The sequence below is a fragment of the Methylobacter sp. genome (assembly GCF_023227905.1).
Classification (GTDB): Bacteria; Pseudomonadota; Gammaproteobacteria; order Methylococcales; family Methylomonadaceae; genus Methylobacter_A.
In genome coordinates this window covers 1-57,671 of sequence record NZ_JALOCF010000012.1, presented here as the reverse complement: position 1 = coordinate 57,671, position 57,671 = coordinate 1, and the positions used below count along the sequence as shown (strand labels likewise).

Below are 57,671 nucleotides of genomic sequence, written 5' to 3'. Positions count from 1 at the left end.
TTTATCCAAATCACCAATACAATACCGTCGGATCAAAAGCCGCAGAACGTGATATCGAGGCTTGCATGGATCTTGCTGAGGCTGCCGGTGCCGATTCCGGCGGCAGCGAGGCGGGGCGGGCGGCAACTGATACCGTTGGAGGTGCCGCCATCGGCGCTGCATCGGGCGCTGTGGGAGGTGCGGTGGTCGGCGCGGCGGGTTCAGGGTCGGCGATCGGAGCGGCTAGCGGCGCGACTGTAGGACTGCTGCGCTGGATATTCAGCGAACCGGAACGCAGCCCGGCCTATGAGAACTTTGTAAACAGATGTCTTCAGGAGCGCGGCTATCAGCCTGTTGGCTGGGATTAAACGGTCATCACTCGCGATGACTATTGTGATCGTGTTTCTGCGAATAATCAGGATCGAAAAACTATGCAAAAAGACAGCTACACAATAAGAACCATGACCCGGCAAGAAGTTAATATCGCGGTCGATTGGGCTGCCGAAGAGGGATGGAATCCCGGCTTACATGATGCCGATTGTTTTTACGCTGCCGATCCAAGCGGTTTTCTGGTCGGATTGCTTGGCGATGAGCCCATTGCAACGATTTCAGCCGTGAAATACGGCGATTCATTCGGGTTTATCGGGTTTTATATCGTCAAGCCGGAGTATCGCGGCCAGGGCTACGGCATTCGCATATGGAACGCCGGGTTGGCGTTACTTGGCGGCCGCACCATTGGTCTTGACGGGGTAGTCGCCCAGCAGGATAACTACAACAGGTCGGGGTTTACCTTAGCCTATAGCAATGTCCGGTATCAAGGAAATTGCGGCGGGAATTATCCGGCTGATGCCGGCATTGTGCCGTTATCTACGCTGGCTTTTGATGATGTTTGCGCATACGACCAGGCTTTTTTTCCCGACAATCGCAGGGAGTTTCTGAGATGCTGGATTAATCAGCCGCAAAGTACGGCGTTAGGTATTCTGCGCGGCAACAAGCTGGCCGGTTATGGGCTTATGCGCATCTGCCGCACAGGATTCAAGGTGGGGCCATTGTTCGCAGACGGCCCTGAGTGTGCCGAGCAGCTTTTTGCGGCTTTAAAATCGCATGCCCCGGAAAGCGCTTCGGTTTTTCTGGATATACCGGCCGTGAATGCGGCGGCAGTCGATTTGGTGAATCGGCACAATATGACGGTTTCGTTCGAGACGGTCCGCATGTATGCAGGACAATGCCCTGACTTGCCGATAAACCAGCTGTTCGGCGTGACGACTTTTGAGCTTGGATAAGCGCAATTTTCAGAAACCCTCTGTTAGAGGATAGGGGTGTCAAGACTTTACTCGTGGCTGTCGTATGATTTTTAATGCTGGGACTGGGATGCCCAAACGTTCTATAAAATAGCGACTCTGTTACACCGGTGCAACCTGTGACTCGTCGTTGATCTTAGGATGTTCAAAGATTCTAACCTCTGTTCAATGTTTGCAAGAATTGTAAAGATTCGCATCGCAGTACGCCGGACCTGTCTCTGCCCGGATTTTTGCAAATGAAGACTCGCTATCTATCTGTTCAACCTCGCTTAAAACTTCAGCTTTTAAGTCATCGCCGATTTACTCTGTAAATTGCTATTATTCAGCTCCACCTCTTCTACATGTTAGTGTAAAAATTTGCTTCGCACGCACTCTTATTACCGATACGACAACGATAGGTCGAGTGTGAGATACCTAATCAGGATTATTTTTTCTTGCGTTCCTTAGCGTACATATTTCTGATTTTGCTTGTTGTACTCTGACTTTGCTTTTTTAATGAGCAAATGCCCTAGGGTTAATTTCAGCAACGGTTTTCCCTCAAGTTAATTTAAAAAATTGAGGAAAATCACATGACTCAGCAAAGATAGGCAGCAACAATTACATACGTCCAGTTACAAATCATCGCCTTGATTCAATGAATAAGGAAGAATTGGGTGATATGTGTTGAATATTAGTCTCTTAACGATCTGTTAAAGCCCATGAACCCAAAAGATGAGTTAAATCAGGCAAAGCACGACGATGTAATCCCAGTGCTTAAGGAACAGCTTCATGTTGAAAAAAGACTGGAAGAAGCTGGTATTGTGCGAATCTCAAAACAGTTAACGGAACATGAACAAGCAGTAACCATACCTTTACTTGCGGAGGAGATACAGGTGGAAAGGATAGCTATTAATCAATTGATTGATTCACCGCCTCCAGCCCTCAGATATGAAGGGGAGACGATGATCATTTCGGTAATAAAGGAAGTGGCGGTGGTTGAAAAGCGCCTTATGCTCGTTGAAGAGTTACATATAGTTAAACGCCAAGATCAAAAGCAGGAAACCCAACAAGTAAAGTTAAAAGAAGAGGAAGTAACGGTTGAACGAATCAACACCGATAGTCCCGATCCTACAACGGATCGGACAGCGAGTAAGTGACGGTTGATCCATCACTCCTTAATCATTAAATTTTTAACTTGCGAGGTTAAAATTATGAAACAGACAGTAATAGGTATGTTCGATGACGTTGCCGATGCGCAAGACGCCGTACAGCAACTTTTAGATAACGGCTTCTCGCGCGCGAGTGTCGATGTTTCAACCCAAAAATCCAATCAAAGTAATGAAAGTTTCAGCAACTTTTTCAGCTCTTTATTTGGACAAGAGAAGTCAAGCTCTTACGCTGAAGCGGCTCGGCAATGTGACGCGATAGTCACCGTTCATGCTGAATCGGAAGATGAAGCGTGGCGCGCTGGAGAAATTCTTGATGAGGCTGGTGCTTTGGATGTGGACGAGCAGGCTGAGCAATATGGGGCTGATATGTCGGATAGGGAAAGAGCTGTAGCTGAATCCGGTAGGGAGGAGACCACCATTCCGATTATTGAAGAGCAATTAAACGTAGGGAAAAAAGAAGTTGAGCGAGGTAGAGCGAAGCTTCGCAGTAGGATAGTTGAACGCCCTGTGGAAGAAAGCCTCAGACTTCGTGAAGAGCATGTGCATGTTGAAAGAATGCCTGTAGACCGACCTGCAACCGAAGCAGACTTGGCAAGCTTTAAAGAGGGCGAGGTAGAACTTACCGAACACACTGAAATTCCGGTAGTATCTAAAGAATCTCGTGTTGTTGAGGAAGTTCGGGTTGGCAAAGAGGTAAAAGAACGCAAGGAAACTGTGAGAGATACCGTCAGAAAAACTGAAGTTGATGTGCAACAATCTGACGCTTCGCACAGGTAAACGGTTTTTAAAGCGGTGAATATTTATTTGCCGCTTTCTTTATTATTTTCAGATTAATAACTCCGTGAATTTTCATTTAGCCGGATCAGCTTTTAATCTGCTGATTTAGAGGTGGAGCCTACGGAATCCGAGGTTTTATTGCTGATTATCTCGTATTCCGACACGGCTTGTGTTTGAAGAGTTTCGTCTTTAGCAAAGATCACACTAATACCGCAAACCGTCAGATCATTGTCTAGGGGTAACGGTTTTTGTGACAATGATCTAATAGCTACTTTTATTTCTCAGGATCAGAATTTTCTAATTCTTCTTGTTTTTCCTGTTTCGGCGCTTCCAGTTCAGGAAATTTCTGTTCAGGAGCTTCCTGTACCACAATTTCGGGTTTGAACAATTCGGCAATTAGCTCAAGATGAGACGCTATCTGAGGGATTTCAGGGATTTTCCATGTTTTTCCTGCGATGCGGGACAGAATATTGCTCAACCAGAGCCTGTTCGATTCTGCTTTTTGAATGACTAAGTGATAGTCTCCGTCATTTTTAACGACAGCAAAATCTTCCATCCAAACGTCAATCGTTTCAACTTCACCGACGAGCTGGACTTGAACGTATGCTGTTCGTGGCTCGAGCTCAAAACTAAAATCCTTTAATTCTGCAATGCCTTTCAGGATTATATTCGCTACCCATATAACCATAAAATTAGGTGTGCATTTTATTGCCATTTTTATTAACCCGGATTTAAAACTCATATTGTCTCCTTATCAGTTTGGTGGTGAATTTATTTAAGCCAATTGTTCTTTGTTTCGAGCATTTAAGCATAACCCAAAAATGTTGCCAAACACTCCTTATCTGGAATATCGCATCTTCTAATTAAACTGTTTTTAAGCATTCGGCAGACTGATTCTGAATTTGTCGAAGATAACGGCTTGAATCTCTTTGCAATCTGGCTATATCCAATGATATAAGCAAACAACGGATATGGTTGAGCATAAGAAAAAGCAAGCCTTTTGTTGCCTCAGCGATAATGGATGGGGCGAACACAATCTGCCGTTGGTTATAGTTCAGCGGTTAGAAATGAATAGTCGGTACGGTCTTCAACTGGGCTGCCGTGCTTAACCGCACGGGACAATATGTGCATTCAGGAAGGAATTGATAAAGGGCATCATATAAACCATCTCAGGAGGTACGTTATGAATATCGATTGGAAAGCAATTTTTTTACCTGATATTCCATTAATCGAGATCGTGGTGCGCGGGTCGATAATGTATCTTGCGTTGTTCATTCTGTTACGCGTCATTCTTAAACGGCAATCCGGGACGCTTGGGATAACCGATTTACTTCTGATCACTCTTCTTGCCGATGCTTCGCAGAATGGTATGGCGGGTGAATACAAGTCTATTCCCAACGGCATACTGCTGGTTGCCACTATTATTTTCTGGAATTTTGCGCTCGATTGGCTGAGTTATAAATCACCGATCTTCCAACGTCTTATTGAACCGCCGCCGCTCCTTCTGGTAAAAAACGGTCAATTATTACGTAGAAACATGAGAAAGGAATTAGTAACTGACGAGGAATTGATGGTGCAGCTTCGCGAGCAAGGGGTTTCCGATATTTCAAATGTGAAGGAGGCCTATATGGAAAGCGATGGGCACATAAGCGTCGTTGAAAACAAATAAAGGCATCATTAAAACGAGGACAAAAAAAGAATAGTTGAAGAAAGACTGGGCTTTGAGTGAATTGCAGATGCTCAAGAATGTTGATGGCAGTTAGAGCCTGCGGCAGTATGGGGTCCACTTTACCTTCTTCTAATAGTTGAACCAAGGTTGGTATGTATTCTGTTAACTAAAAGCAAGATTATGTCCAAGCTGATTATCGTTTAGCGACCTCTGTTACCGATTAATACGGCCGCATTAATCTTGCTCACGCTGATACCACCGCCCTGTATACCCGGTTTCGGCCTTGTGCTTTGGCTTTGTATAGTGCTTGGTCAGCCTGATAAAAAATCGCCGAACCAATTTTTTCGCTAAGTTCAGCAGCATGATGACTACTCAAGATTTCTGATTTTATTTCTGCCGACAAATCATCAGGATAAGCGGCTAAACCGATACTGGTGCTAACAGGCACCACGGTACCCTGCTGATTCTCGATCTCTTGTTGCTCGATTCTTTGGCGAATCCGTTCCGCAATAGCGTGAGCCTCGTCAGCACGGGTATCCGGCAATAAGATGCAGAACTCTTCTCCGCCATGACGGGCCGCTTCATCATATTCCCGGATGCAGTCGGCAACCTGTAAGAGCACAACGTCGCCAAAATCGTGGCCGTTACGGTCGTTGACCTGCTTGAAGTGATCCAAATCGAGAATCAGCAAGGCAAAGGTCATCTGGTTATCGCGCAGGCAGCGTTGAATTTCCCGTTTCAAGCAGCGTTGAAATTCAATGGCAGTCAACAAATTGGTGCGGGTATCGAGCCTGGCTTGCTCCATTATTAATCGCATATTATTTGGTTTCAGTACTTGCGCCAGGCTGCCAAAACCTCTGATCCATTGCCGTAGCCGCTCGCCATCCGCAATACCGTAGGCTTCCAGTAAAAAATAGCCGTTATGATGATAATCCTCTGGTTTAATGATATGGATTCGCTCAGCGACCAATACATGATCACACACATAGCTGTAGAGTTCTTCAGCAAATTCTATTTGCAAACAAGCGATTTTTTCGGGAGCATGAGGGAAATTCAATTGCCTCTGCAAGAAGTCTTGCACATCAAAACCGGGTGCTGGCTGAATGGCCGGAGTCTCTGTCAACTCAATCGCCAAAATCTTGCGGGCCGCCAGCACCAACGGATCTCGACTTTGGCCATAGGAACCTAAAGCCAGCAAGCTCTCATCACGTTTAATTAAGCCAAACACATTGAACTGAAGAAGCTCCTTTTTTCCTTGATAACGTATCGTTACTTGCCTGTTTTTTAGCAATGCCGTGGACAGTGTTTCCGCCACCGCATCGAGTGCAACAGGACTGGATAACACGCCGTCCCAGTGTGGTAGCCACAATACGCGTTGGCTCCAGGCTAACGCCTCGGGATCATCCTTTATCTTCTGTTCGGCACAGATAAACCGGTCTTGCAATGCAGCCCGGTATTCCGCAGGCAATAAATGGCGGAGATAGCGGTTAGCAAAATGGTAGATAAGCGCTTCGCCTGGAGACAGCATTTCATTCATATAGTTATTATCAATTGAGCTAAATAGGAAACTCTAAGTTAGATTACAGCTTGAGTATTTGGGATGACATTGGGCAGCAATCCGACGAGCCATTTTCACTGGCTATCCTACGAGAGCGGCCTTGCCGTCATAGCTGATTAGCCTTCGTAAACGCTTACCAAGACTAGACCAGTTTCATCGGACTGAGGTTTTAGATTTACCCAGTTTTAAATAACTTAGAAAACATAACTTCGCTGACGACTAAAACTCTAGCATTAGTTATCAGTGACCCTGGGTATTATTGACCTTCGCTCTTATAAAATCCATGGTTATAAGAAATTTTCTTTTATGGGCAATCCTTGGCTATCCGTTTTAACGAGGCTTTGTAAACTGCTGAGCTATTCATTGTTACGGTTAATACAGCAAATTTCTTTGCATCCCAACGACTATCGGAATAAAGGAGAGATGCCCATATTTTGGATCATCAAATAAGCGGACTCGGCGTGATAGCTGGTATTTGGACCTGAAGATCCCTTATTTTGGCTCACCAAATGAACAGGCTTGGCATGTTGTTGGATTTTTCCTCCGTTTATCCGGAGTTTTCCATCATCTACAACTATTAAAAACACGATCAAATAGGCGATTAAAGTTCAGGGCTGGTATTCAAGCCATTGTGTGATAGCGCACCGACTAAAAATACTTGTGCATATATGATTAATCCAGCTTGAATCCGCCGTTTTTTTTGGGATTTGTGCTTAAACCGAACGCAGTTGAACATGGCTTCGATGTCATTTTCTATCTTATTGATAATGGCATGCCATTATTAACCCCTCACAAACGTTAATAGTTATTTTCACATGAGCAGGCAATCAACTAGATATTACCGTTGAAATCATTTTCACGATAAAGCTGATCTTTATAACTCTCCAAAGATAAGGAAACCATTATGAAAATCAAAAAAAGTGTTTATGAAATATCTGACGTCATAAATATGCGCCCGTTAGAGCAGACGAACTTGAATTTTTTTAAAATTTTCAGTTTACCGGTTTGGCTGGTCATTATAAGCATCAGCCTTAGTCTTGCATCCAATTCGGTAAACGCCGGCACTGAAGATACCGATTTATATTACCGATATGTCCCTTATCAAGGTCCGTCAAGTACCACGGAAACCGGCAGCCAAAAACCTGCGCAGCCTTCAGGGGCAAGTGAGACTGAAGCTAAAAAAGCTGAACAAGCCACAAGCACAGGCGAAAAGGGCGGGGAGGCGGGCCAAGCCGCTGCCGGCACACCGAGTCAGGAAACTACAAAGCCAAGCGAACCATCCGCTACAGCAGGAACTAGCGGCCAAGCCCCCGCTTCTGGTAGTCAAGGCGCCACTGGTCAAAGCACTCAGCAAGGTAGTCAAGATGCTAACCGCCAAAGCACTCAGCAGGGCAGTCAAGGCGCTACCGATCAAAGCACTCAGCAAGCCAATGCGCCGAAGACTGAATGTCCATTTGCAGGTGAACAAAAACCTCCTGTACAAAGGTCTGAAAGAAATACGGGGGAATTTCCTTTATACCCTACATTTTGTCAAGCCGATGTCAATGGCGATCACTACATTACCAAGGATGAATTGCAAAACTTTCCTGAACTGCTACGAGTCTTTGACAAGGTCGATGCCGGAAAAGATGGCAAACTGGAACAACATGAATTTGCTAACCTGGAAATGGAAACTTCTCGGGAAGGAGAAATCTAATGATCGGGGGTATCCGGAACAAATATTATAGTTAAATTAAAAAGCGCGGATGCCATGGGCTGTAAGTGAATTAGCGGCCCGCTCGCCCCGTCAACTAAAACCACGAAGGCACGAAGACACAAAGCTTTTACCCGGATTTTTCTTTATGTTTCGAGCTTTACTCCATTGTCGAAACTGTTCGTGCCTTCGTGGTTATGCCTTTAGACAGGCGATTAATTACCAGCGTGTTACCGGAATTAATCGTCAAACGATAGCGCAAAACAAGACCGCGTTTTTGATTGTCATAATGACATAACAAAGCTGTCACACTGCTGTAATAAACTTGTCATATTCTGATTTAAGTATTTATACCTATGCGCTTAATCGGAACTACATGTCAATCCTGCATACCGAACTCATAAAAATTCTTAACGGCAAGCAATTAACGCCTCATTTTCAGCCCATTGTTTCTTTAGCGCAAAAGAAAATCATAGGCTACGAAGCCTTGATCCGCGGGCCATCCGATAGCTCGCTGCACAGCCCGTTTAACTTGTTCGACACGGCCGAACGTTTCGATTTAAGCACCAAACTTGAATACATCTGCCGGGAAGTCACCATAAAGCGTTACGCCAGCCTGAATATCAAGGAAAAGCTGTTTATTAACGTAAGCCCATCTGTGCTGCTGCAACCGGACTTTAAAAAAGGGGAAACGCTTAAGCTGCTGGACCAGTTCGGCATTGATCCGCGATATGTGGTAATTGAATTGACCGAACATCAGCCGACGGATGATTTTCAATTAATGCGCGAAGCGGTCAGCCATTACCGGAAAATGGGCTTTGAAATCGCCATCGATGATTTGGGTGCCGGCTACTCAGGATTGAGGTTATGGTCGGAGTTACAGCCTGAGTACGTGAAAATCGACATGCATTTTATACAAGGCATCCATAACGACCCGGTCAAGCTTAATTTTGTACGCTCCATTCAAAACATTGCCAGTTCTCTCAATTGCAACGTTATCGCTGAAGGCATCGAAACGGAAGAGGAATTTAAAGCCGTAGAGCAAATGGGCATTACTCACGCGCAGGGCTATTATTTTGCCAGGCCAACGGCCGTTCCTTTAGAGAAAGTTGATAAATCCCTATTTATTATCAGCGCCCAGCCAAATCAATTTAACGCTATCAAAGCCGCTCATCTCGCTAAATATGTAATGCCGGTTTCGTCAGAAACCGCGATCAGTGACGTCATGAGCTTATTCCATCACGATAGTGACTTAACTATTTTGCCGCTGGTTGATGGCAATGCAGCGACCGGCCTTATTTTCCGCGACCACTTTTTGTCCAAACTGTTTTCCAGTCGCTACGGTATAGAACTGTATGGAAAAAAGCCCATAAAGTCGTTCATAGACAAAACGCCGTTAAGTTTTGATCAAGACACCCCCATTGAACTGGTCAGCAAACAACTGACGTCGATAATGCGTAATGATCAGGCTTTTATTATCACCCATAACGGGGAATATGCAGGGATAGGGACGATATTGAAACTGCTCGAAGAAATCACCCGTCAGCAAATCCATAACGCCAAACACGCCAATCCTCTTACGCTGTTGCCAGGTAGCGTTCCCGTCAATGACCAGATCGACCAATTGTTGGCAGCCAAAGTACCTTTTAGTTTCGGCTACTTTGATCTGGACAACTTCAAGCCGTTTAATGATGTGTACGGCTACAGCGCGGGCGACGATATTATTAAAGCCGTTGCCAACACGCTGACTCAACACATTCCTGCTGAGAGCGGCCTGGTAGGGCATGTCGGCGGAGATGATTTTATAGTCATTTTTACCGGTGATGATTGGGGAAAGTGCTGTAAAAATATTTTGAACGACTTTCAGGGAACCGTCCCCAGCTATTACAAAGATGAGGATGTCAAAACGGGCGGTATCTTTACTGAAAACAGAGCGGGAGAAAAATGCTTTTTTCCGTTGATCAGTTTGTCGATTGGCTTGGTGGATTCAGTTGCAACCAGTCAATGTCAGTCGCATGTGGATATAGCCGATTTAGCATCCGAAGCCAAAAAACAGGCCAAAAAAATTGAAGGGAATAGTTTGTTTATTAACCAACGGAAAGTGGAAAAAGGCAGAAAAAATCTTCAATTTTCTGCTTATGGGACAGTTACAAAACTGCATGTGGTTAATTAACCCTTAAGCGGATATCCCATTTTCCTTATACAACGTGAAAGCGTGGAACTAGTAAATAATATAAAAAGGTTCTTAAAATGTTTGGTTATATAAGTTTCAAAGTCCGTATATTACTCGGTTTTCTCGCCATCATCAGTTTGATGATAGGCATAGTTGGCGTGGGTTTGCTTAGTTTTTCGCAGACTCAGCGCGATGTCGCGAAAGTAGATGATACCTATTTGCCCAATGCGTTGTTGGCAGAGCGTATGGCGGTTTATACCGTCCAAGTACAACAACTGCTTACCCAGGCTTCAATCAGCCAGGACCCGGACAGTTTTCAGGATGCCCAAAGGGCTGTCGAAGACTTCAAGCAGGGCATTGCACAGTTTCGTGAGCGTCTGCAGGCGGATGCCTCAACGAATTCGGAATCCGCTCAGTCCAGCCAGGGTGCAACATTAAACAATTTCGCTTCATCCGAGATGAAGTTGAAAGAATTGGCGGCCCTCGATACCGCTTTTGACTGGTACTACAGCGAAGGCAAGCGCATGACCGCGGTCTACTCTGCCGAGGGCGTAGATGCCGGTAACCAGGTTCTGAACGATTTCAATAAACTGGCGAAAAACCTGCGCACGCAACTCAACAGAATTAAAAATCAGGGTGTGAACGACGCTAAAAATAACGCCCATGCCATTGTCGAATCAACCCAGCGTGCGTCCATGATCATGCTGGTCATATCTTTGACCGGCATCGGCCTGGGATTGGGTATTGCTGTTTACTTAACCCGCTACCTGAACAAGAGTTTGGGCATTGACCCTTACTTTGCAAAAGCGATTGCCATGGAAATTGCCGAAGGCAATTTAAATCGGGATATTCAGGTTGATCGGAACGACAAAAGCAGTTTGCTATATGCGATGAAACACATGCAGCAACAACTGCTGGAGCGCATCACAGCGGATCGGAAAGCCGCCGACGAAACCCTGCGCGTCAAGATCGCGTTGGACAACGTCAGCACCGGCGTGATGATCGCCGACAACGACCGCCGCATCATCTACGCCAACCGGGAAGTGATCAAGATTCTCGGCAAGACCGACAGGGAAGCTACCTCGCGCAACGGCGGGGCAAGCGTCTCGATCGACCGCCTGGTCGGCGCCCGCATCGATGATTTCCACGCCCATCCCTCGCACCAGGCCGACCTGCTGGCCGCCTTAACCGGCACCTATACCGCCGGCATGACGGTCGGCGGTCGGTCGATGGAAGTGATCGCCAACCCGGTCGTCAACGAGCAGGGCCAACGGCTGGGCACGGTCGCCGAATGGCACGACCGCACCGACGAGGTCATCGCCGAGAATGAAGTCGCCCGCATCGTCGAGGCCGCGGCCCGGGGCGACTTCAGCCTGCGCCTGGAGCTGGACGGCAAGGAAGGCTTTTTGCGCCATCTGGGGGCCGACATCAACCGGCTGATGCAGACTAGCGAGGCCGGACTCAATGACGTGGTGCGGGTGCTCAATGCCTTGTCCCGCGGCGACCTGACCGAGACCATTCGCAGCGACTATGCCGGCCTGTTCGGCCAGCTCAAAGAAGACGCCAACACCACGGTAGAAAAACTCAAGGAGGTCATCAGCCGGATCCAGGCCGCTGCCGACGGCATTAACACCGGCACCCGGGAAATCGCGTCCGGCAACAACGACCTGTCGCACCGTACCGAACAGCAGGCTGCCAGCCTGCAACAAACCGCCGCCAGCATGGAACAGCTGACCTCCACCGTGCAGCATAATTCCGCAAACGCCCAGCAGGCGAACCGGCTTGCCGCAGACGCCACCGGCATCGCCGGCCAGGGCGTTGCCGTGGTCGACCGGGTCGTACGGACGATGGCTGACATCAATGAATCGTCCCGGAAGATCGGCGATATCATTTCGGTGATCGACGACATCGCCTTCCAGACCAATATCCTGGCGCTGAATGCGGCCGTGGAAGCCGCCCGCGCCGGCGAACAAGGCCGGGGTTTTGCAGTGGTCGCCGTCGAGGTGCGCAATCTCGCGCAACGCGCCGCGACCGCGGCCGGGGAAATCAAGGACCTGATTACCGACTCGCTCAGCAAGGTCTCCGGCGGTAGCCGGCTGGTCGCCCAAGCCGGACAGACCATGGAGGAAATCGTCAGTTCCGTGCAGGGCGTGACCGACATGATGAGCGAGATTACCGCCGCGTCCGCCGAGCAAAGCGCCGGCATCGAGCAGGTGGGCCAGGCTATCACGCAAATGGATGACGTCACCCAGCAAAATGCCGCGCTGGTCGAGCAAGCCGCGGCGGCGGCCGAATCGCTGGAACAACAGGCGCAAGCGTTGGTGGCGACGGTGAGCGGGTTTAAGGTGGCGGACAGCTCGGCCGACGCTTACCGCCTTGTCCCGCCGACGGCCAGGCTTAAAGCGTCATTGACGACAGCCGGTTCGGGGGGGTGGGAAGAGTTTTAGGTTTTTTGTTTTTGCCGGGAATAGCTTGGGCACTATAATCCAATGTACTTTGCAGCAATAACGCTAGGCATTGGTAGGAGGAAAGATGAATCGCACAATTTTATTTACGGCAGTGCTGGCCTTGACTGGTTTTGGAATTATCGGTTGCGAGCAAGAGCAGAAAACGGCAAAAGTCAGTCAAGCCCCGGTAAAAAAATATGCACAAGCGACTGTTTTAGAGGGGATTGTCAGTAATGACAAAGGCGTGATTAAAACCGGCATCGTGGAAGTAACCGATGAAAACGATCGTTTAATTACCCAAACGACTGTAAATGACGGCCATTACAGCGTGGAAGTGCCAGCCAATACGGTTTTACCGATTCTGTTGGCGTTTTCTTCCGGGCCGGGCACGGAGAAGCTGGTTACAGCGGTCATTCACGACACGATTACGAAATACGATATTAATCCCTCGACGACGGCGGTAGCTAAAGCGGCAAAAGCGATGGGCGGCTATACGCATGCCAATATGACCCGTGCGGCATCGGGCATTGTACATACTCCCGATGCCAACAAGACCACAACGGGTTGGCGCGGTGATCCGACTAAACAATACGGCGGCTGGCATTGAGGGAGCAGGGTAATGGCTGCGCGATGCGCAGCCTGCTCAATTCTTCATTACTCCCAGAACCATCGCAATATGCGCCAGTTCGGCGACGCTTGAAACGTTAAGTTTACTTCTTATTCGCGTGCCGTAATTGGCGACGGTTTTATAGCCCAGGCATAGTTCATCGGCTATTTTATGGCCAGTAAAGCCTTTCGCCAGCAGCAGGAATACGTCGAATTCTCTGGCGGACAGGGAATCTACGATGGTTTGGTAATCGGTCTCGCTAGCTTGTGCAGGCATGTTTTTCATCAAAGCATGCTCTATATAAATCTCGCCTGCGGCTATTTTTTGTATCGCCGTTACCAAAATGTCGGGGGCGCTGTTTTTGGTGATATAGCCTTTGGCACCGGCATTCATGGCTCTATCTACATAAACCATTTCATCGTGAACGCTAAAGACCAGTATTTTGGCGCCACTGTCTCGGTTGCAGATGCGGCGTATGCTTTCCAGTCCGCCGATGCCGGGCATTGATAAGTCCAGCACCATTACATCGGGTTGTTGCTCCAGATACAGCTGGCAAGCCGCTTCGCCACGCTCGGCTTCGGCGATCACGTCAATATTGGCCTCGGCCGACAGCAACATCCGAAAACCTGCGCGCACTACAGCATGGTCGTCAACGAGGATCACTTTTATCTTGTCGCTCATGATAACGGAATGGTTGCGGTGATAGTCATGCCCAGCTGCGGCTGAGTCTGTATGGTGAAGTTGCCGCCCAGGCTGTTGATTCTTTCCCGCATGCCCAATAAGCCGAAACCGGTTTTAATCCTGTTGGCGGCGCAGCCTTGGCCGTTGTCGGTTACCTGTAGCCGCAGCTTTGGCCCTGTGTCGGTTTGATGCTCAATTTCCAGGCTAATTGCGGCTTGGCTTGCTTGGGCATGCCGTACGATATTGGTCAGGCATTCCTGCACGACTCTAAATATTTGAATGCTGATCTTTTGCTCCAGATCATCGACCTCGTCAGGGCAGGTAATGGTGAGTTTTAACTCCGGGTTTCTCATTGACCAGTGGTTTAACAGGTCTTCCATGGTCGCTTTGAGTCCCAGCTCCGTTAATACCAAAGGATGCAGTTGATGCATCATCGAACGCACTACGGTCATTAAATGATCGCAGATACTGATGATGGAGTCGGTAGCCTGTTTGATGTCGGTCCTTGCTTCGGTTGGGGAGCGCCCAGTGGTTACTGCCATGACTTTAATGGCAGTCAGCGATTGTCCCAGTTCATCATGCAATTCCTGAGAGAGCCGTTGCCGTTCGTCTTCCTGTATTGCCAGGGTGTGTTGGGTTAATGCACGGTTTTCCTGTTGGCTGGCACTCAGCTCACCGGTCATGTGATTGATGGCTTTGGCGATACTGTCATATTCCTGGATCGAAAAATCGGGTAGTTTTTGCTGGTACTGTCCGGTCTCAATGACTTTTAACGCCTCGACAATCACTGCAATGGATTTAAGGGCTTTGTTAAAAGCCAGGTTGACGGTCAAAAAGGTAAATAATGTTAGCAGGAAAAACGAACTAAAAGAGGCGATGCTTTCTTGCCACACTTCAGTAATTTCATCTAGCGGGTTGGCCTGAATAACCAAGGTGATTTGTTCGCCGTTAAAGCTAGTGATTTGATGCTCAACTTTGGGGTAATGAACTGCAACCAGATCGATAAACCATCGCGGGGGCAGTTCGACATTATTGGTTTGTCGATTTCCATGGGCAAAACTGATGATCTGTCCTGAAGGTTCTTTTAGTTGAATGCTTAAGTGCCGGGTCTGATTTAGGGAATTAAATTTCAGTAACCAATCGGTTTTATTAAGCGGAGTTTGTGAGGCTTGCGAAAAGCCGAATGTTATCAACTGGACAGCCAGATTGATGGACGAATCGATTTCCTTAGTCACAGCACCGCGCGCCTGCCAGATGGCTATCGATCCACCCAGTATCAGGATGCACAGGGAAGAGATCAAAATTCGTATATTAATTTGGTAGCGCAGACTCATAATTTTTCAAGGCTCGGGTTACTACAACATCGGGCTGATGGCATGCAAAAATAAGCTATTATTCATTTACACCGCGTTATTCGCCATAGGAAAAATTCTTTTTTTCATCAGTCCGAAAATTTATGACTACGAAGTCGCCTCTTATGTCAGCTTGCTACGATTGAGATAGTTGGCAAAATGCGCCAACGATTATAAAAGTAAGGTCATCCTATAAGAATGCAGAACCATCTCCCTGTATGCCATACAGATAAGGAAATTTTTACTGTTCAGCGGTGTCATGATTTATCACTAATACTCTGGTTTACTGTGGAGCACTAATCAGGGAATTAATAGCCCCAACGCTGATTCATCCAAATATTTGTAAATTGATTAAATTTACAGTTGACAGGGAAGTGCTGAAAACGCATAATAAGCGTCTCAGTAAGGCGCCCGTAGCTCAGCTGGATAGAGTACACGGCTACGAACCGTGCGGTCGGGAGTTCGAATCTCTCCGGGCGCGCCATACTGAAACAAATTATTCCCCTGTAGCTCAGTCGGTAGAGCGGATGACTGTTAATCATTAGGTCGGCGGTTCGAGCCCGTCCGGGGGAGCCAAAAAAATGAAGGGCTTGCAGCGTGCAAGCCCTTTTTTTTGTCCGTCTTCCGGTCAAGTTCCGGTCTTGGTAACGTTTTTCTCATTCAGGTCTAGCCAACTTGCCCCAAACGGCACCCGATATATGTTTTATTTTGGGTAATGCGAATAACTTTATGGCTCGCGTCAGGCTCTCGAAGAGTTGAAAAAAAGCGTTCAAAATTTGCCAGTTTTGCCAGAAATGAGCGTCATAACTTACCATAAGTATTTGTTATATTATGTTATTTTGCGTGCTCCAGATGTACGGTCATTCCAGCTTCCAGTGCCTGTTCCATCAATGCCTTGGTCAATTGCTTTAGCAGACCATTCTCGCCTAGCAGATCTTCGGCTTTTTGATAGCCCACCAACAGATTATCCAATAGTTTCTCTGAGATCGTTTTCTTATTCCTAGATAAAGTTGCAGCAGTTTCCTGCCTAAGAGCCGTTTACAAAAAATTTTTTACACCCTCTTGTGTTCCCAATATTGCCGCTCTGTTTTGATGCTTTGTTCCGACTCACTGCTGAATCGATGTCCATCAAACGGTCGTTTTCTGGACAGGTTTTGGAAACGACTTTGCAACTATTGAGTTTACCCAATTTCGCACGAATACTTGCCATCTCTTACCTTTCCGAGTATTTGCATAATGTGAGTCCTGAGCGATGTTTGTAGGTCGCCTGAGCAGTTCTGTCGACTTATTCTATAAGCCTATAGTAAGATAGGCGGCTGTTATGCCTCATCAAAATTTAACAGGCACAAATGGTCAATTTTCTATCGGCTTCAACAAAGAGATAGGCTTTACAATCATCACGGAACGAGCTATCCGCATTGGCTTTATCGAGAACCGCGCGATCTAGGACGACAAAATACATGGCACCTATCAACTTCCAGCAACTCGCCAACTTCATTTGGTCCGTAGCGGACCTTCTCCGCGGACCTTATCGACCACCGCAATATGAACGAGTGATGCTACCGCTTACTGTGCTACGCCGTTTCGATTGGGCGTTGGCACCCACTAAGGAAGCTGTACTAAAACGTCACGCGGAACTTAGCGCCAAAGGCATACAGAATATCGATGCTATCCTAAATAATGTGGCGAAGGATGATGATGGCAACGCGCTTGGCTTTCATAACCACAGTCAGCTCGATTTCTACAAACTTAAGGGCGACCCGGATAACATCGGCCGCCATCTGACCGACTACATTAATGGTTTCTCGGAAAATATCCGCAAGATTTTCGAGCGCTTCGATTTCGAGAAGGAGATCGAGAAGCTTGAAGAAGCCAATCGCCTCTATCAGGTGGTTGCCCAGTTCGCCGAGATTGACTTGCATCCGAAACGGGTCGACAACATCACCATGGGACTGGTATTCGAGGATTTGATCCGGCGCTTTAATGAGGCGGCGAACGAAACGGCCGGTGATCACTTCACCCCTCGCGAGGTGATCCGGCTGATGGTCAACCTGTTGTTGGAACCCGACACGCGTGTGCTTACGCAGGAAGGCGTTATCGCCACGATTTGTGACCCTGCTTGCGGCACTGGCGGAATGCTGGCGGAAGCGCAGAACTGGATTCGCGCCCATAACGAACAGGCCACGGTTAAGGTCTATGGGCAAGACTATAATCCGCGCTCTTATGCCGTCGCCGCATCCGACCTGTTGATCAAAGGCCATCGCGATAGCCGCATCGAGTACGGCAATACCCTTACCAACGATCAATTCCCGGATATGTGGTTCGATTACCTGCTGGCCAATCCACCTTTTGGCGTGGACTGGAAAGGCGAGAAAAAAGAGATTGACCGTTGGCCCGATTTCCGCGGTTACAAAGGCAAGCTGCCACGCATTAATGACGGCGCTTTGCTGTTTTTGATACACATGATCGATAAATTCGCTGATTATGAACTGGGGAATAAAGATTTACCAGGCTCCCGCGCTGCCATCGTCTTCAATGGCTCGCCGCTGTTCACCGGTGGAGCGAATAGCGGCGAAAGCGAAATACGTCGCTGGATTATCGAAAATGACTGGCTGGAAGCCATTTTCGCCCTACCTGAGCAAATGTTCTACAACACCGGCATCGGTACCTTCGTCTGGGTACTCAGCAACCGCAAGGAACAACATCGCAAAGGCAAGATACAACTGATCGACGCCCGTGAGCGCTGGACGCCCATGAAACGCAGCCTTGGCAACAAACGCCGCTATCTGGACGAAGCCGCCATTCATGAAATCACCCGCGAGCACGGCGCGCTGACCGAATCCAATACCAGCAAGGTGTTCGACAATGCCGATTTCGGCTACCGGCGTGTCACCATCCTGCGCCCATTGCGTTTGCGCTTCCAGATCACGCAGGAAGCCAAAGAACGCTACCTCGACACTTGCCCCGAACTGCTCGATGCCGTGCTGGCAGTGGAAGATAAATTAGGTGGTGAGCAGTATGACGACTGGAACCAAGCTTGGGAAGCTGTACAGAAAATCGTCAAAGCCCTACCGGAAGACGTGGAAGGTTGGGCCAAAGGAGCCAAAGGCACCGCTCAGAAAAAATTGTTCCGGGACGCATTCACTGAGGTCGACTCCGAGGCCAAGCCGGTCATCGCTAAACATCACAAAATCGACGAATTGGATATTGTCTCTCTGTTCCCCAACCAGACTCTGCCCGAGCTAAAGCAAGGCGAGTTGCAATCTCTGCTGGGACTCTATGCCGATAGTAAAGGCATACATATCGAATACGAGTCCGACCCCACGCTGAAAGATTTTGAAAATATCCCACTCAAGGAAGACATTGTTAGCTTTGTCCTACGCGAGGTATGGCCCTATATTAACGATGCCTGGATTGATCGCGAAACTTTGGATGAACTGGATGGTGGCATTGGTAAAGTGGGCTATGAGATTAATTTCAACCGCGAGTTTTTCGAATACAAGCCACCGCGCCCGTTACATGAGATTGACGAGGAACTGGAGGCGGTAGAAAAGCGGATCATGACGCTACTGCGGGAGGTTACGGAGTGATGGTTGGCTCACGCGAAGGCGAGAAGACGAGGAGTATTGAAGAAGTCGAAAAACGCCTGAAATTTATTGCGCCACTCCGAAACGAGCGGACAGATGCGACTTCGGACCATACCGATTACTTGGGCCTAGAAAATATTCAGTCATGGACAGGAAAGCTTTTGCTCAATACGTCTTCTGATAGCTCCGAGAGTGATGACTCTGCAAGCGGAACCGCCAATGTTTTCTATTCAGGTGATGTGCTTTTCGGGAAGCTGCGTCCATATTTAGCGAAAGCCATTCATACTGATAAAGATGGAGTATGCAGTACTGAATTGCTAGTTTTAAAGCCACAACCGGACATTCATCCGCGCTTTTTGCTTTACTCGATGCTGGCGCCGGATTTCGTCGGCCTGGTGGATGCCTCGACCTTCGGCGCAAAAATGCCTCGTGCAAACTGGGACTTCATTAGTTCAATTAAGCTCCCTGTTCCTGCTTATGAAACCCAACACCTGATCGCCGACTACCTCGATCGGGAAACCGCCCAGATCGATGCGCTACTGGCGGAAAAGAAAATCATGCTGGCCCTGCTGGAAGAAAAGCGCGCCGCCCTCATCAGTAGCACCGTCACCCGTGGCCTCAGTCCCAATGCCCTTCTCAAACACTCCGGCCTCGACTGGCTGGGGGATATTCCGATGCATTGGGAAATATGGAAGTTGAAGCACGTAGTTTTCAAGATTGGAAGTGGCATCACGCCAAGAGGTGGTGCAGAGTCGTATCAAACTGAAGGTGTACCACTGCTTAGAAGCCAGAACATTCATTTCGATGGCTTACGAATGGACGATATTGTTTTTATCGATGACGAGACGCACGAGTCCATGACCAATAGCAAGGTGTCCAACGGGGATGTTTTGATCAATATTACTGGGGCTTCAATTGGTCGCTGCTTCTACGTTGAAGATATGCAAGGGGAAGCAAACGTTAATCAGCATGTCTGTATCATAAGACCATTAGAGCAAATTCAAACCAAATTCTTATATTTCACGCTTCGGTCTGAAATAGGCCAGCATCAGATTAATCTATCTCAGTCGGGAAGTGGGCGCGAAGGCCTTAATTTTGAGTCACTCGGAAACTTCATTGTCTTAATTCCACCGCTAAATGAGCAAGTTGCTATTACCCAGTATTTAGAAATTTCAGGGCAGAGAAGCTCTGTATTGCTTGCGGAAATACGCAACTCTATCGATCTTCTCAAAGAACGTCGCGCCGCCCTGATTACCGCCGCTGTGGCCGGCCAGATTTCCATCGAGGAGATGCGTTCATGAAGCTGGAGCGTGTAACACTCGCCAATTTTCGAGGCTACGATCAAATTGATCTCCAATTCGAAGCCGATGTAACAGTAATTGCTGGAGTGAATGGTGTCGGAAAATCCGCGCTTTTAGGTGCAATAGTTAAAGCAATGTCTTTGGTACTTCCTCACATTACGCCATCACAAGAAAAAGTAATTGGATTGGCAGATACCGACGTCAAGTCTGGGAAGGATAACTTGGCCTTGTCAATTCTGTTGAACACCTCAAAAGCTAATATTTATGTCGATATAGCAAGGTCAGCTGCAATAAGTGCTGCAAGAGCAGAGGAACTTACAATTCGCCGGGATAAACTGAGATTTGCGACCAGAGAAACCAAGAAGAGGTCGAAGGAAGAACAGGAAATCAAGGATGAAATTAGTCGGATAGAAATTCAACTAGCCTCAGTCGAAGACGTGCCAACCGTGCGCATCCTGCCCAAGGAATCACATACCAGCCAGAGCCCGATTGTCGACACATTGGAGACCGAGGGGGCGCAGCCAATTGCTGTCTTTTATTCGACCTCCCGCTTTCTTTCTCGGTTACCGCCCAGCCTGAAAGCCAAAGCTATTAAAATTGCTACGGCGTACGACAAAGCGCTGGATCAGTTGGAAGTGTCGCTGAACGACTTTGCCAACTGGTACCGAGTGCTGGCAGAAGAAAATCAGTCAACACGTGTAGCAAGAATGTTCCAGCAACTTGAAGCTGCAATCGCTACATTTCTGCCTGATGTGAGCAGTCTTAGCCTGCACTCTGAACGTCCACCCAGGTTTAGCGTACAAAAAAACGGTTCAACTTTCTTTTTAGAGCAACTTTCCGACGGTGAATGCGGCCTGCTGGCACTGGTATTTGACCTCACCCGCCGTTTGGCTATTGCCAACCCGGTAAGCGACAATCCCATCGCTGATGGCGTGGCGCTGGTGATGATCGACGAGATTGAATTGCACCTGCACCCGAAATGGCAACGTCAAGTTGTCAGAAGGCTTCGGGATGTTTTCAAAAACTGCCAATTTGTCATCACAACTCACTCCCCTCAAGTGATTGGGCAAGTAAATGCAAAAAAGCTGCGTTTATTGAGTCACGATAACGCGGGAAAAGTCATTTTGACTGAAGTTTCACAGGCGTTTGGCATGGACAGCAGCTGGGTTTTGCAGAATATCATGGGGGTGCCTGCTCGGGATTACGAAACAGAGCAGGAACTCTCGAAAGTTTTTGACGCGATTGACAAAGGTCAGTACGAAGCCGCTCGCGCCCTTGCAGAAAGAATGAAGGTAGCGATCGGCGATTTTCCTGATTTGCAGGAAGCGTTTGCAATATTAGATCGGTTTGAATTGCTGGAGCTAAGATGAGAAGGGTTGTGAAGACACATGCGCCGAAAGAGTTAACCGAGTGGCGTGATGGCAATAAAGACCACAATCATTCTTACAAAGCCTTGTCGGGAACGGAGGCTCATCGTAAGCTCAAGGACAAGTTGCTTAATGAGCAAGGCAAAATATGTGCATACACTGGTCTAGCCATAACTAAAGAGTCTTCACACATTGAACACATTAAACCCCAAAACCAATGTGCGGATTGGGAGGATGTCGATTACAGGAATGTTGTTGCTTGCTTTCCGGCTGAAGGAGGGGATACATCATATGGATATGGAGCGCCATTAAAGAATGGATGGTGGGATGAGCAGTCCTTTATTTCACCGCTCTCAGAGGATTGTGAGCGACGTTTTACATTCGCATGGAGTGGCCGTATTCACCCAGATCCTGATGATCATGAAGGGGCTAAAGAAACAATCAAAATCCTCGGCCTTGATAATGATGGGCTGCGGCAGCTAAGAAAGTCCCGGATTGGCGGTTTTTTTGGCTTTGGCCTTCGAACCCGTTCAAAACCATTGTCAATTGCCGAAGCCAAAATAGCGCTTGCAAATATCGACCAATTTGATGGTAACGGGCGGCTGAAAGAGTTCTGCTTTGTATTGAAGCAGTTGTTGCCTAGATATATTGCGCAAGGCGATGGAAAATGAAACAAACCAGCGAAGCCGCCTTTGAAACCGCCATCGAGTCAGTATTATTGGCTGATGGCTATCAGACGTTTCTGTCCGGCGATTTCGACCGTGAACGAGCCATTTTTCCAACAGCGGCGCTGGATTTTATCCGCGCAACTCAAGCCAAGACCTGGGAGAAGCTGGAAGCCCTTCATGGCGATGAAACCGGCGAACGGGTTTTGCAAGCATTGTGCAAATGGCTGGATACCCATGGCGTTCTGTCCACCCTGCGCCATGGATTCAAGTGTTTTGGCAAGAAATTGCGTATTGCGTTTTTCCGCCCGGCCCATGGTCTCAATCCAGAGTTGGAGGTACGCTATCAAGCCAATCGCTTAGGCCTAACCCGGCAACTGCATTTCAGCCCAAAGAATGAAAAATCACTGGATGTGGTGCTGTCGATCAACGGCATTCCGGTGGTAACGCTGGAGTTGAAAAACCCACTTACCGGCCAAACGGCGGCCAACGCCATTCATCAATATCGCCACGACCGTGACCCGCGCGAACTGATCTTTCAGTTTACCAAACGCACACTAGTACATTTTTCGGTGGATACCGAAGAAGCACATATGACGACTCGCCTAGCGGGAACCAGCACACACTTTTTGCCCTTCAATCGTGGCAATCAGGGTGGTGCGGGTAACGAGCCTGACAAGGCTGGCCGTAACTACAAAACAGCGTATTTATGGGAAGAGGTTCTATCTCGTGACAGTTTGCTCGATCTCCTGGCGCGTTTTCTTCATCTGAATATTGAAGAAAAAATGTCAGAGGATGGCAAAAAAATCCGTAAGGAAAGCATGATCTTTCCCCGTTACCATCAGCTGCAAGCTGTGCGGCAAATGGTCATTACGGCAGTGAGTGAGGGGGTTGGTCATAACTATTTAGTCGAACACTCTGCCGGTAGCGGTAAGAGTAATACCATTGCTTGGCTGGCTCACCGGCTTTCCAGTTTGCATAGTGCAGCGGACGAACGCATTTTCGACAGTGTTATCGTCATTACCGATCGGGTGGTACTTGATCGGCAATTGCAAAACACCATCTATCAGTTCGATCATCGGCAAGGTGTAGTGCAAAAAATCGATGAAGATTCCCGGCAATTAGCTGAAGCACTCGAATCCGCTGTGCCGATTATCATCACCACCTTACAGAAATTTCCTTTTGTGTCTGGACAGCTGGCTAAATTGAACGAGGAGCGTGGCGAGACTGGTAGTCACTTACCCACCCGACACTATGCGGTGATTATCGACGAGGCACACAGTTCGCAATCCGGCGAAACTGCCACGGAACTTAAAGGCGTACTTGGCGGGGCTGAACTGCGCCGCAAGGCTCAGGAACTGGCAAAAGAGGAGGGTGAGGCTGAGTTGGAACGGCTGTATCGAGCAATGGCTAAACGTGGCCAACAAGCCAATATGAGCTTCTTCGCCTTTACCGCTACACCTAAGCATAAAACCCTGAAAATCTTTGGCCGTAATGGCGAGCCGTTTCATCGTTATACGATGCGCCAAGCGATTGAGGAAGGGTTCATTGAAGATGTGTTACGTAATTATGTGACCTACAAAACCTACTACAAGCTGATCAAAAAAGCGGAAGATGACCCCAACGTAGAGCGCAAAAAAGCAGCCAAAGCGCTGGCTCGTTTCATGCGGCTGCACCCACATAACATTGGCCAGAAGACGGAAGTCATCGTTGAGCACTTTCAGCACTTCACCCGACACAAGATTGGTGGACATGCCAAGGCCATGCTGGTAACCGGTTCGCGACTGGAGGCAGTGCGATATAAACAGGAGTTCGATCGTTATATTAAGGAAAAAGGCTACTCTATTAAAAGTTTGGTGGCATTTTCAGGTACTGTCGAAGATGAAAAGTGTCCGGAAAAGACTTATACCGAAGTCGAAATGAACAATGGACTAAAGGAAAAAGAGCTGCCGGATACCTTTGCAAAGCCCGATTTCCAAGTACTGTTGGTGGCTGAAAAATATCAGACGGGTTTCGATCAGCCACTGCTGCACACTATGTATGTGGATAAACGACTTGCCGGTATCCAGGCTGTGCAAACGCTCTCTCGCCTAAACCGCACACATCCGTTAAAGGACGATACATTTATTTTGGATTTCGTTAATGACCCTACCGAAATACAAGAGGCATTTCGCCAATATTACGAAGGGTCGGTGATGGGCGAAGAAGTCGATCCTGACCGGCTCTATGAGGTAAAGGCAGAGCTTGATGCTTCATCGATTTATCTTCAAGAAGAAGTCGATGCGTTTGCCAAGGTGTTTTTTGCACCTAAACGCCGCCAGAGCCCATCCGACCATAAAACGATGAATGTGATTTTGGATCAGGCTGTTGCCCGATTTGCCGATTTGCAAAAATCTGAAGAGGAAGCAGCTGAACTTTGGCGGGGCAAAATTCAGGCGTTTAGAAACCTGTATAGTTTTTTAAGTCAGGTCATTCCTTATCAGGACAGCGACCTTGAAAAACTATTTACCTATTTACGTCATCTGGCTTTAAAGCTGCCGAAGCGAAAAACTGGAGCCGGATATCAATTCGATGAAGAAATCGACTTGGAATACTATCGCTTACAAAAGATTAGTGAAGGATCTATTAGCCTCAATGATGGGTATGCCAAACCGCTCGATGGCCCTCGAGAAGTGGGCACCGGAATGGTCAGAGAGGAACAGGTTTCGCTTTCTCGACTCATCGATATTATTAACCAGCGTTTTGGCGGCGATTTGAACGAGGCCGATCAATTATTTTTCGACCAGATTACCGAATCGGCTACCCAAAATGAATCGTTGAGAAAAGCTGCAGAGGTCAATTCGCTGGACAAATTTCAGCTAGTATTCAGGCAAGTGCTAGAGTCTTTATTTATCGAGCGTATGGAACTGAACGAGGATTTATTTACGGATTACATGAGTAAACCCGATTTGCAGGAGCTTGTTTCCAAGTGGCTCGGCAGTCGAGTGTATGAGCACTTGTCGACGCAAAAGAAATGTTCATCACCATCCGTAATTTATCAGGGAACCGAAGATATCAACATTGAAAGGTTGCCACTCTAGTGGTGTTGTGTGAACATCCGTTATCTTTGTAGATGTTAAGCCTAAGCTCAATCGGAGCTTAGGCTTTGTTCTTTAGGCAATCGCGTTTTGAAAGCGTGTTGGAATCGATTTCCGCGACTTTTCTTAGAAAATTAGGGTCAGGATGAGAATAGTGGCAGGTGGCCTTGTCGTCGCACAATTGGGTATTGGCGAACGCTACTGCGTCACTGTAAGCAGGCGAACCTCCGTCAGAATACTCTCAATCAACCGCTGGGCTGTTTTCACCGAAGAAAGCTCAATACATCCCACACCGTATTTCTTCCGATAGTCCCATGCAGCAAGGTCAGTCACCGCAGTAGTTGTAGGGACGAGCAGGAGAGACCACGTGGGAGGTTCTTCATCTTTTTTTATCGAGTCCCGATAGATGTGGGCCGAGCTCATAGCCTCCAATATGCTTTGGCGGGAAGCCCTGTATTTCGCATCAAGGGAAATGAAATGCACATGTTCTCCATTCTTAATTTCCAGCAGCAGGTCTGGACGTCGTTCGCGACTGATACTGTAGTAACCGTGACTCTTAGACGGGGAAATAGAAGGGGAGGTGAGCTGGTAGTAGAGTCGAATGCGCGTTTCACCACTTATACCTTCGGCGAACATGTCGACATGGGCGGATGATTTATGTCTTCGCCATTGATATTCGGAGAAAGCCTCTTCAAGAGACTTCGCCAGCACACAAAAGCACCAAGCCTCATAGATTTGCCATGTCGGACCGACGTAGAGCTTCTCTTCATTATCGAGCCGTGAGACACCACGTTTAAGAAGCTTTGCTCCGAATTGGTGGGCATGGGCGTAATGGGGGTGGCCTGATACGGCATTCAATCCTGCCGCACTAGGCTCCCGAGGTGTCACGCTAGCGAAAGGATGATGGCGAGCAATGTTGGTCAACTCTCGCCGGATCTCTTTCAAATATCGAAGTCGACGCGGGATACGGGTTAGCACTTCAGTTTCTGTCTCCGATGCCCGTTTGCGATAATTCTCCAGTTCGATGGTTACCCACTCGATAAGGCGGATGATGTCGAGTAACTGCCGTAGCAACTGCTGGTTTGCCGGGTTATCCACTGTGGGTTCGTTAAAAGGGACGTCTACAGTTGTGTCGTCGAGAAGAAGGTCTGGTGCGGCATTTCCTTTGGCAAGTGTCGCCACAGTCGCCAGAAGATTGGCATTACTGGCAAGTCGTTGAACGGTAGTGACATCCACATGGCGAGCAAGGTGAATCAGCAGCTTTTCACGGTAATGGGAAAGACGCGTTATCGGATCGGCGACAACCGCTCGCATGGCACGGATGTACCTGGGCATGATAGCCCTTAGCCGTGCATAGGCAATCCAAATACTGGTCAGTGAGGACTGCCCCGAGAGGCCTTGGGTAGCCGGCTCCGTCCCAAGGAGGAGTTCCGGTGCATAATCGGCGACTTCCTCTATGTATTGAACAAAAAGCGCCTGCCCGGCCTTATTGGGATCTGGACTGACGTCGAGAAGGAATTGATGCATGCTGTGTTGTCCCGGGACTTGAAGTTCGGCTACTACTTGACCAGCGTAGAAACCGGGTGACCACTCCCAGAAGAGTTCATCCGCATCTGATGGCAATGGTGCATCATCAACGAACAGTGCCATACTTCGGCTCGGCTTTTGAAATAGGTAGTAGCCTCTTTCCTGAAAGCCGGAGCACACTTGGCCGGGCACCGCTTCCCCGACCTTGCGCAGCACCTCGCCGTCCCGGACAAATACGTCAAGCATGGGAGCTAGCGCCAGAACCGCATGATTCCGGAATCGATCAAGTCCATCTTGAGCTGATTGACCTTGTTGGCGCTCTTGTTCAATTCGTGCCTTTCGAGAGCCTTAATGAGCTTATCCAAAGCGCTTCGCAGCCGCGCCGTTTCAGTACCCCGCAATTTGGGAAGCACCCGGGCATAGATCACCTCATCAAGGGTGCTGCGGATGGCGAAGGCTGGTGACGACTTCTTCGCTAGCCCCACATAATCCAGAACATCGTCCACGGTGCGCCAACCGAAATGGAGGCGCACAGGAGACAGCGCGTCTAGAAGATCCTGAAGGCATTTGCGAATCAATTCGATGGTCGATTGATCCAGTCCTCGGGAATTCCAGTTGGGATAATGGTCCAGATTGATATCCCAGAATTCCAAGGTAAAAGCGCGATCAAGCACTTTGTCAGATATCCCATGAGTGGTCTCATCCATATTGACTGTGCCGATGAAGGCCACATTGGTTGGGTACGGTATGAGGTTCGGCACACCGTCAAACGAAGCCCCCTCGTTATGAAGCCTCAGGGCATCGCCTGACTCCATCGCTGACAACACGGGCGCGAAATATTGCTCCGGATGCGAGAGGTTCATCTCATCCAGGATGATGATGAAAGGTTGCTCTGGATGTTGGTTTGCGCGTAGCAGCATGTCCAGCATGGCGGGCCGCCGGTAGTTCCCGGTACTGAGCGGATTCACATAGCCAAAAAGAGGCGTCGGATCATACCAGCCGGGCTGCACTGCCTGTATGAAGAGATTGGTCTCTGGTTTAGCATCAAACTGCTCGATGAGGGCCTGCGCATAGCTTTTTGCCAGAAGCGTCTTCCCAGAGCCGGAGAGGCCGGCCATAATTGCAAAGTGTCGGCGAGGGTGCGACCAGAGGCCACAGTGGAGCTGATGGATCAGAGAATCAAAAAAGGCAGAGCCCTGTTGGACTGATGCAACCACATTCGAAAAATTTACCTTGTCGATGTCGATGTCGAAGCCGCTTGCCGCAACAACCGGTGCCAGCGCCTCAATTTCTTCTTCCTTTACAAGATGCTCCGGTTCCCAATAAATCTGCTCGGCCCAATACTGGCCGCGCTCTGTAAGAACATACTGGGTTTGGTCCTGTAAGGCAATCAGTCCAAAATCGCGTAGCCATTTCACCAAGGCACTGGGCGCAAATTTGCTGGTCCAGCCAGGGTTAACCGATTGCAGCAGGGCCATTAATTCAGCACCGGTGGCGGTTTGTTGCTGTTTGAGGAGCCACAGGGCGTTGTCGAATCCGAGAATGCGGGTAATCAGTACTGGCACCAGCTCTTCAGGATCGTTCGTCTCCAGTAACGCCGCGCCTCGGGTCGTGGGGCTGATCATGTCTCCATCCTGTTGGATGACGAAGAATTCGTTTTTGAGGATGCTGAACAGAGTACTGAGGGAACTTTCGCGGTAGTCTGGAAACTCGCTCCGTAGATGATCCATTAGCTCCTGCTTGGCAACGCCATTCTCGACGAAGCTGATAGCGCTGATGATGGATGCCATGCCGCCATTGATGCTGGTGAGTCCCTTGCGGCGCTGGAGAGCTGGCAAGGGCTTGAGCTTCACCTGTCCGGGGGACACCTCCTCCTCAATAGCAGCCGATTCAGACCCCTTTTGCAGCACGCTACTGAACAACCGCCAAGGTATCGTCATTCGTTCCGCTAAGGCTTTCGGTTCGTCGTCCACCTCGCCGAGCACTTCCGCGAGGCGTTGGGTGATGTCTAACTGGTACTTCACCGGGCCCAGCTTAGGAGTGTGGTCCATCATCGCCCGGTGGCATTCAATAGCGCGGTTATTGGAGGCCAGGGTAGTGAAATGACGCGGGAAGAACGCAGCCATTACGCGCAGGATCTTCACGAGGGGGCGACGGTCGGAAAACTGCGCGATGCGCGCCGCCAATTGGTTGAAGAAGTCCTTGATGTGGGCTTCTTGTGCCTCATTGCCTTGGGGAAGTGGTTTTAGAGATTCCTCTGCAACCCAACGCCGAAAGGCTGCATCGTTGAGCGCCGCGCTGATGTTCACAGTTCCCATGCCCACATCACTGACCGCGTTCTCCTCCCAGATCATTTGGTGAAACTCACGTGAGGCGCGTGTGTCAAGATCGGCGGCTCGAATCTTTTCCAGGAAGTCGGCTAAGTTGTTGATCCATGCCGTTGAGCCCTGGTCAGCCAGCACTTGATTGATGGCTTTACGCAAGTCGTTATCATTTTTTAGGTCCATACCAATCTCTTTAATCTGTTGATGCGTTCACGTGGTGATCCGGCCACTTGTTAAAAGCGCGCTTTCTTCCTGCAGGAAGTCGTGCCTAGTTGATTGCACAAACTGTCTCGGGAATCATTGCTAACTCTTGTCCACCAACGCGACAAGACTGCCTTGCTTCTGAAATTAGTGTATCTAATTCCCCGTTTTGTTGATTCTGGAGCAGCAGTGGGGAGATACCTTCTTTCTTAAAAGGAACAGAAAATTCCTCAAGCCCAGATAGCAATCGACTTACCATGGCACGGTCAATTGCAAATAACACCTTCTCCATTGGGAGTGAGTTTATTTTCCAGTAAGTTTCGTCGCCATCTGGACCATGCTGGTTTTCAGTCTTTGTCATCAGTCCAGCTTTAAAAATCATGCTCATAACCTTTTTAACGTCGGCAGCAGTGAGATTTGTTGCGATGCTACTGGTAATTGCTAGCTCAGCCATTTCAGAACGAGTCATTGCGCCTAATTCACACAACCGGAAATAACAGTCTTCGATTATTGGTAATGGCAATGAGCGCCAGCCTTTTTTTCTTAAAATTGACCGGTATTGATCGACCAAATCCTGAGGAGCGAAGTCATTGGTAAGCCCTGGTTTTACATCGTGCGGTAAAACTCCGAAAGTTTTTTCATTGGAAAACGAGACAAGCCACGATTTACCGTTTTGATGTAGCTCGACAGTGTCCACTTGATTTACAAAGTCGTTGAATCCTTTAAAGCCCAATTTTTTTTCATCAAAAGCACTGTCAATATTCATCATGCGCGCTTTCAAAGCTGAGCAATTGGCCGGCTCATCAAAAGTTCCCAGTGCCTTTTCCAATAAGTCTGCTGCATCATCGAATGCGGAAGCGCGAATGGCTTCGTCAGTTTTTTCGGTACTATTTTCTCGCTCGAGATAGATAAATCGAGAACATGAGCTTTTAACTGACTCGCTAAGTGCTGAGCGTGGTCCTGCACCAATGACCTGTCGTCCCATTTCTCGAAGCCGTCTGAATAATGGACTGAAATCAGAATCACCCGTTGCCAGCGCAATCCATCGTAAATTTGGATCTCGCCAAGCATATTCCATCACGTCAACAACTATCTGAATGTCAGCTGCATTCTTGCCACTTATAGGGTGAAATGTATGTATTAATTCGAACCCAAGTCGGTTGAGTACGTTCTGATGTGGTGTCAGGCTAGGAAGTGTCCACTTCGCGTAAGCTCTTCTTACAATGATGGCGCCCATGGAAGTCAACTCTTCGATCAATTGCTCCAAGCCATCTTGCTTTATCCATTGGGTCAGGTTTTCTACGTCAACAAAAATCCCGACTTTGTCCATCGTCTGCATTTGCGATTCCTTGATGATTTTACGATTTAATATAGCCGCTAGTATAGGCTAGTTTAGGCAAATGGATTTATAGCTGCCAGTCTGATAACACTAGTGAAAGTTTTCATTTACCGCTTGTGAACAATTCAATCCATTTTTGTCGAAAGGCAACTAATGGTTGATAGGTGGACATTAGCTTTCTGCTTCGGAGCGGCAGGTTAGAGAAGATGAGGGACTGTAGCCGTATTGTATGATTGCAAAAAAAAGCCTAAGCTCAATCCGAGCTTAGGCTGCCTTGCTTTAGGCAATCGCGTTTGAGATCTTATTAGCGATACTATCCGAAACCCTTCTTGAGGTTTCATCGCCCAGATGCACATAGCGGCTGGAGCTCTTAAGCTTATAGAAATAGCCTGCAATTCTGTGGTGGCAATCTAGTCGAGCCGTCGGTTCTGCAGTAGTGGCGACAGGCGAATGCGCAGTTTACTTTCATCGCTGCAAGCTGAGCGCTTGCTCGCAATTTTGGGTCATCCGTTAAAGTCGAGCCTCCATATCAGACTTACAGGAGCATGTTCGTTCTGAGATGACAATCTACCTGCGTTCAAAGCAGGCCACTATCAACTAACCGCTTAGCTCCACAGCATCACTTCAAAAAACTATGGTACCGTCTGGACGTCGGGTTCAGTCTTTCGCGAAGGCCGCAGTTCGGCCATAACCGATCTATCAATAATGTCAGATTAACGGCAGGTGAATGTTCGATAACAGTCATTCAACGACAACATTGGGGTTAAGCAACGGCCACAGCAGGACATCCGCTTGAACGACTGGTAGGCCCGGCCAGCAGGCCCATTGTGACGAGCGCTACGGTTGACAGCAATCCTGGCCACGAGAATGGCTGGCAGCGCAATGATGGAGAACAGCCACATGCGCAAGGCCATAAATTACCAAGCTCTCCATTGCGCACCACCATAGCTAGAAATTGTGGCTCAAAAACAATCAGTGCCAGCATCATGGGATTTTGCGTATAGCGATACCCCAACATAGCCGAAGCCACTATTGCGAGGGGATAGATTGCTACCCAGTAGATAAATATTGCGCGCTGTTTTACAGCTCGGGAAAATTTTCAGCCAAAAACGGTGTCGAGTTTACACGCACGGATACTTTCAATTCTGGTTTAGCCATTCAGGTTTTATCGCTTGTCATGCATGGGTTTTGATTACTGCAATTCCGACAACCAATCAACTACAGCACAGAGGATACAGTTTCCTCTTTTGGTAGGTATTGCTGATTGCATTTTGAAAGCGACTCAGCAATTTGTATCCTCAATTCTTCAGGAGCAAGCACTTCAATACGATCACATTCTCCTAAAATCCACCACCGTAATTGCCAAGTATTGGAAACATCAGCGGTAATTTCTCGGAACCCAGAGTCATTGGCCGGGCTTATTATTTGATTTTTGCTTAAACGAGTTTCTTCTAATATTAATGCCAAATGATCACATACCCGTGCTTTAAAATGGATGGTAGCAGCTGTACCAAAGTGCCCCTGTTTCTCGGCATAATCAGCTAAATCAAAGGCCGGGTGTTGACGACAGTCTTGCTCCAATATTTCGGCAGCTTGCATTCTATGTAATGCATATAGATAGACATCTTCGTAATCATTAGTCATTGCCGCAAGATAAGTTACAGGGCCGCGCTGTATTAAACCTAGAGGATGCAGGCGATATTCCTTTTCTTTTGCGTCGGGTCGATTGGTAGCTCGATACGTCACCCTTAACTGTTTTTCGTTCAATAAAGCGTCATGAACGATCACCAAAATTTCATGGCTAAGTTTTGGCGGAATCAATGGTTGTGCGGGCTGAATAACACAAAATTTTTCTGGCCACAGGGTGACTTGGCTTTTTTTGTGTAACTCCAATGTCTGATGAGCCTTGTTGAATATGTCGTTCAGAGAGCGAGTAAGTAACACGGGTAACGATTGACTTAGATAGCGTTCAACCATGACCAATGATAATGCTTCTGGCAAGGTTATTCCGCTGTTGGTTTGATTGTCTTTGCCAGCCCAGCGATAGCCATAAGCCAAGCCATTTAAAGGCTCACCTGCGAGGTTGCTATTGTCATTACATTCAAGTTGTTGATATGTTTCCAGTAATGATTTTAAGTCTCTGCGGATGTTGTGTACTTCAGCGGCATAGCCTTGATCCTTTATATCTTTGACTATTTCTGAAACAGTAACCCAGCGTTCCGAGCGGCCACTTAACCGGCGAATGGACTCCAACACCAGTAGCCGGCGTTGAACAATTGCTTGCGATTTTTGATCAGCCAAAACACCTCTCCTTGATTTCTACTTTCGACATTATTGATGGCGAACAAACATCGAATTGCTGCCGATTCATTTTTAACAGTAATTCGACCCTTACATATTTTGTAAGGGGCAGTGAGTAAGCTATATCAAACCAGAAAAAGATGCCATAAACAAAAATAAGGCCCCTACCCACAATGATCACCTTCCATTTGACCTATTTGAAGGCTACCCAAATGAAAGCAGCAAAGATAACACCGCTAACAATACAGCAATACGCAAAAATTTCCGACGAGATTGATGATGAAATTGACAGGGTTGTCCACGCCGGAATGCTTGCAGCCAAGTGTATAAAACATCCAGAATTTGGCGACATCATCCTTATTTCATCTACCACTGATGCCGATGTTTTAATGATTCACTTGTAATTCTCTAGTATCTCGAACGCTGTGCTTTATAATCAAACTTTCCAATTTAAACAGACTGTTTTTGGTCGAAGAACAAACTGAAGCAAACACTATGACACATTTACACCAACCTGTTGTGATCGATAGCGTCACGGGACTCATTTTCGATGAAACGACCGAAGACAAATTGGCTGATCAAGCGGCAATCGATTTATTCGACAACCAAGATGACGCTCAGAAAACTAGCGGTGTTATTGCTGATTTTGTTCACTCTTACAGTCGTCACAAAAATACCTTGCCGTTAGAGGTGTGGCTCGATCAAGAGTTTGCGAAATATCCGGATATTTGGGTTGATGATGCTGAACGGCACGAAACGGCATTAAAGGTTATTGAAACAGTACAAAAAAACAATAAGACCAAAGCCGATTTATATGCGCATTTCGACAAAGGCAAAAGCCGCGAATCATGGCTGGCGAATAAAATTGAGCAGGGCGCGAGTAGTGCGGGGGTTGCCAATGTGGGCAAATATGCACAAGACATTGATGAAGCCTTAGAACAAGCGACTACCACCATGAAGGACATTATTTTTAACAAACCTCAGGATGCAGGTGGCGATCTAATCGCTAACGGTAATTCCAATTTACACGGTCTCATTGCCGAAGCCGATTTAGCCAATCAATTTAATCTCAATGCAACGACTTCAAATTCAACACTAAAAGCAGAAGTATTAAGTTCTAACAAACTGCATTCGCACGACATTCAGATTAAAGATGCAACCGGCTCTGTACTGGAAAATATTCAAGTCAAGTTATATAAACCCGACAAGGAGGGTTTGAATAGTTTGATACAAAACATTAAATCCCACGATTATGACAAAAACACCACACTAATCGTCACCAAAGAACACGTTGCACCACTACGCGAAAAATTTCCCGATTTAAAAATCGACAGCCAATACGAACGTGACGGCGTAAAAATGGAAATGGACGAGTACGACTACCACATAGAATCGAAGAATCAGGCACAACAACAGGCAGAAACCAAACAATACGAATGGAACGATGCCAATCGCATGAATATTGCCAAGGAAATCGGCAAAAAAGCCTTAATTGGTGCGGCTTTTAACGCTGGTTTTCAAGGCGCACGTATTTTAGGCCGACGGGTATGGAATTCGCTGACAGGCAAAGAAAACCGCTCCGCTAATGAAGACCTGCAAGAATTTTTTGAATCGTCTATTAAAAGCACGGCAAATGTGGGCGTACAAGTCGCAGTTTCAGGAGCGTTGGTGGTAGCGGTAAAAAATGGGTGGCTAACAGTCCTGCAAGACACACCAGCGGGAAAAATTGCCAATATCGCTTACGTTGCAATGGAAAACGCAAAATGTTTATACAAATGTGCCAAGGGTGAAATGACCACTACTGAAGCCCTCGATGCAATGGGTAACACCACCAGCACAGCGGTGGGCGGCATTATTGGCGCGGTTGAAGTCGCAGCCTTGGGCCTAGCTTTTTCCGGGCCACTGGGCGCATTTGTTGGAGCGGTAATCGGTGGGATTGCAGGCAATGCTATCGCCGAGCCACTCTATCATGCGGGTAAAGTGATTGTAAAAACGGCTGCAAAAGTTCTCCAATCAGCTTATGAAGGCACAACAACAATGGCAAAGGGCGTGTTTAACACGGTAACATTTGGCTTGTTTGCATAAATTATTATTTTTAAGAGAAAAACATGAGACCCATCAAATTTGATTTACCGCTTAACGGAACAAAAATCGCCTCATTAGAGCAACTGGAAGAAAATTTAACGCCTGAAATACTTGAGCCGTTTCGCTCAGGAAAATTAGCCAAATGGCTGCGAGCGCGTTCGTTGAATGAAAAAGCTGAGGCGGTTGAAGTATTGCTTGCCACTGATGTTCAAGATGAAGTGCCGTTATTCAAAAAGTTACGCGAAGTATTTGATCGTAAAGTTGATGAAGATGCTGCTCGTGAAATGATTAGAGACTATAAAACGTCTTCATCACAACATACAAGAGATGCAGAACCAGAAAAGGAAAAGCCTGAAGAGCAATCAATCAATACTACCCAAGATACAAGTGAGGCAGAACAACTTAAATTGTTTGAAGAAGGTGATGAAAACCAGCGTGCCGAACTTGCTGCTCGCCCAGATTTATTGGAAAAGCTGCAAAATAAATTTCTGCAAGATAAAGCAGAATCGGTATTAGTTGACCTCGCCAGCAATCCGTCTTTACTTGAAGAAGTGCAGGAAAAATTAGCCAGTACAGGCACGCCAGCAGTGCGGGAAGCATTAGCCGCTAATCCAAAACTTAGCGAAAAACAGCAAAACTACTTGGCAACAACAGGTAATAAGCAGGTGAAACATCAATTAGCAAGTAACTTCTCGCTCGTTGCTAAGCTTCAAGCTTTTTTGGTGGCTGATGAAGACTGGGAAATTAGAGCAGCTTTGGCAGATAATCCTTCGCTTGATGTTGCGTGCCAATCTCTTTTAATAAGGGATAGTGACATTGATGTAAGAATTTCTTTGGCACGCAATCTTTCATTAACAACGGATTTTCAAAAACAAATTGCAAACAGTGAGGAAGATAAAGTCATAGAGAGTTTAGCTGAGAATCCTTCTTTATCGGTAGAGCTGTTTGAGGAATTTGCACATAAAAATAGCTGGGAACTTATAAGGGCGTTGGTAAAAAATCCTTCATTACCTGAGTCTTTGCAAAGTTATTTAATTCAAGACAATAGCAATAGCGTTAGAGAAATCTTAGCAAAGAATCCTTCCCTGAAAGTTGCACAACAAGCGGAGTTGGCTAATATTGGCGATGTTAATGTTCGTCTAGCTCTATTGACGAACCTATCTCTTGATGAGTCAATGAAAACTCGAATAATGGACTCTTTCGACAAGGATGATTTAAGTTCTATGGAGAGAGAATTGGAGCGGGCTACCGAATATAGGGAACGTCGATTTTCAGAATGGTCTCAGGCAAATGATAAATATCAATCCTATGATCCCTTTAGCTTATTTGGCTCTGAGAAAAAATGGGAAGAATTAGGTAAAGAGGCTGATCGAACTCAAGATAGATATATTGAAGCGAGCGACGAGTGCACTGCCATTTATGAAAAGGTTCAACAGCTTAACGCTCTTCTGAAGTCTTAGGCCAATTAAGTCGAATTATCTCATTGAATGTAGCGAAATAACGTAACCCAACACACTGCTATTGCGGGGTTACGTTTTTTAAATGGCAAAGAAATCTAATCCAATCAATAAACCCCATTCAATCAAAATAGATCAATGGGTTAGAAAACACGCAAGTAAACAACCACATTGATGCCCCCGGCACTTTACCGCAAGAGCGATTAAAACAACCGTGAGAAAATTATGTCCAACACCGAAACCCTCTACACCAACATCCGCGCTCACATCGAATCCCACTACCCATTGTTGTATCTCGTCACCTTCGAAGAAAAACAAGCCGACCAACTTATTACCCAACTTGCCGTCGAAGACAAACGCAAAATCTGCGAGTGGAATCTGGCGCGAGGCGTGGTGAGTTTTGATCACAAACAACCGTTAGCCGATTATCGCGACTTAGCCAGTACGTTGGAAGATTGGCTAAACGAAGATTTAACAAATCACTTTTTAATCATCAAAGACGCGCATTTAGCCATGCGCGACAATCCGCTCGTCATTGCACGCTTAAAAGCCTTAGCCAATAAACTGCTGCACAACTCCGAAACCAAGGCCACAGTGCTGTTAATTTCTTCGCAAGCTTGTATTCCGCCCGAATTAGAAAAATTTATAACCCTGTTTGATTTACCCTTGCCTGATGAAGAAAAAATTCGCGCTGTGATTAATGATCTTATTGGCAGGCTAGGTGAAACCATTGATGCCAAATCTTTAACGGAATTAACGCTGGCGTTTCGGGGCTTGAGTGAGCATGAAATTACTCAATTACTGTATCGTGGCTTTCAGCAAGACGGTGAAATTAACAGTGACGATGTGGCGTTGGTGTTACATGAAAAAGAACAAATCATCAAAAAATCTGGCATTCTCGATATGGTTTCATCAGTTGAAAAACTGGAGAACATAGGCGGTTTAATGCAATTAAAAAAATGGCTGAAACAAAAAGCCAATATCTTACATAATTTAACCGATGCGCGAGCGTTTGGCGTGGAAGATCCGAAAGGCGTGATGATTGTCGGAATGCCAGGCTGTGGTAAATCATTAACTGCCAAAGCCACCGCCTCGTTATTTAAACTGCCGTTATTGCGCTTAGATGTCGGCTCCTTAATGGGAAAATATGTCGGCGAGAGTGAGTCTAATATGCGCCGCGCCTTACAACTTGCCGAAGCGGTTAGCCCTTGTGTGTTGTGGGTGGATGAATTGGAAAAGGCCTTTGTCGGTATCGGCAGCGGCAACGCGGGTTCAGAAGTCGCTACACGCTTATTCGGTTACTTTTTAACGTGGATGCAGGATAAAACCGGTGCGGTTTTTGTGTTAGCAACAGCAAACGACATTTCTGCGTTACCACCAGAATTATTACGCAAAGGACGTTTTGATGAAATATTTTATGTCGATTTTCCGACTCGTGACGAACGTGAAGGCATTTTTGCCATTCACTTAAAAAAACGGAACAAAAACAGCATCACAATTGATGTGAAAAAATTAGCCGAAAAAACCGATGGCTTTTCAGGTGCAGATATTGAAGCGGTGGTTAAAGAAGCCATTGAAGTGGCTTTTGTCGATAATCGCACCGCATTAACTACGGAACGGCTGATTACTGTTATCAATAATACTCATCCACTGAAAATAGTGATGAAAGATAAGGTGCAAGAATACGCCGACAAATTTAATAATCTAAAAATTAAACCTGCATCGTGATCGCCTTTTTCAATGTCTTTTTTTCTGAAGTTGCCCGAGCATAAGCGAACGGCTGATTTATACATCTAAATGGAGATTCAACAGCGGGAAACGTGGAAAACAACTTTCAATATTTGCCATTTTTATAACAAGAGAGCGTTTATATTTTTTCCAGCGGCCAGCCACTATCCTGTTGATAGTATTACCCATGAAATTTTATGACTGGAAAACTCAGCGCCCAATAGTGGCAAGTGTGCCGCAGGCTCACAAATGACCGCTATACTGCTAATTATCGTCATTCAAAGAATTCGAGTGAAGGACTGCAACGGGTGGGTCGATTGTGTACTGTCGTCGCGTCAGTCCATGTGACTTCGTGATTGCAAAAAAAGCCTAAGCTCAATTAGAGCTTAGGCTATCTGATGTTCAAGCAATGGCACCTGAAATCTTATGAGCGATACTATCCGAAACCCTTCTTAAGGTCTCATCGCCCAGATGGGCATAGCGGCTGGTGGTCTTGGCCTGGCTATGGCCGAGCAAATGCTGTACCTCGTATAGCGAAGCGCCATTGTTAATCGCCAAGGATGCAAACGAGTGGCGAAGGTCATGGATTCTGAAGTTGCTGATGCCGATCTTTTTCAGCACCCGATTGAACGCCTTCTGCGGATTGTTCAGCGGTTGTCCAGGCACCTTGCCGGGGAACACAAACGGATTGCCAGGGACTTTCGGCTGTTGTTCCAGCAGCGCAACGGCCATCGGGTTCAGGATCACATGCCGGAGCTTGCCATTTTTACTGCGCGGGATGAACCAGACTTTCTTGTGCAGGTCGACATGCTCCCAGTGGGCATTAAGCGCTTCCTGTTTTCTGACGCCGGTATAGAGCAGAAAGGCTAACGCGGCGGCCGCAACCGGATTCTGTTCTTCTTTGAGCGCCTCCAGGAAACGGACGATTTCCTGATCGGACAGGTAGCGGTGGCGTTCATTGTTCTCCTGCGGTTTTCGAATGCCGAGCGCCGGGTTCTTGTCGATGAAGCCCCAGGTCACAGCCAGCTTCAGCATCCGGCTCAGCAGGGAGATATGCCGGTTCACGGTGGCGGGCTTGTAGGTGCTTTTGAGCTGATCGAAGTAGCGTTGCAATTCCGGGGTCGCAATCTGGTCGAGCCGACGGTATTGCAGCAGCGGCAGCAAATGGATGCGCAATTTCGACTCATCGCAGCCCACACTGCGCTTGTTGGCCCGTGCGTAAGGCAAATAATGTTCGCTGACAAATTGGCCGAAGGTCGGGATTTGCCGCAACAGGTTCTTTTCCTCCTGCGGATCGATGCCCCGGTTGATCGATGCTTTGAGCTCGTTACAACGCTGCCGGGCGTCCAGCAATGACATCGGACCGTACTCGCCGATTTTGATGCCGCGTTTGCGGCCGTTAATGGAGTATCGCAAGTAAAAGAACTTGCGGCCTTGCTTACTGACCAGCAATTTGAGGCCGACAATCTGGGTGTCGCTGTACTCTTTCTCCCGTGCCGAAGCTGCTTTCGGATTGGGCGGCAGCTGATCGATCCATTTTTTGGTGAACAGCGCACGGGTTGCGGATGGGTTGTTTGGAGTGCTTTCGGTCATGGCCGGTTTACCTCGAAGGTTGGGATTAAAAAAAAGATCGGGATGCCGGAAGATGACCGGCATGAAAAGTGTCTCAGTCGCCAGGGGACTGATGTCCAATGGACTGTTCATCGGGTGCGGAGGATTTTTTTGCATAATGCACGGCGGGGAACAGTGAGCTTGAGGACGGGTACGGCCGTTTTAGCATCGCGGTGAAAGCGATGGGAAGCGCCATGACTGCCGCTGGGGACGGTTTGTCGTGAGCAGTTTAAGTAGTCCTTGGCTCAGCGGTCAGTGGAACCGCAGCGGCCTTCCATCAACTCTCAGTGCTCGAACCGAGCAGAGAGAACAAGACAGAGGCCGCTGCCCGTCGTTGACGCGCTCTGGTGCATTTCCGGTGGGTGGCAGCTAAACCTTGCGGCGTTCCGCTACGGCTGCCGGATCAGCCAGTGCAGCACATCGTTCATCGCTTCCAGCTCGGCATCGGCTCGAGACAAACCGCCGTCGTATTCCCGAATACCGGCCCGCTCGTTGAAGAACTCACGGGCGTTGGCATCTAGGTCTGCGGCCCAGCGAGCAATGTCGGGGTCCAGCGGAGTCGGAAAGTCGGACTCCTCCATAGTCAATACTCCTCCGGCAACAGGAAAGTGGTGCAGGATCGGTCGGCTTCCGTGATCAGCCAAATCCGGGCACCGCTCGCCAGCGGGTAGCTGGACAGTAGGCGACTACCGTCTTTAAGGGCTTGCTGATTGGCGGCTGCGTCTTCTTCAGGCAGTTCGCCGAAGTCGCCGGTCAAGTGGCGGGACAACAGATCGAGGGACAGGATATGGTTGTCCTCCATGGCTTGCAGGGCTCCGGGCGTCGCAACGACTCGACCGGGGTTGAACAGCAGAGCAATCTGCACGGCGGCCATGTGGGTTGTCGGGGTGGGTGCGGACGTCGGGTTGTGGGGTTGCGTGGTCATTTTCGAGATCTCCAAATAAAAACGCCAAGGTCAGCAGTTCTGACCTTGGCGCGGGTAGTAGATGCATTATGGGTTTTAGGTTTTAGGTTTTATGCGATTTTTTGCTCGACATTCTCCCGGCACAGGTTGAGCAATTGCTGATCAATGCCGGTCAGTTTGGGTACGATCAACAGCACCGCAAAACCGCTATCGTTGGCGATGAACACCATCTCATAGCACAAGGGATACTCGGCCAAGTATTCAAACGACGGCGCAAAGCCGGAATCCGGATAACGGCTGTCGCCAAACCAATCGCTGAAGATCGGACAGCCCGTGCCTTCATCCAGGGTCTTAGGGTCATCGCCGGGTTCGGCAATCACGATATAGCCGTGTTCTTCCGGATCATAAAAATCGCCGTCGCTCATATCCCGAAAGCGCTGGGCTAATACCGTTGATAAGCTGGTCATCAACAGCGCCGAAACGAACGAGTCATAAGGCACAGCCAGCTGGGCCGGATCACGGAGCACCATCATGACCGTTTCTCCGCTGTGCGGGCTTGCGCTCGCTGGCCGGGGCGCGGCTTCTTGGAGGCTAGCTTGACCGTGGCCGCAGGGCTGTTAAGGTCTACATCTTCTTCATCTGGCTGACCAGTGCCGTCAGCGCCAAGCGCACTTCGTTGTAAGCATTCCATTTCAGCATCATCCAATTCGGCATCGAGTCCGGCTCCGGATGGGGCGTGAGCGGTGGGGGTGCCTTCGAGGATTTCTGCTGCGAGCTCGGCCCTGACTGACGGGATTGGGCTTTCGGCTGGGTTGTGTTGGACGATAAATGGCTTATGGTCATGAGAGCTGTCCGGGACGGGGGTGGTTGAACGGATACGCGGTTTAGGCGGTTCCGGTTGGTAAGGCTCGGCTTTAAGCGCCAAGGTCAGCAAGGCGGTTTTCCAGGCCGGCCAATCCGGCTGGACCGTATGTTGGTGCACCGCATCCGGAGCAGGCGCTAACAGACATTCGGCTCGCAAAATCGCGGCCAGAAAGCCGGCATTGTTGGCGGACTTGCCGATGAACGCCGGCTGAAATCGCTTGGAGGCAATGGGTTTGCTCGTGTCGATGCCGTGCAGGCACTGCTCGATCTTGTCGAACGGTACGATTTCTTTCGAGTAGCAGCCATCGCCGTCATTGCCTATCAGGGTGATGTAAAGCTGTTGCTGGGCCGTGTCGGTCAGGATGCGGTAATGCACATAGCCTTGGCTGCGCGAGCCGGTCTTGACGGCTTGGCCCACTTTTAAGGACAGATACGCCGGAGGGGCTGAGGTGGAAGTTAGGGTTTCGGGTTGGGTCATAGGAGTACTCCTGGGATTGGCTTAAAAAGAAAAGCCCCGTCGACCCTAAAGATCGACAGGGCTTTTTAAATGCGTATGCGGGATTGCAATTGATCGAGGAGTCATCCTCGTGAAAACGCTGATTGTTATTTCGATGAGGTCGGCCTGTTAGTCGAAGAGCTTCGTCTCGACCATGCGGCCTACGGTGCCACCCATGAACGAGCCGAAGGGGCCATAGGCTGAGCCGATCACGCCGCCGATCACTTCGCCGGGCGTGGGCGGTTCGGTCAAATATTTGCTCGCAGAGTCCAGCGCTAACGGGACTAAATCATGTTGAAACATGGAGTATCTCCATAAGGTAAGTGATGAGAAAAGGTAACCGCTGCCTGAAGACAGATAGGGTTATTCAATCCAGCCGAAGCCGGATCATAGTAATAATATAGGTATGAACAAGGAGGCTGTTACGTCGAAGCGAGATTGGCGGAATTCAGTTATTTTGCAGGCGCTGAATAATCTTGGAAGTGGAGCTTAAGCGAAACGGAGATTGTTTAGCCATCCGGTAGCGATAGTGCATGTGTTTTAACGGAGCGCGGTTGACGTAGTGAAAATGCAGGCTGTCCGGCATCGTGTCGAGTCATTGCGCAAACGAGAGTGTTATCCACGGTCAAAACGAGCCGGGGGCCACCCCAAGCCCCCAGAGGCCGTTTTGGCGGTGGGTAACGCGGCCCAATACGCCTTGCCGGGTATTGGGTAAGAGAAGCAGGACGTTCGGGGCCGTTGGAACAAGCACCTGCCGCGTGATTTTTGACGCTGGCTTGGGCCCGGATGCCCAAAACCAGCTTCCGCAAAAATAGCGGCACTATCGTAACCGAGCGATGTATTCCAGGCCGTCAAACCAGATGAATTATCTCCAGACTATGGATTTGGCTGGGTACCGCTAAGGCAATGTCAACTGGCCAGAGTGGGGGCGTGGCTGATCCGGGACGGGGCTTTGGTGAAAAACAGGGGAGGCCGCCTGCCTCAGCTAACAATCCATTGACTTATCATGGTTGGAGAATTTTCATGACAAAACGTCTTTTACTTTCTACGTTATTCAACGAGCCCCGGCCGATCCGCTACGATTGGCTGGCCGAAGTCGGCAAGGTGCCGGGGAAATCGTTACACCTGGGCATTGCTTTGGCCTGGATGGCCGTCGTGCGCGGCGGGCCCCGCGTGCGCTTGGGGCGGCGGGTGATGGCGCGTTTCAGTCTGTCGCGGGATGCTTGCTACGATGGACTACGGCGTCTGGAGGCCCACGGCCTGATCACAGTCTGGCGTCTACCCGGACGCTCGCCGATGGTGACGCTGATGGAGCCAAGATCGGACGGGAAAATTCTGCGGATTTGAACACCATGATGAAATCGCCATCCGTCTTGGAACGGATGGCGTTCTGATCAGATTTAGATTAAAGATCAGTCTGAAGTGATTTCAGTGGAATTGGCGGCATTCTGATATGCTTCAGATCGATTTGCCGCCATAACATAACTAATAAGTGAAAATAGGCTGCTCTGATTTCAATCAGGTGCCGCGCGGTCGAATACATGATATTGAAGATATGCAGATACTATTTCTGCCGTGTACTGGGCTTGGAATCGGAAGTTTGTGTTGATTCCATAATTAAAAGCCCATATTACGTCCCACAGCTACATTTTTCTATTAAGACTAAATGATGATGTGGATGGGATGCGTCATGAGATTTCATCATGATGGCTTTTCAATTATTCTCGCGATTTGAAAGTCGTATTGGCATCGGAGCCGATCTCTCGGTTTGCGTAGTGTTTTGATCTTGCAGAATCATTGTCTGCTCGAACACTGGAGCGAACTCATTGGCGAGTTCTTCTTGTTGAGCTGACGCCCAACGTTGATGGTCGCGAACGGCCCATAGGCAAGGACGATCGCCGCGTATCCGTGTCTGGCCAATTGAAACTCCATATTGACGCAGAAAACGGCGGATCTCAGCATCACTGCAACGAATTTGCTGAACTCGCAAGTACTGCAAGATTTCAGTTGCGGTGCAGAGATCGGATGCAAAAGGAGGTGCGTGTCTTTCAAGCGCATCTAGCAGAAAGTTGTCACATTCTGAACGCCCGTTCTCAATCAGTCTGGATCGGCATGCAGTTCTGGGAGGGGCGGCATTAGGATTGAACCTGGAAATGTCGCGCCGCAGCAGAAAATCAAGCACAACAGATTTACCTTCTTCCTGAAAAAACCAGTTATAAAGGCGTGTGTAGTAATCAGGCGGCTGCTTTTCAGCTTTGCTGAGCCAAGAAAACATTCGCCGATCATCTTCCTCGATTGTGGCGATGTCATCGTGGTTGGAGCAAGCCAAAATGTTTGCATAATTCCGGATATGGAATTCTGGTACATTTTTAGAGTTGATCAGCAAGGTTTCTGAAGTGATCCAGTGTTTCAATCGGGTTGCAACTTCGCGGCCCATCCGGTCGAGTTCGTGGAAGATAACAACATATGCATTCATGAGCCAGCCAGTAAACGGGCTTTTCAACACCTCATGGGTTGGAAATGCTACGTTTGAATGCCCAACCAGTTCAGCAACCATTTCGCAGAGTAGACTTTTACCAATGCCCTGCGGCCCGATGATCAGGATCATGAACGCCCACTTAACGCCAGGCTTCTGCACCAGTGCTGCAATCGCATCCAAGAAAAACGCCACGGCTTCTGAATCATGATCAAAGATCAGATCGACCAAATCCAGAAACATTGTTGCGTCGCCTTCGATGGCTGTGATGGCTGACGGAACCCAGGTATTAAGCTCCAACTGCCCTTGCGTAATGACATCCGCTGATTGGCCAGGAGCGAATGTTACACTTGCATACTGACGAATACCCAATGCTTCAGTGTAGAGTGCCTCGGCAATTGGCATATTTTTAGGTATTGTTCTGCCTAGAAGATGCACAAGAGCCCTCTCTTTCAGGAGGTTGCCGCTGCCCCGGTGGCGAAATCGATCAATATTTGCCAGGTAGTCATAACTTGATAAAGCATTTCCCGCGCTCTCAACAGCGCGGATGTAATCATCGATATAATTCTCTCCGACATTGTGCCGGTAGGATGAAACGCTCATGCGCTCGGCCATTTTTTCTCCAATTTTTTTTAAAAAGTCCAATCGAAGCAGTAAGTGCTGCATCGATGCATCAAGTTGATGCGTGCTTAAGTGTACTCGAAAAAAAATGGTTATCAATACACAAGCGCTTGAAAGATAAGATAAAAATAAACTGGTGATTGCTAGGGGAGACGAAATTATGACAAATTTTTAGATTTTTTTACCCATGGATGTCCTGGGAAAAAATGGTCTTACGCGTCCCGTGCCAGGATATCCTAGCGAATAACACCGATGTGGTTATAATGAGGTACTGTTTCTAATTACTTTATTGATTTATAAAACGTATGAGTGACAAGTCACCAGGCTATCCGGCCGAAAATTCTCAATATGTTGCGCTCCATTTGTTAAAAAAAACTCAGTCATCGATTTCTCCCGAAAAGGTCTTTCGGCTGATTGTGCCCGAGTTGCTGGCCCTGTCCCTGCTGCCAAACCGTGAGATAGTTAATATCTTTCACAGCATGAAGCGTTATTGGACAAATCAAAAACACATACCGTCCAAAAACAGGGACCAATGGATCAGCTACTGGGCCAAGCAAACAACTGCCGACATTTCCTGGGCTTCAGCAAAAGAGAGGGGATTATTTAGAAGCCGTGTTCTTGATATGGAGGGGCCGGCTTATGAGGAAATACGGCAGTCGCTTGGTTCAGAAACCGGGCAGGTCGAGCATATTTCCATACGAGCCTATCCTGTTAGCTACCGGACGCCTCAGGCTGGCGGACGAATCGGGAAGCGGCTACTGTTCGTGGCTTACCATCTTGAGCGGCACTGGTTGCTTTTTCATCTTGAGAAACTTGCGCAATCATGGAAGAAGAAGGATCTTTTTAGCATGTCAATCCGTGACCAAATGATCGCCAAAGGCAGTTGGGAAAAGTTCTTAGATCATATCGAAGTGTTTGTTCGTGACGACACCAGTAGAAAGGAGCATCAGACAATTTTGCTGCACGTCCCCTACAGATCTGCTTTAAAGATGGCATTGAGCAGAAAAGATTGGCATGTCGTGGACGACATGCCTAAAGAATATGCTGGTGATGATCGTCTTGACATTGAAGTGCTAAAGCGGGCTTCGAAGAAGATTCAGGATGTTTGTTTTCACCTGGAAGACAACCTTTCCATTGAGACTAAAGGAAAGTATTTAGTTGATAAAGATACAGTTTCTCTGCCTAATCTTGCCCGATGCACTCATGCGCAGAAGGATGAGCTAATTCGCTCACTTTGGCAGCTAGTTGAGGAATTACGTATGGAGGTGACTAAGTCGGAGAGCCCAAATGAAAGTCCCGTCAAGGATTGAGCTATCTATACCATTCAGTGTTGGAAAGCTAAAAATGGCTACACTGGATATATTTTTTACCCATCCATGGAAACAATCTCGTCGATACAGCGCAAAGGGCAACATCATGTCTGTCTGTCTTAGTGATTTTCATTAGAAAAAATAAAAAGAAAAAATGAAAAAATGAAATTTACAAGAGCCCAGTAGACAGACAGACGTCACCCATTTTGTCAGTGCACAGGAAAATCGTCTACAGCTTCATGGCTGTAGACGATTTAGCGTTGGAAGAGGGCTGTCTCGTGTGTCTCATCTGGACGACATCCTAGAGCTAGGGAATGTAAAAAGGCGTTGAAAATTGCCAGTCAAGAGAGCCAAGATCGGCCAACTATAGTTGCATGGCACGACCCAACGGGGTACTAGTATCGGGTGCTTGCTGATGTAGATAAAGGTCTATGCCGAGAGCATGTAGTTCGTTGAGGAAGGACGCTAGGTCTTGCAGCGACCGACCCAGCCTGTCTACCGACCACGCAACGATCACATCGAACCGCCGCCGTGTTGCGTCTTGCATCATGCGGGCGAAGGCCGGGCGCTGGTCTCGGCTCTTTGCACCATTCATCGCCATAAAGCGGCCAATCGCGACCGGCAGAAATTGGCCCAGACTGACCCACGACCGAACAGCTTAACCCTTCAGTTGTTCGCATCATGAACACGCCGCAACGAATCCTGCCGGTAATAAAGCTGAAGTTGCTGGTAAACATCGGCAAAGTGCGTATGCAGGGTTTCAGGCGCGCAAAAAAAATATTCACTGATGACCGCAAAAAACTCCGCCGGATTCGTTGCCGCATAAGGATTGATGCAGGCACGATGGTGATGTTCAACTCGCCGAACCAGTGACTGATAGGCGGTACTCATCGAAGCTGTCCACTGCGTGACGTCCATGCCATAATGCAGAGGCGGATAACCATTGGCGCTGCCGTTTAACGTATCCAGCTTATGGGCAATTTCATGAATAATGACATTACGGCCGGATTGTTGTTCCTGCCTATCCCACTCCACCTCGTCCCATGACAAGATCAGCGGTCCTCGCGACCAGGATTCGCCGACCAGCGCCTGTTCCTGATGATGTACAACGCCGGCCTCATCAGTCTCGTCCCGGCTGATCCGAAACGCCCCCGGATAAACGATGATTTCGGTCCAGCCTGACAAACAGCCAAGCCCAAGCCCCAGTATCGGAAGGCAGGCCTGGATCGCGATGGTCAAACACATTGCGTCGGTGAGCACAAACGCCTGAGCGCCAAAGAACTTTTTTTCATACAAAAACAGCGTACTCAGCTCTCGCAAGTGCGCTTTCTCAACCGCCGTCATGCCTTGCAACAGGGCCAGTTTTTCGACCGTTGCCGACCAAAGATCATGGCCAATAGCATGACGATGCAGAATGTAGCGCGTGCGGGCGCGTTTAAAAATATTCATAGCCGAGCAAATCCTGATTTTGTTAGGCACCGATGCCTTTCGGTCAGCTCACGGCCTCAAAATTAATCGGTACAATTGACTCGATTGGAAACGGCTTTCACGGTTTGCCACTCATCAGAGTTAAGTTTTTCAATTAACGGGAGCGATAACTGCGCATTTGCCCGACCAACACCCCTTGGATTTCTACCTGCTCAGGCCTGTAAGCCATCGCTTCCATTGAGGCATTGGCGGGCAGCAACATGACTTTATCTGGCGACTGCTCGAGGTATTTCAACGTGGCTTCCGATCCTTCTATCAACGCCACCACGATCTCCCCGTTGCGGGCAACACTGCGCTGCTCGATGACCACCCAGTCACTGTCAACAATGCCGGCTTCCACCATGGAGTCGCCTTTGATCTGCAGTACGTAGCAAGGCTTATCGCTTTTGAGCATGTCCGGAACGGCGACGTAACTGATGTTCTCCAGGGCTTCCATCGGTTGGCCGGCCGCAATCCTGCCGACCAACGGCAGGGCGTGCTCGCAGGCCACGTAATCGCGTTGTGCCTGTGCGGTCAGGCGGATGCCGCCCTGTTTATTGCCAGCGAAAGAGTCTACCAGGCCCGCGTCAATTAACGCGGCAATATGCTTATGCAATGAGCCGCGTGAGGACCTGCCCAGCGCCGCACAAAGCTCATCCAGTGTCGGCGGATGAGGAAATGCCTCAGGGTTGTCGCGCAGGAAATCAAAGATTTCCCGCTGCCGCCGGGTTAATGCTTTCATCCATTCTCCTTTTTCATAGTTTGTAAGCTCATCAATAACGACATAGAATAGAGAACCAAACAAGAACAAGAAAATAAAGGTTTCATGATGGATCAATTACTTCTCTTTTCGGCGGCAACGTCTATCCGTTATCCGGCTAAAACGGTACGCAGCATACCACTGCCGCTGTTTGTCGGCAAAGTCGCGGCCGGATTTCCGTCGCCTGCCGACGATTATGTCGAGAAAACCCTGGACTTGAATGAGCTACTGGTGCAAAAGCCTGCGGCCACGTTCTTTGTCCGTGCTCAAGGTCAATCGATGTTGGGGGCCGGCATTCATCCCAACGATATTCTGGTCGTGGATCGCTCCATTGAGCCGGTGCCGGGGAAAATTGTCATTTGCGCGCTGAATGGCGAGCTGACCGTCAAGCGCCTGGATCGGCATCATGGCCAATGGCAACTGAAAGCGGAAAATCCGGATTATCCCGATATTGCCATCTTCGAAGAGCTTGAGCTGGTGATCTGGGGTGTCGTGACCACTGTCATCCATCCGCTGTAATGAAGCCTCTAATCGCACTCGTCGATTGTAATTCATTTTATGTCAGTTGCGAGTGCCTATTTCGCCCGGATTTATGGGACAAGCCGGTAGGCGTACTCAGTAATAACGATGGTTGCTTTATCGCTAGGAATAAGGCTTTAAAATCCCTCGGTGTCAAAATGGGTGTGCCGCTGTTTCAAGTAGCCGACTTGGTTAAAAAACATGATGTCCATTTGTTTTCCTCAAACTTCGCTTTATATGCCGACATATCAACCAGAGTGATGGCATTGTTAGAGACATTTTCACCGAGCACCGAAATTTATTCGATTGACGAGGCATTCTTGGATTTGACCGGAATTTGTCAACAAGACCCTATCGGTTATGGCCTCTCTATTAAACAATCAATTCAGAAAAATACCGGCATTCCGGTTTGCGTCGGCATGGGACCGACGAAAACGTTAGCAAAGCTGGCAAATTTTGCCGCTAAAAAATGGCCTAAGACCAACGGTGTTGTGGATTTGTCCTGTCCTCAACGGCGGGAGCGGTTAATGCGCCTGTTACCGGTCAATGAGGTCTGGGGTATCGGTTCAAGACTGAGTCAGCAGCTCTCGCAACTTGGCATTGACACCGTCTGGGCTTTGGCGCAGCAGCCCGTCCAGCGCATGCAGGCGCAGTACAGTGTCGTTTTGGCCCGAACCATCATGGAACTAAATGGCATTTCCTGTCTGGAGCTTGTTGAAATAGCGCCGGACAAACAAGAAATCATGTGTTCCCGAAGTTTTAAGCGGCCTTTGGATAATTTAAAGGAATTATCCGAAGCTTTAGCCGAGTTCTGCAGCCGGGCGGCGGAAAAGCTTAGAGCACAGGATTCGACGGCCGATCGTTTAACCGTGTTTATCAGGACTAACCCGTTTAATCCCCAAGAGCCGCAATATCAGCGTTCAGCCACTTTGAAATTGGCCATAGGCACGCTAGATACACGCCGGATAATCAATGCAGCCACGCAATTATTGCAGGGCATTTACAAGGAGGGTTATCGATACCAGAAATGTGGTATCCAATTAAGTGGCCTTCACCCCAATAGCCTGCCCGGTCAGGCGGATTTATTTGCCAACCTGAAGTCTTCGAAGGAGCGGGAATTAATGGCCTGCTTTGATAAAATCAATCATCGGTTTCCTAAATCCGTAGCCATCGCCGCAACAGGATTAAACAATAAAAGCTGGCAGTTCCAGCCCGAACGCATGTCAAAATGTTACACAACCCATTGGAATGAGTTGGCGATTGTAAAATGCAGCTAGGTAATCATTACTCAGTGTTAATAAAATAAGTTATCGGCATGCGCCACGGTCAGCGAGTCACACTTTACCTAATGTGTTTACAGGATTGGTAGTGAAAGGCAGACAACGACCCACAAGAGCCACTCAACTCGGATTTCCCAACGGCAGCTTACTCATCGTATCCGGCCGTTGCACGATAACTGCTCCACTGCCACTCTTTTGCACTATGCACCATCTGAGCACGCACCGGACTCAAAGCAATGTAACGCGCCAATTCCTGCAAGTGGGAATCTTTCTGTACCAGTATGGCCTTGAATCGGCCTTGAAACACATGGCCGACACGGTGATACTGTCAATTGAAATATTGGGTATATGTGCCATTGAGGAGCTTCATGCCTTTGGACAAGGTTGGGGTATTGGTTTCAACCAGCAAATGGTAGTGATTGTCCATCAAGCAATAAGCATGGCAATACTAATATAGCGATTGACCGTATTTTGCAGCCTCATTAAAGACTGCTGACGATCCACATCATCACGATAGATATCTTCCCGAGCGTTGCCTCGCGCAGTCACATGATACAGCGTCCCGACAAACTCAATTATTAAAGGCCTTGCCATCTGTACATCCAATATGAAATTAAACTGACCAAAAGTTAAGTCAACATGACTCACGTGTCAAATGTAAGGCCTGATCCCGTCTTTTTCGAGGGCGGCATTTCAAGGCCGAGCTATCCTAAGTTGCGGACCCTAAGAGCCACACCCTCGTCAAAAGGTATATTATGATTTCTTAACAAGGGTGTCACCTACAAATACAATGGTAGACCCCGTCTTTTTCCTTCCGGATTTAGCTATCAATCGAATATAAATCAAATACAATATCTATGGGCAAAGTAGAAAACTTCTTAATAATCTCATTCGTTAATACAAATCCACCTTGCCCATTATAAGTTGTAAAACAGCAATACAATGTAATATCGCAGCCGATTGAGATAAGTTTTTTTAACTTATCAAAATGAGTATCAATGAACTCACTAACTTTTAACAGATGCTCATCTATTGTAGCGCTTTGATGCAATCCACTCTCCAAAAACCAAAGAGATTCTTCTCTGTATCGTTGCGTTAAGCTCTTAGCACTAATTACATCTCCTTTTTCATATCCTTTTGAAGGAATTTCTCCAATAATGTCGATTATTTCTAGTAGCGAATGCATGCTACTGGAAATGCGTAAGGTTACTTTCGATTCTTTTTCAGTAGCTACCATATTTTAAAAGCTCATTCATCAAAAAATGTTTCCGATAGAGTCTCCAACTCCTCCACCGGGGATTTCTGGGTAAATTTCACCCGTTTTTACATCAACCTGACAATCTGGATTTCTTTTCTTTGTACTTTTGGGTAGATTCTTTTTAGCGTCATGAATTCTATCTCTAACTTCTTGAGGAGATAAACCAGTTGCGTCAGAAATTTTTCCAATACTACTTGTTAGGTCATTATTTGAATTATAGATATTATCTAAGGCATCAGAAACATTGTTAACAAAATCAGAAACAATATCTCCAACAGCAGCTCCAGCAGCAGTTGCCGCAGCAATTTCGGCAGGTGTAGCAGCAATATTTATACCGCCAGTAGCAGCATCGACAACAATTGATGCTGCAGCAGCTACGCTTGCACCAATTGCTGCTCCGTTCGCGGTACCTTGTGCCGTTAATCCGTCAGGATCAACGTAACTAAGCGGATTATTCCGAACATAGGCATAAAGATTAACGCCCCCCCTTTCCGCAATCGGATCGCGGCTGACCCATCGGCCGATGTCCGCATCATAAGCCCGGTACGGTGCCAGCGCAAGGCCGCTGGCCTGGTGGCTGAAATGGCCGGTATAGCCGAAGTCGCTGTCGGCTGAAGAACCTGACAGCACGGTACGGCGTCCGTAAGGGTCGTAGCGATAGCCGGCTTTGAGGCTTCCTGCGGCATCGGTGACAGCGCGCACCGAAGCTAAATGGTCGCGGTGATAGTAAAAACCTACTCCGTCCCGGCTTTCGCCGTCGCCGTAGTAGCGGGTGACGCTGCCGGTCAGGTTGTCTTGCTTGCCGCACAGTGTCGTGCCGCAATAGACGAGACGTAAATCTCGGGTCAGGACACCGTTGCTTTGGTCCTGAAGACTGATTCTGCGATCCAGGGCGTCATAACCGAACTCACTGCTCGTTGTCATATTGGCAGGATCTTCGACGGCGATCAGACGATTCTCGGCATCCCAAAGGTATCGGCGGTTACCGAGCGTCGAGCTTTGCCGCTCACTTTGATTGCCTTCCAGGTCGTAACTGTAGCTGTCGCTGCCGTTGCTCAACAATTGGTTGACGTTGTTGTAGGCGGCGTTGGTACTGCGGCTGGCGATGGTTTCCAGAGAACGGTTGCCGGCGGCGTCATAGGCGTAGGCAAAAGCGGCGGCACTGCTGCCGCCGTGGCCGGGCGTCGGCGGCACAGCGGGCACAGCGGGCGTTGCGGCAGGGCTCCGGCCGCCGGGCACGGCGGGAATCGCCGGGATGGCTCCGCGTCGGCCTCTGCTGCTGCCATCGGTGACTTTGAGCAATTGGCCGATGGCATCGTAAGCAAAGCTTTGTTGAGCGGTTTCCAGTCCTGAGCGTTGCCAGCTGACGATCTGGCCGGTGGCGTCGTAGCTGTAAGCATTGCCGATCAGCAAATTGCCTCGGCTGTCGACGTGGTTGAAGGTTTTGATGCGGAAATCGCCCAAGGCATCAAAGTAGGTAGCTTGGCTTTGGGTGTTGTTCGGGTAAGCCGTTTGTTGCAGGCGTGTGGAGTCGGCCTCATAAAGGTATTGGAACGGGCCGAGATCAGTGTCGTTGCTGATAATGCGGCCTAGGGCATCGTAGCTGATGGTGTTGACCGTCTGGCTGGCGTCGGGTTTGATCAGCGCGGTGCTGTATGGACGTGTTAACGCGTCGTAGCCATAGGCGACGGTAAAGGCATCAGGGCTGGCTTCCCTCGCCAAACGCCCGGCACCGGGCATGCCCACGGGATGATAGCTTAATGTGGTTTGCCCTTGGCCGTTATCGAAGGCAATCAGGCGGGGGTAGGCGCTGTCGTATTGAAAATTACGCGCAGGCGTCGGGTTTTGCGCGTTGGCATAAACAATGCGAAGCAGCGCGTTGTCTTTGGCGTAGCTGTAGCGGCTCTCTTGCAGCAGGCCGTCAATCTTGGTTTTCAGCCGGCTGGTGGTGTTCTCATAGAAGTAGTCCAGTCCCTGGCCGTCTGCATAGCGCTTGCCGATGAGCCGACCTTGGACGTCGTGGCTAAAAGTCGTGGCTTGACCTAATGGGTCGGTCAAGCTGGCCAAGCTGCCGCAGCCGCACCAGGTATAGCGGGTTATCTGGTTCAGCGCATCGGTGCTTTGTACGAGCTGACGTTGTCCGTTGTAGAGGTATTGGCTGGTGTGGCCTAGCCGGTCGCTATCACTGACCAGATCCAGCTTGTCGTAACCGAGAGTGCGGTGAGTGCCGTCAGGATAAGTAATTTGCGTCACCCGGTCAATCGCATCGTAATTGTAGCTGAGCGTATAAGCGCTGTCGTCCGTCGCTGTGGCAATGCGCCCCATATTGTCATAGGTGTAACTGACCTGAGTGCGGCCTAAAGGGTTGACCTCGCGAAGCAAATAGCCTTGGGTATCGTATTCGTATCGGGTGGTTTCGTTCAAGGCGTTGGTGGCGCTAAGCAACTGTCCGGCGCTGTTCCAGTTGATTGTGGTAATCGCGCCACTGGCATCTTGATAGGTCAGCGGGCGGTGTTGGGCGTTATAGGTGAGTTCGGCGAGCAGATCGTAGCCTATACCGTTTTTTTGCTTAATGCGCAACAGATCGATGCCGTCGCTACTGTATTCGTACACAGTCTTGCGTCCTAAAGGATCAATTGCTTGGGTCACTTTGCCCAAGGCGTTATAGCTGTACTGATACAGTTGCGTGGAACCGTCGTCGAGCACCCGGGCGACTTGCTTGGGCTTTTCGAGCATGCCGGGAACAGTGCCGCCGCCCCAGGTTTGGCCTGGATAGCTATACCAAACGCGATTTTCCAAGGGTTGTTTTTCGCTTTCTTTAACGGCCACCGAGACCGAGGAATTAACGCCGTGCAACCAGTGCGTCAGGCGGGCTTTGCTGTAATCGCCCGGCGCCATTTTCATCGCATGCTTATCCCAATAAAAGCTGTTGCGGGCATTAATATAGGCGTTGAAGACCGGCGTAAGCCCTTGCGGCACGACCGATTCGCTAAAAGGAATGCCGGGGGCGCCATGCAAGTATTCGAGGCGCTCTTTGTCGCCTTGGCTGTCGGTAGCTTCCAGCCAGCGGGATGTGCCGTTTTCGCCATAGGCAAAAGCGGTGGTGCCGTAAGGCGTAGTTAAGCCATTGATAAATTGGTTGGCGCCATACGCCAGTTGGGATTGGATACCGATAACATCGGTAATGGACGTCAATTGTCCGGCGTTGTTATAGACAAACGCGGCAGAGCGCCCGAACGGGTCTGTGACCTTGGTAATTTTGTAGGGATCGACGCCATTTTCATAAGCGATCGCCGTATTCTGCCCGAGTGCGTCGGTGATTTGGACAATACGAAGGCTGCTGTCGTAGCTTAAGGTTACCGTATTACCTTGTGCATCGCGTTTTTCCGTCAAAAATACTTTTCGCGGATAAACGCTGCCACCGCCGGGCTGGGCAAAAATGTCGACACTGCCATCCGGCCAGCGTAATTCATAACGCACCGGCACGGTTGAGGTACGCACCAGCACCGAATGCGATGTGACCTGCGGCGCATAGCTTTGGCTGGCGGCGCTATAGCCGGTGTGCATTTCCGCACCACCGCCGGCAACGTAGCGCTTAATGTCGCGGGCAGCAAAGCTAGGGTCGTCCTCAAGATAGCTGAGCCAGTTGAAAGTCCATTTGGCGCCTAAATTGGCATAGGTGAAGTTGGCCGGCTGGTTGGCTTCCCGCTGGTTGTAGGTAACGGTGAAACGGACGGATGGGCCGACAGGCGGTGCATAACCGACCGGCGTATCTTCAATATTGAGACTGACCAGTAAGGTATGGAAGTTGTACTGGCACATCGGCGTGGAGCAAGGCGGCTTGGCTTTATCCTCGTCAGGCGTGGTGGCGTTGTTATCGGAGCTGCCAGTGTAGCCGCGTCCATAGATTTTACCCGCCTCGGCCAAAGTGACCGGGGCGTAACCCTGGGTCAGCTTGCCCTCCGGAATCAACATATAACCAGAGGCTTCTTGCTCCAAAGATTTGCGGCTAACCCAAAGGTCGCCACCGAAGGTCGGATCTTTAATGTGCAGGCGGTCGCCTTGTTGTTCGAGCAATGCGGCATAGTGGTTGGATTTCCAATGCACCACGGACGGCATCACTAAGTGCGCACCGGGTTCTCGCTTGACCATGCGATAGGATAAATTCGACTGCTTAGCCAATGCTTCAACTTGATCCAGGGAATAGCCCTGAGGACCTGAACGGGCAGCCTCAACGTCCTCGCGCTTAGCGCCTTGCGGATGAGTATGGTCGATAATGCTTTCCAAGGCTTTGGGGCCGCATAAATAAGCGACGTCCGGCTCGTTGTCCATCATCCACAAACCTTCCTTGGCGCCGGCAATGTACTCCGTCGAAGCCCCTGTCAAAGGGCGGCCTTCGATTTCTAAAAACAACAGGCGCAGATCGTCTTTGTGGCCGAGCCGTGCATGCATCCGCACCAGTTCGCCCAAAGCGCGATCCACCACGGCCTTGCCGGGGCCGGTAGCATCGATCCGTTTGCCTTCGTTCCATGCAGCATTGAAAGCGGCAAGCGCCGAGCTAAAGCGTGCCGAGTTGTAGTGCATGAGCCCTAAATTGGTGAGCACGGAAATGCGCCAGGGACTTTGAGGATAGGCTTCAAGATAAGCTGCCAATGCGCTCATGTCATCCGCAGAGGAAAGGGCGGCAAACTGCTTTAAGGCCTCAGCAAACGCGCGGTTATCAGACTCGCTGGGGGTACCGCCGATGGGCACCGGCGCTTCAGGCAGACCGGAATGGACGAAAAGCTCTGCAACGCTAGGCGAAGAGCTGAGTGTGGTCACTGTCTGCACCGCGCTAGGCTGAGAGGTCGAGCCGTTAAGGCTTGCGGTACAGGCGGTTATCAGGATGACGCACAGCGCACCAAAGGCCGCAATCGGGGCGAAATTCAGGTTTGAGAGGCGATTAGCTGGGTTTGGGAGCATGGGTTGGCCCTAAAAAGTTGTACGATGATGTGTGTTAAGGTAGTGCTTATAAATAAATGCCAATAATTTGATCATCTGGCGAATGGCATTTCACGATGCAGCTGGTTGGCACACGCTGCAGGAACGAACTCGCCGCTAAGCGAAGCCACCTTCTTAAAATCATTCTGCTGTATTGTTCGAGTGCAAATCCCTACAGACATGATTCTCTTGCTTGAGCGTAGTTCCGCTCAACTACTCAAATCTTATGACCGGTATTTGCCATAAGATGTCAACTTGAGAAGCCCGTCATAATCCAACATATGATACATGGCATCATTGTGACTCAATAAATGACCGCTGTATGCCAGCCAAAGCTGATTTTTTTGTAAGCTTTTACCTAGACCATAAGTTATGTCGACATTTGTCTCCGGTGTCAGAGCAATGTCTACGTACGTTCGCTAGGCAAATATCGCTTAGAGCCTCATAGCAGTGGATTGCGGACTTTCACTGAATGACTGCTTTTAATTGATATTCAGCCGTTCACTAGAAATTAGCGAGGGACTCTTGTTGGCCGAATTCGAGCATTCAAAACCTGTTCGGAATTCTAACAAATTGGTAGTAGCTTTCTAGAAATCAGTACCATCACCTTTAGTGCATTACCAGGTGCAATTCTGCTTGTTAACTGAAGAGAATGGTGTTTATTTTGATTTCACAGGTAATCAATGGAAAAAAGTGGACGGTGAACATGAAAAATAGTGTTCACCCTAATGAGAATACCCACATCTGCCTGACTTTGTCGGGTGGGTGTTTAGACGGGGTA

The 57,671-nt window shown here is 48.6% G+C and carries 46 protein-coding genes, 2 tRNA genes and 1 pseudogene (1 of these 49 running past the window's edge); 25 read left to right on the top strand and 24 right to left on the bottom strand.

Annotated elements, in window-relative coordinates:
- The 4 genes from M0R47_RS07060 to M0R47_RS07045 all read left to right on the top strand — a co-directional run.
- Nucleotides 1-347, top strand: partial view of a glycine zipper family protein gene (locus M0R47_RS07060; RefSeq protein WP_292552331.1) — the 3' portion only. 70 nt of this gene lie to the left of the window's left edge; only the last 347 of its 417 coding nucleotides appear in the window; the start codon falls outside the window, past its left edge; the stop codon is at nucleotides 345-347.
- 63 nt (nucleotides 348-410) lie between these two features.
- Nucleotides 411-1,262: a GNAT family N-acetyltransferase gene (locus tag M0R47_RS07055; RefSeq protein WP_292552329.1), complete on the top strand. Its 852-nt coding sequence runs from the start codon at nucleotides 411-413 to the stop codon at nucleotides 1,260-1,262.
- A gap of 716 nt (nucleotides 1,263-1,978) precedes the next feature.
- Complete coding sequence (locus M0R47_RS07050; RefSeq protein WP_292552326.1) at nucleotides 1,979-2,416, top strand: YsnF/AvaK domain-containing protein; 438 nt, start codon at nucleotides 1,979-1,981, stop codon at nucleotides 2,414-2,416.
- Between the two features lie 54 nt (nucleotides 2,417-2,470).
- Nucleotides 2,471-3,205 (top strand): YsnF/AvaK domain-containing protein, encoded by a 735-nt coding sequence (locus tag M0R47_RS07045; RefSeq protein ID WP_292552323.1) that lies wholly within the window; start codon nucleotides 2,471-2,473, stop codon nucleotides 3,203-3,205.
- A gap of 274 nt (nucleotides 3,206-3,479) precedes the next feature.
- Here the strand turns inward: M0R47_RS07045 and M0R47_RS07040 are convergent, their stop codons facing one another.
- On the bottom strand, nucleotides 3,480-3,947 hold the full coding sequence (locus M0R47_RS07040; protein ID WP_292552321.1) for a hypothetical protein: 468 nt from the start codon (nucleotides 3,945-3,947) through the stop codon (nucleotides 3,480-3,482).
- Nucleotides 3,948-4,388: 441 nt separating this feature from the next.
- Here M0R47_RS07040 and M0R47_RS07035 point away from each other — a divergent pair, with 441 nt between their 5' ends.
- Entirely contained in the window at nucleotides 4,389-4,874 is a 486-nt protein-coding gene (locus M0R47_RS07035; RefSeq protein ID WP_292552318.1) for a YetF domain-containing protein, read from the top strand.
- Between the two features lie 244 nt (nucleotides 4,875-5,118).
- Here the strand turns inward: M0R47_RS07035 and M0R47_RS07030 are convergent, their stop codons facing one another.
- Nucleotides 5,119-6,411 (bottom strand): diguanylate cyclase, encoded by a 1,293-nt coding sequence (locus M0R47_RS07030; protein WP_292552315.1) that lies wholly within the window; start codon nucleotides 6,409-6,411, stop codon nucleotides 5,119-5,121.
- Between the two features lie 925 nt (nucleotides 6,412-7,336).
- Between M0R47_RS07030 and M0R47_RS07025 the strand changes: the two genes are divergently transcribed.
- The 4 genes from M0R47_RS07025 (at nucleotide 7,337) to M0R47_RS07010 (ending at nucleotide 13,352) form a co-directional block, all read left to right on the top strand.
- Nucleotides 7,337-8,128, top strand: a complete 792-nt coding sequence (locus tag M0R47_RS07025; protein ID WP_292552312.1) for a hypothetical protein — start codon at nucleotides 7,337-7,339, stop codon at nucleotides 8,126-8,128.
- A 373-nt stretch (nucleotides 8,129-8,501) separates the two neighbouring features.
- Nucleotides 8,502-10,298, top strand: a complete 1,797-nt coding sequence (locus tag M0R47_RS07020) for a bifunctional diguanylate cyclase/phosphodiesterase (RefSeq protein WP_292552310.1) — start codon at nucleotides 8,502-8,504, stop codon at nucleotides 10,296-10,298.
- A 77-nt stretch (nucleotides 10,299-10,375) separates the two neighbouring features.
- The gene (locus M0R47_RS07015) at nucleotides 10,376-12,745 is read left to right on the top strand and encodes a methyl-accepting chemotaxis protein (protein ID WP_292552307.1); all 2,370 of its coding nucleotides are present in this window, start codon (nucleotides 10,376-10,378) and stop codon (nucleotides 12,743-12,745) included.
- Nucleotides 12,746-12,830: 85 nt separating this feature from the next.
- A complete protein-coding gene (locus M0R47_RS07010; RefSeq protein ID WP_292552304.1) occupies nucleotides 12,831-13,352 on the top strand; it encodes a hypothetical protein in 522 nt (173 codons plus the stop codon).
- Between the two features lie 36 nt (nucleotides 13,353-13,388).
- On the opposite strand, the gene M0R47_RS07005 is transcribed toward M0R47_RS07010, so the two are convergent.
- Nucleotides 13,389-14,033, bottom strand: coding sequence for a response regulator transcription factor (locus tag M0R47_RS07005; RefSeq protein ID WP_292552301.1), 645 nt, complete (start codon nucleotides 14,031-14,033; stop codon nucleotides 13,389-13,391).
- Complete coding sequence (locus tag M0R47_RS07000) at nucleotides 14,030-15,367, bottom strand: histidine kinase (protein WP_292552299.1); 1,338 nt, start codon at nucleotides 15,365-15,367, stop codon at nucleotides 14,030-14,032. The genes M0R47_RS07005 and M0R47_RS07000 overlap by 4 nt, the downstream gene beginning before the upstream one ends.
- A 425-nt stretch (nucleotides 15,368-15,792) precedes the next feature.
- Here M0R47_RS07000 and M0R47_RS06995 point away from each other — a divergent pair.
- Together M0R47_RS06995 and M0R47_RS06990 are read left to right on the top strand one after the other, a co-directional pair.
- Nucleotides 15,793-15,869, top strand: a tRNA-Arg gene (locus tag M0R47_RS06995).
- Between the two features lie 16 nt (nucleotides 15,870-15,885).
- A tRNA-Asn gene (locus M0R47_RS06990) sits at nucleotides 15,886-15,961 on the top strand.
- A gap of 261 nt (nucleotides 15,962-16,222) precedes the next feature.
- On the opposite strand, the pseudogene M0R47_RS06985 reads toward M0R47_RS06990, so the two are convergent.
- Nucleotides 16,223-16,372: pseudogene (locus tag M0R47_RS06985) on the bottom strand (IS256 family transposase); the annotation flags it as partial.
- A 334-nt stretch (nucleotides 16,373-16,706) separates the two neighbouring features.
- On the opposite strand from M0R47_RS06985, the gene M0R47_RS06980 reads away from it, so the two are divergent.
- From M0R47_RS06980 to M0R47_RS06955, 6 genes are read left to right on the top strand one after another with little or no spacing between them, the layout of a single operon-like run.
- Nucleotides 16,707-16,832, top strand: a complete 126-nt coding sequence (locus M0R47_RS06980; RefSeq protein WP_292552296.1) for a hypothetical protein — start codon at nucleotides 16,707-16,709, stop codon at nucleotides 16,830-16,832.
- Nucleotides 16,833-16,845: 13 nt separating this feature from the next.
- Nucleotides 16,846-18,975, top strand: a complete 2,130-nt coding sequence (locus M0R47_RS06975; protein ID WP_292552293.1) for a class I SAM-dependent DNA methyltransferase — start codon at nucleotides 16,846-16,848, stop codon at nucleotides 18,973-18,975.
- Complete coding sequence (locus M0R47_RS06970; protein WP_292552437.1) at nucleotides 18,975-20,273, top strand: restriction endonuclease subunit S; 1,299 nt, start codon at nucleotides 18,975-18,977, stop codon at nucleotides 20,271-20,273. The genes M0R47_RS06975 and M0R47_RS06970 overlap by 1 nt, the downstream gene beginning before the upstream one ends.
- Nucleotides 20,270-21,643, top strand: a complete 1,374-nt coding sequence (locus tag M0R47_RS06965; RefSeq protein ID WP_292552289.1) for an AAA family ATPase — start codon at nucleotides 20,270-20,272, stop codon at nucleotides 21,641-21,643. The genes M0R47_RS06970 and M0R47_RS06965 overlap by 4 nt, the downstream gene beginning before the upstream one ends.
- An 8-nt stretch (nucleotides 21,644-21,651) precedes the next feature.
- Nucleotides 21,652-22,311, top strand: coding sequence for a retron system putative HNH endonuclease (locus M0R47_RS06960; RefSeq protein ID WP_292552287.1), 660 nt, complete (start codon nucleotides 21,652-21,654; stop codon nucleotides 22,309-22,311).
- Nucleotides 22,308-25,385 carry a type I restriction endonuclease gene (locus M0R47_RS06955; RefSeq protein WP_292552284.1) on the top strand — a complete coding sequence of 1,026 codons (3,078 nt, stop codon included), beginning with the start codon at nucleotides 22,308-22,310 and terminating at the stop codon, nucleotides 25,383-25,385. The genes M0R47_RS06960 and M0R47_RS06955 overlap by 4 nt, the downstream gene beginning before the upstream one ends.
- A gap of 195 nt (nucleotides 25,386-25,580) precedes the next feature.
- On the opposite strand, the gene M0R47_RS06950 is transcribed toward M0R47_RS06955, so the two are convergent.
- From M0R47_RS06950 to M0R47_RS06935, 4 genes are all read right to left on the bottom strand, one after another.
- Nucleotides 25,581-27,155 (bottom strand): nuclease domain-containing protein, encoded by a 1,575-nt coding sequence (locus M0R47_RS06950; protein ID WP_292552283.1) that lies wholly within the window; start codon nucleotides 27,153-27,155, stop codon nucleotides 25,581-25,583.
- Between the two features lie 5 nt (nucleotides 27,156-27,160).
- Nucleotides 27,161-29,416, bottom strand: coding sequence for a hypothetical protein (locus M0R47_RS06945; protein ID WP_292552281.1), 2,256 nt, complete (start codon nucleotides 29,414-29,416; stop codon nucleotides 27,161-27,163).
- Between the two features lie 85 nt (nucleotides 29,417-29,501).
- On the bottom strand, nucleotides 29,502-30,773 hold the full coding sequence (locus tag M0R47_RS06940) for an NYN domain-containing protein (protein WP_292552278.1): 1,272 nt from the start codon (nucleotides 30,771-30,773) through the stop codon (nucleotides 29,502-29,504).
- Between the two features lie 1,218 nt (nucleotides 30,774-31,991).
- Nucleotides 31,992-33,074 carry a WYL domain-containing protein gene (locus M0R47_RS06935; RefSeq protein WP_292552276.1) on the bottom strand — a complete coding sequence of 361 codons (1,083 nt, stop codon included), beginning with the start codon at nucleotides 33,072-33,074 and terminating at the stop codon, nucleotides 31,992-31,994.
- Between the two features lie 212 nt (nucleotides 33,075-33,286).
- Between M0R47_RS06935 and M0R47_RS06930 the strand changes: the two genes are divergently transcribed.
- The 3 genes from M0R47_RS06930 (at nucleotide 33,287) to M0R47_RS06920 (ending at nucleotide 36,619) form a co-directional block, all read left to right on the top strand.
- On the top strand, nucleotides 33,287-33,478 hold the full coding sequence (locus M0R47_RS06930) for a hypothetical protein (RefSeq protein ID WP_292552274.1): 192 nt from the start codon (nucleotides 33,287-33,289) through the stop codon (nucleotides 33,476-33,478).
- Between the two features lie 61 nt (nucleotides 33,479-33,539).
- Nucleotides 33,540-35,159 carry a hypothetical protein gene (locus M0R47_RS06925; protein ID WP_292552271.1) on the top strand — a complete coding sequence of 540 codons (1,620 nt, stop codon included), beginning with the start codon at nucleotides 33,540-33,542 and terminating at the stop codon, nucleotides 35,157-35,159.
- A gap of 23 nt (nucleotides 35,160-35,182) precedes the next feature.
- Nucleotides 35,183-36,619 carry a hypothetical protein gene (locus M0R47_RS06920; RefSeq protein ID WP_292552270.1) on the top strand — a complete coding sequence of 479 codons (1,437 nt, stop codon included), beginning with the start codon at nucleotides 35,183-35,185 and terminating at the stop codon, nucleotides 36,617-36,619.
- 132 nt (nucleotides 36,620-36,751) lie between these two features.
- Here M0R47_RS06920 and M0R47_RS06915 read toward each other — a convergent pair whose 3' ends face one another.
- On the bottom strand, nucleotides 36,752-37,024 hold the full coding sequence (locus M0R47_RS06915; RefSeq protein WP_292552267.1) for a hypothetical protein: 273 nt from the start codon (nucleotides 37,022-37,024) through the stop codon (nucleotides 36,752-36,754).
- Nucleotides 37,025-37,063: 39 nt separating this feature from the next.
- On the opposite strand from M0R47_RS06915, the gene M0R47_RS06910 reads away from it, so the two are divergent.
- Nucleotides 37,064-38,344 (top strand): AAA family ATPase, encoded by a 1,281-nt coding sequence (locus M0R47_RS06910; RefSeq protein WP_292552265.1) that lies wholly within the window; start codon nucleotides 37,064-37,066, stop codon nucleotides 38,342-38,344.
- A 402-nt stretch (nucleotides 38,345-38,746) separates the two neighbouring features.
- Here the strand turns inward: M0R47_RS06910 and M0R47_RS06905 are convergent, their stop codons facing one another.
- The 6 genes from M0R47_RS06905 to M0R47_RS06880 all read right to left on the bottom strand — a co-directional run bounded on the left by M0R47_RS06905 (nucleotide 38,747) and on the right by M0R47_RS06880 (nucleotide 42,522).
- Entirely contained in the window at nucleotides 38,747-40,072 is a 1,326-nt protein-coding gene (locus M0R47_RS06905; RefSeq protein WP_292552263.1) for a site-specific integrase, read from the bottom strand.
- A 272-nt stretch (nucleotides 40,073-40,344) separates the two neighbouring features.
- Nucleotides 40,345-40,542: a hypothetical protein gene (locus M0R47_RS06900; protein ID WP_292552261.1), complete on the bottom strand. Its 198-nt coding sequence runs from the start codon at nucleotides 40,540-40,542 to the stop codon at nucleotides 40,345-40,347.
- The gene (locus M0R47_RS06895) at nucleotides 40,539-40,820 is read right to left on the bottom strand and encodes a hypothetical protein (protein WP_292552258.1); all 282 of its coding nucleotides are present in this window, start codon (nucleotides 40,818-40,820) and stop codon (nucleotides 40,539-40,541) included. Before M0R47_RS06895 ends, M0R47_RS06900 begins: the two co-directional genes overlap by 4 nt.
- A gap of 149 nt (nucleotides 40,821-40,969) precedes the next feature.
- Nucleotides 40,970-41,392 carry a hypothetical protein gene (locus tag M0R47_RS06890; RefSeq protein ID WP_292552255.1) on the bottom strand — a complete coding sequence of 141 codons (423 nt, stop codon included), beginning with the start codon at nucleotides 41,390-41,392 and terminating at the stop codon, nucleotides 40,970-40,972.
- The gene (locus tag M0R47_RS06885; RefSeq protein ID WP_292552253.1) at nucleotides 41,389-42,201 is read right to left on the bottom strand and encodes a hypothetical protein; all 813 of its coding nucleotides are present in this window, start codon (nucleotides 42,199-42,201) and stop codon (nucleotides 41,389-41,391) included. Before M0R47_RS06885 ends, M0R47_RS06890 begins: the two co-directional genes overlap by 4 nt.
- A gap of 147 nt (nucleotides 42,202-42,348) precedes the next feature.
- On the bottom strand, nucleotides 42,349-42,522 hold the full coding sequence (locus tag M0R47_RS06880) for a hypothetical protein (protein ID WP_292552250.1): 174 nt from the start codon (nucleotides 42,520-42,522) through the stop codon (nucleotides 42,349-42,351).
- Between the two features lie 720 nt (nucleotides 42,523-43,242).
- On the opposite strand from M0R47_RS06880, the gene M0R47_RS06875 reads away from it, so the two are divergent.
- On the top strand, nucleotides 43,243-43,566 hold the full coding sequence (locus M0R47_RS06875; protein ID WP_292552247.1) for a hypothetical protein: 324 nt from the start codon (nucleotides 43,243-43,245) through the stop codon (nucleotides 43,564-43,566).
- 367 nt (nucleotides 43,567-43,933) lie between these two features.
- Here the strand turns inward: M0R47_RS06875 and M0R47_RS06870 are convergent, their stop codons facing one another.
- Nucleotides 43,934-45,310: a primase-helicase family protein gene (locus M0R47_RS06870; protein WP_292552244.1), complete on the bottom strand. Its 1,377-nt coding sequence runs from the start codon at nucleotides 45,308-45,310 to the stop codon at nucleotides 43,934-43,936.
- Nucleotides 45,311-45,621: 311 nt separating this feature from the next.
- Here M0R47_RS06870 and M0R47_RS06865 point away from each other — a divergent pair, with 311 nt between their 5' ends.
- Nucleotides 45,622-46,626, top strand: a complete 1,005-nt coding sequence (locus M0R47_RS06865; RefSeq protein WP_292552241.1) for a hypothetical protein — start codon at nucleotides 45,622-45,624, stop codon at nucleotides 46,624-46,626.
- A gap of 364 nt (nucleotides 46,627-46,990) precedes the next feature.
- Here M0R47_RS06865 and M0R47_RS06860 read toward each other — a convergent pair whose 3' ends face one another.
- The 3 genes from M0R47_RS06860 to lexA all read right to left on the bottom strand — a co-directional run bounded on the left by M0R47_RS06860 (nucleotide 46,991) and on the right by lexA (nucleotide 48,835).
- Nucleotides 46,991-47,221, bottom strand: coding sequence for a recombinase family protein (locus M0R47_RS06860; protein WP_292552434.1), 231 nt, complete (start codon nucleotides 47,219-47,221; stop codon nucleotides 46,991-46,993).
- 71 nt (nucleotides 47,222-47,292) lie between these two features.
- Nucleotides 47,293-48,075 carry a M90 family metallopeptidase gene (locus M0R47_RS06855; protein WP_292552239.1) on the bottom strand — a complete coding sequence of 261 codons (783 nt, stop codon included), beginning with the start codon at nucleotides 48,073-48,075 and terminating at the stop codon, nucleotides 47,293-47,295.
- Between the two features lie 133 nt (nucleotides 48,076-48,208).
- Nucleotides 48,209-48,835, bottom strand: coding sequence for a transcriptional repressor LexA (gene lexA, locus M0R47_RS06850; RefSeq protein ID WP_292552237.1), 627 nt, complete (start codon nucleotides 48,833-48,835; stop codon nucleotides 48,209-48,211).
- Nucleotides 48,836-48,922: 87 nt separating this feature from the next.
- Between lexA and umuD the strand changes: the two genes are divergently transcribed.
- Together umuD and M0R47_RS06840 are read left to right on the top strand one after the other, a co-directional pair.
- Nucleotides 48,923-49,372 (top strand): translesion error-prone DNA polymerase V autoproteolytic subunit, encoded by a 450-nt coding sequence (gene umuD, locus M0R47_RS06845; RefSeq protein ID WP_292552431.1) that lies wholly within the window; start codon nucleotides 48,923-48,925, stop codon nucleotides 49,370-49,372.
- A complete protein-coding gene (locus M0R47_RS06840) occupies nucleotides 49,372-50,649 on the top strand; it encodes a Y-family DNA polymerase (protein WP_292552234.1) in 1,278 nt (425 codons plus the stop codon). The genes umuD and M0R47_RS06840 overlap by 1 nt, the downstream gene beginning before the upstream one ends.
- A gap of 331 nt (nucleotides 50,650-50,980) precedes the next feature.
- Here the strand turns inward: M0R47_RS06840 and M0R47_RS06835 are convergent, their stop codons facing one another.
- The 4 genes from M0R47_RS06835 to M0R47_RS06820 form a co-directional block, all read right to left on the bottom strand.
- The gene (locus M0R47_RS06835) at nucleotides 50,981-51,079 is read right to left on the bottom strand and encodes a hypothetical protein (RefSeq protein WP_292552232.1); all 99 of its coding nucleotides are present in this window, start codon (nucleotides 51,077-51,079) and stop codon (nucleotides 50,981-50,983) included.
- A complete protein-coding gene (locus M0R47_RS06830; RefSeq protein ID WP_292552229.1) occupies nucleotides 51,079-51,246 on the bottom strand; it encodes a hypothetical protein in 168 nt (55 codons plus the stop codon). The genes M0R47_RS06835 and M0R47_RS06830 overlap by 1 nt, the downstream gene beginning before the upstream one ends.
- A gap of 226 nt (nucleotides 51,247-51,472) precedes the next feature.
- Entirely contained in the window at nucleotides 51,473-51,889 is a 417-nt protein-coding gene (locus tag M0R47_RS06825; protein WP_292552226.1) for a DUF4279 domain-containing protein, read from the bottom strand.
- Between the two features lie 18 nt (nucleotides 51,890-51,907).
- A complete protein-coding gene (locus M0R47_RS06820; protein WP_292552222.1) occupies nucleotides 51,908-56,872 on the bottom strand; it encodes an RHS repeat-associated core domain-containing protein in 4,965 nt (1,654 codons plus the stop codon).
- Between the last annotated feature and the right edge of the window lie 799 nt (nucleotides 56,873-57,671).

Coding starts and splice junctions, on each gene's coding strand:
- M0R47_RS06885 (WP_292552253.1), bottom strand. CDS start 42,201: ATGACCCAACCCGAAACCCTAACTTCCACCTCAGCCCCTCCGGCGTAT.
- M0R47_RS06855 (WP_292552239.1), bottom strand. CDS start 48,075: ATGAATATTTTTAAACGCGCCCGCACGCGCTACATTCTGCATCGTCAT.
- M0R47_RS07055 (WP_292552329.1), top strand. CDS start 411: ATGCAAAAAGACAGCTACACAATAAGAACCATGACCCGGCAAGAAGTT.
- M0R47_RS06820 (WP_292552222.1), bottom strand. CDS start 56,872: ATGCTCCCAAACCCAGCTAATCGCCTCTCAAACCTGAATTTCGCCCCG.
- M0R47_RS06870 (WP_292552244.1), bottom strand. CDS start 45,310: ATGGCCGAGCGCATGAGCGTTTCATCCTACCGGCACAATGTCGGAGAG.
- M0R47_RS06840 (WP_292552234.1), top strand. CDS start 49,372: ATGAAGCCTCTAATCGCACTCGTCGATTGTAATTCATTTTATGTCAGT.
- M0R47_RS07035 (WP_292552318.1), top strand. CDS start 4,389: ATGAATATCGATTGGAAAGCAATTTTTTTACCTGATATTCCATTAATC.
- M0R47_RS06920 (WP_292552270.1), top strand. CDS start 35,183: ATGAGACCCATCAAATTTGATTTACCGCTTAACGGAACAAAAATCGCC.
- M0R47_RS07050 (WP_292552326.1), top strand. CDS start 1,979: ATGAACCCAAAAGATGAGTTAAATCAGGCAAAGCACGACGATGTAATC.
- M0R47_RS06970 (WP_292552437.1), top strand. CDS start 18,975: ATGGTTGGCTCACGCGAAGGCGAGAAGACGAGGAGTATTGAAGAAGTC.
- M0R47_RS06940 (WP_292552278.1), bottom strand. CDS start 30,773: ATGCAGACGATGGACAAAGTCGGGATTTTTGTTGACGTAGAAAACCTG.
- M0R47_RS07000 (WP_292552299.1), bottom strand. CDS start 15,367: ATGAGTCTGCGCTACCAAATTAATATACGAATTTTGATCTCTTCCCTG.
- M0R47_RS06880 (WP_292552250.1), bottom strand. CDS start 42,522: ATGTTTCAACATGATTTAGTCCCGTTAGCGCTGGACTCTGCGAGCAAA.
- M0R47_RS07040 (WP_292552321.1), bottom strand. CDS start 3,947: ATGAGTTTTAAATCCGGGTTAATAAAAATGGCAATAAAATGCACACCT.
- M0R47_RS06930 (WP_292552274.1), top strand. CDS start 33,287: ATGAAAGCAGCAAAGATAACACCGCTAACAATACAGCAATACGCAAAA.
- M0R47_RS07010 (WP_292552304.1), top strand. CDS start 12,831: ATGAATCGCACAATTTTATTTACGGCAGTGCTGGCCTTGACTGGTTTT.
- M0R47_RS06950 (WP_292552283.1), bottom strand. CDS start 27,155: ATGCTTGACGTATTTGTCCGGGACGGCGAGGTGCTGCGCAAGGTCGGG.
- M0R47_RS07030 (WP_292552315.1), bottom strand. CDS start 6,411: ATGAATGAAATGCTGTCTCCAGGCGAAGCGCTTATCTACCATTTTGCT.
- M0R47_RS06825 (WP_292552226.1), bottom strand. CDS start 51,889: ATGGTAGCTACTGAAAAAGAATCGAAAGTAACCTTACGCATTTCCAGT.
- M0R47_RS06865 (WP_292552241.1), top strand. CDS start 45,622: ATGAGTGACAAGTCACCAGGCTATCCGGCCGAAAATTCTCAATATGTT.
- M0R47_RS07045 (WP_292552323.1), top strand. CDS start 2,471: ATGAAACAGACAGTAATAGGTATGTTCGATGACGTTGCCGATGCGCAA.
- M0R47_RS07025 (WP_292552312.1), top strand. CDS start 7,337: ATGAAAATCAAAAAAAGTGTTTATGAAATATCTGACGTCATAAATATG.
- M0R47_RS06875 (WP_292552247.1), top strand. CDS start 43,243: ATGACAAAACGTCTTTTACTTTCTACGTTATTCAACGAGCCCCGGCCG.
- M0R47_RS06905 (WP_292552263.1), bottom strand. CDS start 40,072: ATGCAAAAAAATCCTCCGCACCCGATGAACAGTCCATTGGACATCAGT.
- umuD (WP_292552431.1), top strand. CDS start 48,923: ATGGATCAATTACTTCTCTTTTCGGCGGCAACGTCTATCCGTTATCCG.
- M0R47_RS06945 (WP_292552281.1), bottom strand. CDS start 29,416: ATGGACCTAAAAAATGATAACGACTTGCGTAAAGCCATCAATCAAGTG.
- lexA (WP_292552237.1), bottom strand. CDS start 48,835: ATGAAAGCATTAACCCGGCGGCAGCGGGAAATCTTTGATTTCCTGCGC.
- M0R47_RS07020 (WP_292552310.1), top strand. CDS start 8,502: ATGTCAATCCTGCATACCGAACTCATAAAAATTCTTAACGGCAAGCAA.
- M0R47_RS06965 (WP_292552289.1), top strand. CDS start 20,270: ATGAAGCTGGAGCGTGTAACACTCGCCAATTTTCGAGGCTACGATCAA.
- M0R47_RS06975 (WP_292552293.1), top strand. CDS start 16,846: ATGGCACCTATCAACTTCCAGCAACTCGCCAACTTCATTTGGTCCGTA.
- M0R47_RS06835 (WP_292552232.1), bottom strand. CDS start 51,079: ATGGACAATCACTACCATTTGCTGGTTGAAACCAATACCCCAACCTTG.
- M0R47_RS06890 (WP_292552255.1), bottom strand. CDS start 41,392: ATGATGGTGCTCCGTGATCCGGCCCAGCTGGCTGTGCCTTATGACTCG.
- M0R47_RS06860 (WP_292552434.1), bottom strand. CDS start 47,221: ATGAATGGTGCAAAGAGCCGAGACCAGCGCCCGGCCTTCGCCCGCATG.
- M0R47_RS07005 (WP_292552301.1), bottom strand. CDS start 14,033: ATGAGCGACAAGATAAAAGTGATCCTCGTTGACGACCATGCTGTAGTG.
- M0R47_RS06830 (WP_292552229.1), bottom strand. CDS start 51,246: ATGGCAAGGCCTTTAATAATTGAGTTTGTCGGGACGCTGTATCATGTG.
- M0R47_RS06980 (WP_292552296.1), top strand. CDS start 16,707: ATGCCTCATCAAAATTTAACAGGCACAAATGGTCAATTTTCTATCGGC.
- M0R47_RS07015 (WP_292552307.1), top strand. CDS start 10,376: ATGTTTGGTTATATAAGTTTCAAAGTCCGTATATTACTCGGTTTTCTC.
- M0R47_RS06955 (WP_292552284.1), top strand. CDS start 22,308: ATGAAACAAACCAGCGAAGCCGCCTTTGAAACCGCCATCGAGTCAGTA.